Origin of the sequence: Pelobium manganitolerans (assembly GCF_003609575.1) — a bacterium.
Classification (GTDB): Bacteria; Bacteroidota; Bacteroidia; order Sphingobacteriales; family Sphingobacteriaceae; genus Pseudopedobacter; species Pseudopedobacter manganitolerans.
The window spans coordinates 173015-227116 of sequence record NZ_MBTA01000029.1 but is presented as its reverse complement, the minus strand read 5'-3'; the positions used below and the strand labels follow the sequence as shown (position 1 = coordinate 227116).

52 protein-coding genes (1 of these 52 running past the window's edge) are annotated in these 54102 nt (G+C 40.3%); 28 read left to right on the top strand and 24 right to left on the bottom strand.

Going from position 1 to position 54102, the window contains the following annotated elements; all coding sequences use genetic code 11:
* Positions 1-103: 103 nt before the first annotated feature.
* The 4 genes from BCY91_RS16415 to BCY91_RS16400 form a co-directional block, all read right to left on the bottom strand.
* Complete coding sequence (locus BCY91_RS16415) at positions 104-649, bottom strand: REP-associated tyrosine transposase (protein ID WP_120181092.1); 546 nt, start codon at positions 647-649, stop codon at positions 104-106.
* A gap of 155 nt (positions 650-804) precedes the next feature.
* Positions 805-1896: a YbjQ family protein gene (locus BCY91_RS16410; protein WP_120183130.1), complete on the bottom strand. Its 1092-nt coding sequence runs from the start codon at positions 1894-1896 to the stop codon at positions 805-807.
* A gap of 181 nt (positions 1897-2077) precedes the next feature.
* Positions 2078-3967: an ATP-binding protein gene (locus tag BCY91_RS16405; RefSeq protein ID WP_120183129.1), complete on the bottom strand. Its 1890-nt coding sequence runs from the start codon at positions 3965-3967 to the stop codon at positions 2078-2080.
* A gap of 159 nt (positions 3968-4126) precedes the next feature.
* Positions 4127-4792, bottom strand: coding sequence for an HNH endonuclease (locus BCY91_RS16400; protein ID WP_120183128.1), 666 nt, complete (start codon positions 4790-4792; stop codon positions 4127-4129).
* 416 nt (positions 4793-5208) lie between these two features.
* On the opposite strand from BCY91_RS16400, the gene BCY91_RS16395 reads away from it, so the two are divergent.
* On the top strand, positions 5209-5544 hold the full coding sequence (locus tag BCY91_RS16395) for a single-stranded DNA-binding protein (protein WP_120183127.1): 336 nt from the start codon (positions 5209-5211) through the stop codon (positions 5542-5544).
* An 85-nt stretch (positions 5545-5629) separates the two neighbouring features.
* On the opposite strand, the gene BCY91_RS16390 is transcribed toward BCY91_RS16395, so the two are convergent.
* The 8 genes from BCY91_RS16390 to BCY91_RS16350 all read right to left on the bottom strand — a co-directional run bounded on the left by BCY91_RS16390 (position 5630) and on the right by BCY91_RS16350 (position 14508).
* Positions 5630-7546: a PAS domain S-box protein gene (locus tag BCY91_RS16390; RefSeq protein WP_120183126.1), complete on the bottom strand. Its 1917-nt coding sequence runs from the start codon at positions 7544-7546 to the stop codon at positions 5630-5632.
* 9 nt (positions 7547-7555) lie between these two features.
* Positions 7556-8047 (bottom strand): membrane lipoprotein lipid attachment site-containing protein, encoded by a 492-nt coding sequence (locus tag BCY91_RS16385; RefSeq protein WP_120183125.1) that lies wholly within the window; start codon positions 8045-8047, stop codon positions 7556-7558.
* 65 nt (positions 8048-8112) lie between these two features.
* Entirely contained in the window at positions 8113-8847 is a 735-nt protein-coding gene (locus tag BCY91_RS16380; protein WP_120183124.1) for an SDR family NAD(P)-dependent oxidoreductase, read from the bottom strand.
* A gap of 209 nt (positions 8848-9056) precedes the next feature.
* Positions 9057-9194 carry a hypothetical protein gene (locus BCY91_RS17675; protein ID WP_182995419.1) on the bottom strand — a complete coding sequence of 46 codons (138 nt, stop codon included), beginning with the start codon at positions 9192-9194 and terminating at the stop codon, positions 9057-9059.
* Positions 9195-9870: 676 nt separating this feature from the next.
* Complete coding sequence (gene araA / locus BCY91_RS16365) at positions 9871-11361, bottom strand: L-arabinose isomerase (protein ID WP_120183121.1); 1491 nt, start codon at positions 11359-11361, stop codon at positions 9871-9873.
* A gap of 70 nt (positions 11362-11431) precedes the next feature.
* Positions 11432-12127 carry an L-ribulose-5-phosphate 4-epimerase gene (locus tag BCY91_RS16360; protein WP_120183120.1) on the bottom strand — a complete coding sequence of 232 codons (696 nt, stop codon included), beginning with the start codon at positions 12125-12127 and terminating at the stop codon, positions 11432-11434.
* Positions 12128-13801 (bottom strand): ribulokinase, encoded by a 1674-nt coding sequence (locus BCY91_RS16355; RefSeq protein WP_120183119.1) that lies wholly within the window; start codon positions 13799-13801, stop codon positions 12128-12130.
* 11 nt (positions 13802-13812) lie between these two features.
* The gene (locus tag BCY91_RS16350) at positions 13813-14508 is read right to left on the bottom strand and encodes an NUDIX hydrolase (protein WP_120183118.1); all 696 of its coding nucleotides are present in this window, start codon (positions 14506-14508) and stop codon (positions 13813-13815) included.
* Between the two features lie 240 nt (positions 14509-14748).
* Between BCY91_RS16350 and BCY91_RS16345 the strand changes: the two genes are divergently transcribed.
* Together BCY91_RS16345 and BCY91_RS16340 are read left to right on the top strand one after the other, a co-directional pair.
* On the top strand, positions 14749-17253 hold the full coding sequence (locus BCY91_RS16345) for a M1 family aminopeptidase (RefSeq protein ID WP_120183117.1): 2505 nt from the start codon (positions 14749-14751) through the stop codon (positions 17251-17253).
* A gap of 164 nt (positions 17254-17417) precedes the next feature.
* A complete protein-coding gene (locus BCY91_RS16340; protein WP_120183116.1) occupies positions 17418-18347 on the top strand; it encodes a cation diffusion facilitator family transporter in 930 nt (309 codons plus the stop codon).
* Between the two features lie 102 nt (positions 18348-18449).
* On the opposite strand, the gene BCY91_RS16335 is transcribed toward BCY91_RS16340, so the two are convergent.
* From BCY91_RS16335 to BCY91_RS16325, 3 genes are all read right to left on the bottom strand, one after another.
* Positions 18450-19247 carry an SDR family oxidoreductase gene (locus BCY91_RS16335; RefSeq protein WP_120183115.1) on the bottom strand — a complete coding sequence of 266 codons (798 nt, stop codon included), beginning with the start codon at positions 19245-19247 and terminating at the stop codon, positions 18450-18452.
* On the bottom strand, positions 19237-20376 hold the full coding sequence (hemW, locus tag BCY91_RS16330; protein ID WP_120183114.1) for a radical SAM family heme chaperone HemW: 1140 nt from the start codon (positions 20374-20376) through the stop codon (positions 19237-19239). Before hemW ends, BCY91_RS16335 begins: the two co-directional genes overlap by 11 nt.
* A gap of 221 nt (positions 20377-20597) precedes the next feature.
* Positions 20598-21137 carry a ferritin gene (locus tag BCY91_RS16325; protein WP_120183113.1) on the bottom strand — a complete coding sequence of 180 codons (540 nt, stop codon included), beginning with the start codon at positions 21135-21137 and terminating at the stop codon, positions 20598-20600.
* A 151-nt stretch (positions 21138-21288) separates the two neighbouring features.
* Here BCY91_RS16325 and BCY91_RS16320 point away from each other — a divergent pair, with 151 nt between their 5' ends.
* The 7 genes from BCY91_RS16320 to BCY91_RS16290 all read left to right on the top strand — a co-directional run bounded on the left by BCY91_RS16320 (position 21289) and on the right by BCY91_RS16290 (position 29755).
* Positions 21289-22989: a ShlB/FhaC/HecB family hemolysin secretion/activation protein gene (locus tag BCY91_RS16320; RefSeq protein WP_120183112.1), complete on the top strand. Its 1701-nt coding sequence runs from the start codon at positions 21289-21291 to the stop codon at positions 22987-22989.
* A gap of 2 nt (positions 22990-22991) precedes the next feature.
* Positions 22992-23966, top strand: a complete 975-nt coding sequence (locus tag BCY91_RS16315) for a DUF4271 domain-containing protein (protein ID WP_120183111.1) — start codon at positions 22992-22994, stop codon at positions 23964-23966.
* Between the two features lie 5 nt (positions 23967-23971).
* Positions 23972-24739 (top strand): uroporphyrinogen-III synthase, encoded by a 768-nt coding sequence (locus BCY91_RS16310; RefSeq protein WP_120183142.1) that lies wholly within the window; start codon positions 23972-23974, stop codon positions 24737-24739.
* A 279-nt stretch (positions 24740-25018) separates the two neighbouring features.
* On the top strand, positions 25019-26353 hold the full coding sequence (porK, locus tag BCY91_RS16305) for a T9SS ring complex lipoprotein PorK/GldK (RefSeq protein WP_120183141.1): 1335 nt from the start codon (positions 25019-25021) through the stop codon (positions 26351-26353).
* A 49-nt stretch (positions 26354-26402) separates the two neighbouring features.
* Positions 26403-27209, top strand: coding sequence for a type IX secretion system motor protein PorL/GldL (porL, locus tag BCY91_RS16300; RefSeq protein ID WP_120183110.1), 807 nt, complete (start codon positions 26403-26405; stop codon positions 27207-27209).
* A gap of 41 nt (positions 27210-27250) precedes the next feature.
* Positions 27251-28780: a type IX secretion system motor protein PorM/GldM gene (gene porM, locus BCY91_RS16295; protein WP_120183109.1), complete on the top strand. Its 1530-nt coding sequence runs from the start codon at positions 27251-27253 to the stop codon at positions 28778-28780.
* 72 nt (positions 28781-28852) lie between these two features.
* Positions 28853-29755, top strand: coding sequence for a hypothetical protein (locus BCY91_RS16290; protein WP_120183108.1), 903 nt, complete (start codon positions 28853-28855; stop codon positions 29753-29755).
* A 51-nt stretch (positions 29756-29806) separates the two neighbouring features.
* Here BCY91_RS16290 and uvrC read toward each other — a convergent pair whose 3' ends face one another.
* Genes uvrC through porW form a run of 3 tightly spaced genes read right to left on the bottom strand, consistent with a single transcriptional unit; the run spans position 29807 to position 36804 of the window.
* A complete protein-coding gene (gene uvrC, locus BCY91_RS16285) occupies positions 29807-31615 on the bottom strand; it encodes an excinuclease ABC subunit UvrC (protein WP_120183107.1) in 1809 nt (602 codons plus the stop codon).
* A 57-nt stretch (positions 31616-31672) separates the two neighbouring features.
* Positions 31673-33919, bottom strand: a complete 2247-nt coding sequence (locus BCY91_RS16280) for a penicillin-binding protein 1A (RefSeq protein ID WP_120183106.1) — start codon at positions 33917-33919, stop codon at positions 31673-31675.
* The gene (gene porW, locus BCY91_RS16275) at positions 33919-36804 is read right to left on the bottom strand and encodes a type IX secretion system periplasmic lipoprotein PorW/SprE (protein ID WP_120183105.1); all 2886 of its coding nucleotides are present in this window, start codon (positions 36802-36804) and stop codon (positions 33919-33921) included. The genes BCY91_RS16280 and porW overlap by 1 nt, the downstream gene beginning before the upstream one ends.
* 98 nt (positions 36805-36902) lie before the next feature.
* Between porW and BCY91_RS16270 the strand changes: the two genes are divergently transcribed.
* The 12 genes from BCY91_RS16270 to BCY91_RS16215 all read left to right on the top strand — a co-directional run bounded on the left by BCY91_RS16270 (position 36903) and on the right by BCY91_RS16215 (position 45200).
* Positions 36903-37769 carry a M23 family metallopeptidase gene (locus BCY91_RS16270; protein WP_245989224.1) on the top strand — a complete coding sequence of 289 codons (867 nt, stop codon included), beginning with the start codon at positions 36903-36905 and terminating at the stop codon, positions 37767-37769.
* Positions 37770-37778: 9 nt separating this feature from the next.
* Complete coding sequence (locus tag BCY91_RS16265; RefSeq protein WP_120183103.1) at positions 37779-38213, top strand: bactofilin family protein; 435 nt, start codon at positions 37779-37781, stop codon at positions 38211-38213.
* Complete coding sequence (locus BCY91_RS16260) at positions 38170-38394, top strand: AtpZ/AtpI family protein (protein WP_120183102.1); 225 nt, start codon at positions 38170-38172, stop codon at positions 38392-38394. The genes BCY91_RS16265 and BCY91_RS16260 overlap by 44 nt, the downstream gene beginning before the upstream one ends.
* 3 nt (positions 38395-38397) lie before the next feature.
* Complete coding sequence (locus tag BCY91_RS16255; protein WP_245989221.1) at positions 38398-38787, top strand: hypothetical protein; 390 nt, start codon at positions 38398-38400, stop codon at positions 38785-38787.
* A 14-nt stretch (positions 38788-38801) separates the two neighbouring features.
* Complete coding sequence (gene atpB / locus BCY91_RS16250) at positions 38802-39908, top strand: F0F1 ATP synthase subunit A (RefSeq protein ID WP_120183101.1); 1107 nt, start codon at positions 38802-38804, stop codon at positions 39906-39908.
* 92 nt (positions 39909-40000) lie between these two features.
* A complete protein-coding gene (gene atpE / locus BCY91_RS16245; protein ID WP_120183100.1) occupies positions 40001-40219 on the top strand; it encodes an ATP synthase F0 subunit C in 219 nt (72 codons plus the stop codon).
* Positions 40220-40300: 81 nt separating this feature from the next.
* Positions 40301-40795 carry a F0F1 ATP synthase subunit B gene (locus BCY91_RS16240; protein ID WP_120183099.1) on the top strand — a complete coding sequence of 165 codons (495 nt, stop codon included), beginning with the start codon at positions 40301-40303 and terminating at the stop codon, positions 40793-40795.
* Between the two features lie 88 nt (positions 40796-40883).
* Complete coding sequence (atpH, locus tag BCY91_RS16235) at positions 40884-41432, top strand: ATP synthase F1 subunit delta (protein ID WP_120183098.1); 549 nt, start codon at positions 40884-40886, stop codon at positions 41430-41432.
* A 56-nt stretch (positions 41433-41488) separates the two neighbouring features.
* The gene (atpA, locus tag BCY91_RS16230; RefSeq protein WP_120183097.1) at positions 41489-43063 is read left to right on the top strand and encodes a F0F1 ATP synthase subunit alpha; all 1575 of its coding nucleotides are present in this window, start codon (positions 41489-41491) and stop codon (positions 43061-43063) included.
* Positions 43064-43161: 98 nt separating this feature from the next.
* Entirely contained in the window at positions 43162-44046 is an 885-nt protein-coding gene (gene atpG / locus BCY91_RS16225; protein WP_120183096.1) for an ATP synthase F1 subunit gamma, read from the top strand.
* Between the two features lie 135 nt (positions 44047-44181).
* Entirely contained in the window at positions 44182-44733 is a 552-nt protein-coding gene (locus BCY91_RS16220; RefSeq protein ID WP_120183095.1) for a hypothetical protein, read from the top strand.
* Positions 44730-45200 carry a hypothetical protein gene (locus BCY91_RS16215; protein WP_147387955.1) on the top strand — a complete coding sequence of 157 codons (471 nt, stop codon included), beginning with the start codon at positions 44730-44732 and terminating at the stop codon, positions 45198-45200. The genes BCY91_RS16220 and BCY91_RS16215 overlap by 4 nt, the downstream gene beginning before the upstream one ends.
* A 25-nt stretch (positions 45201-45225) precedes the next feature.
* On the opposite strand, the gene BCY91_RS16210 is transcribed toward BCY91_RS16215, so the two are convergent.
* Together BCY91_RS16210 and BCY91_RS16205 are read right to left on the bottom strand one after the other, a co-directional pair.
* Positions 45226-45510 carry a hypothetical protein gene (locus BCY91_RS16210; RefSeq protein WP_120183093.1) on the bottom strand — a complete coding sequence of 95 codons (285 nt, stop codon included), beginning with the start codon at positions 45508-45510 and terminating at the stop codon, positions 45226-45228.
* Between the two features lie 95 nt (positions 45511-45605).
* Entirely contained in the window at positions 45606-45920 is a 315-nt protein-coding gene (locus BCY91_RS16205; RefSeq protein ID WP_120183092.1) for an HPF/RaiA family ribosome-associated protein, read from the bottom strand.
* Positions 45921-46141: 221 nt separating this feature from the next.
* Between BCY91_RS16205 and BCY91_RS16200 the strand changes: the two genes are divergently transcribed.
* Positions 46142-47557 carry a L,D-transpeptidase family protein gene (locus tag BCY91_RS16200; RefSeq protein ID WP_245989219.1) on the top strand — a complete coding sequence of 472 codons (1416 nt, stop codon included), beginning with the start codon at positions 46142-46144 and terminating at the stop codon, positions 47555-47557.
* 11 nt (positions 47558-47568) lie between these two features.
* Here the strand turns inward: BCY91_RS16200 and BCY91_RS16195 are convergent, their stop codons facing one another.
* The 3 genes from BCY91_RS16195 to BCY91_RS16185 are packed head-to-tail and all read right to left on the bottom strand — an operon-like array spanning position 47569 to position 49579.
* Positions 47569-47826: a SemiSWEET transporter gene (locus tag BCY91_RS16195; protein WP_120183090.1), complete on the bottom strand. Its 258-nt coding sequence runs from the start codon at positions 47824-47826 to the stop codon at positions 47569-47571.
* On the bottom strand, positions 47826-48905 hold the full coding sequence (locus tag BCY91_RS16190; RefSeq protein WP_120183089.1) for a putative type IX sorting system protein PorV2: 1080 nt from the start codon (positions 48903-48905) through the stop codon (positions 47826-47828). The genes BCY91_RS16195 and BCY91_RS16190 overlap by 1 nt, the downstream gene beginning before the upstream one ends.
* The gene (locus tag BCY91_RS16185) at positions 48902-49579 is read right to left on the bottom strand and encodes a hypothetical protein (RefSeq protein ID WP_147387954.1); all 678 of its coding nucleotides are present in this window, start codon (positions 49577-49579) and stop codon (positions 48902-48904) included. Before BCY91_RS16185 ends, BCY91_RS16190 begins: the two co-directional genes overlap by 4 nt.
* 104 nt (positions 49580-49683) lie before the next feature.
* Here BCY91_RS16185 and tyrS point away from each other — a divergent pair, with 104 nt between their 5' ends.
* The 3 genes from tyrS to BCY91_RS16170 are packed head-to-tail and all read left to right on the top strand — an operon-like array spanning position 49684 to position 51956.
* Positions 49684-50967, top strand: a complete 1284-nt coding sequence (tyrS, locus tag BCY91_RS16180; protein WP_120183087.1) for a tyrosine--tRNA ligase — start codon at positions 49684-49686, stop codon at positions 50965-50967.
* Positions 50968-51005: 38 nt separating this feature from the next.
* Positions 51006-51506, top strand: coding sequence for a type II RES/Xre toxin-antitoxin system antitoxin (parS, locus tag BCY91_RS16175; RefSeq protein WP_120183086.1), 501 nt, complete (start codon positions 51006-51008; stop codon positions 51504-51506).
* Entirely contained in the window at positions 51507-51956 is a 450-nt protein-coding gene (locus tag BCY91_RS16170) for an RES family NAD+ phosphorylase (protein WP_120183085.1), read from the top strand. It begins immediately after the preceding gene.
* Position 51957: 1 nt separating this feature from the next.
* Here the strand turns inward: BCY91_RS16170 and BCY91_RS16165 are convergent, their stop codons facing one another.
* Entirely contained in the window at positions 51958-52926 is a 969-nt protein-coding gene (locus tag BCY91_RS16165; protein WP_120183139.1) for a LuxE/PaaK family acyltransferase, read from the bottom strand.
* A gap of 129 nt (positions 52927-53055) precedes the next feature.
* Here BCY91_RS16165 and BCY91_RS16160 point away from each other — a divergent pair, with 129 nt between their 5' ends.
* Both BCY91_RS16160 and gldF read left to right on the top strand, forming a co-directional pair.
* Complete coding sequence (locus tag BCY91_RS16160; RefSeq protein WP_120183138.1) at positions 53056-53769, top strand: ATP-binding cassette domain-containing protein; 714 nt, start codon at positions 53056-53058, stop codon at positions 53767-53769.
* A gap of 12 nt (positions 53770-53781) precedes the next feature.
* Positions 53782-54102 carry the beginning of a gliding motility-associated ABC transporter permease subunit GldF gene (gene gldF, locus BCY91_RS16155; protein WP_120183084.1) on the top strand. Its footprint extends 408 nt past the window's final position, so only the first 321 of its 729 coding nucleotides appear in the window; the start codon lies at positions 53782-53784; the stop codon falls past the right edge of the window.

Here is a 54102-nt window from a genome sequence, read left to right as displayed (position 1 = left end):
CTCCGCTAGTGCGAGCTTGCAGCTCGTTCATTTTCTGCTTTATACTAAGTCTATTGCTAAAACATCCGCTAGTGCGAGCTTGCAGCTCGTTTATTTTCTGCTTTTATACAAAGTCTATTGCTAAAACTCCCTTTCCGCCACTGTAATCAATTGCACTACTGTACTTCCAATGGTGTGCTTCGGTAACAAAACCGGATACTACTGGGTTTTGATGTATATAATTTACTTTCTGGTCTATTACTTCTGCACTCCATAATTCTATCGGATGGTTATGCTGTTGCCAGAACTGCCGTTTCTTTACATTGCTGTTTTTTGTACCTGCCCGCTGCATCAGCCATAGCATCCACTCCCTCCTGCTTTCCTGCATATTGTTTTCAATTGATGCCTGTAAGGCTTTCGATGTAAATGTTTTCAGGCTCTTTAATAATTCTCCCGGGTTATTGTCCTTTGCCCGAAATATTAAGTGCACATGGCTGGGCATTATACACCAGCAAAAAATTTCCATGCCTTTTTCCTTTCTGCAATAATCCAGGCTTTCAAGCATCCTATCAAAATATAAATCTCTTACAAAAACATCAAGCCAGTAAACTGTGGCAAAGCTTACAAAATACAGTCCTTCTTTATTGTAAAATTTATACTTTCTGCTCATTTAGTGTTTAATAAAGGGAACGAGCTGCAAGCTCGCACCAGCTGGGGGGGATTTTTAGCACTGAACTTCAATAAAAGTACAGAACTTTGATTAAGAACTTCACTTTCATTGAAGCACTAAACTCCCACTTGCGTGTAGCTGCTGTTGTGCGTTCGTTATTTAAGGTACTCCGTGATTAAATCGATTTTCTGTTCAATATAATTGATTGCTGTATTAGGTTTTGTTTCATTCTGTTTGAAGCCGTAAATGTCTTGTCCACAACCGCTACAATATGTGTCTATATCATTGGTCTTACCACATTCACAAGTCCAAACTTCTTTTTCTTTTGATGATAACAACTGTTTTTTTGTTGTACGTGTACCCCGCTCTGTAAAAGTCTCTTGAATATGTTTTCTGATATTCTGCAAATCTTGAATGTCTTGTTTGTCATAAAATGGCTTGTCATGCATTACTACACGAATGCCACGTTTTTGAGTTTGAAAATTTTCACTCTTTAATAGTTCCATATTTTGATTAAAATCAAAAAGATTTAGCTCTTTTATTATTGAAGAGAGTTTTATAGCTATTTGCTCATTTTGTTCTGCAACTCCGCTGTATAAAAGATTGATTTTTTTATCTTCTGGCAATGCATCAATGTAACCAATAAATAATTTGTAATACTTTTCGGTAGTCCCTGGGTAAACTTGTTCGTTCGTAATTACATCTTGGAATTTATTTAAAAGAGATGGAAATACTTCGTCAACTTGGTTTGTCGTAATGAAATTCCAAATGTCCTCATTGAGTGTCAGGCTACCAGAATTAGCTTTTTCGATAATTGCCCTTTTACTTCTCAAGACATTAATCCTTTCCACGCCTACGTTTTCAAGTTTTTCATCTGATTTCGGCAAAACTTTTTCTCCCACTTCTTTTTCTATAATTACGGCCGTACCTACTGCCGTCAACATAAACATAGATTTACCTTTTCCGGATATTTCGTCCATATCAATGCTTAGCCCTACAATACAATTCGCTCCAATTTCATATGCGACATATTTCACTCGTTCTATCGCTTCATTGTAAAGTGAAGTCAGTTGTTTTTGATACGTCCCCGAGCGTCCACCAAAAACGTCACTGAAAGAAGCAAAAAAGTCACTGAATAGGTTTGTCCCTGCGACAACGTGAGCAGATACAGGTCTTAAATATTTTTTCACTTTAAGTCCGTCAATTGTTGACGTTGTTAATACTAGAATATCTTTTGGATTTGCCATATTTTACTGTTTAATTTTTGTCCGTTGTCTTGTTATAATGACGCACAACGTTTTGCCGCTTTGCGAAGGCGGGGATTTTTAGCACTGAACTTCGTTAGATATACAAACCTTGAATTTAGCACTCACTGTCATAGAAGCACGAAACCCCCGCTTTTGCAAAACGTCTGTTAGCTGTAGTGCCTTATTTTTCATTCAATTCTTTTATTATTTTAAACCAACTTTCTATTTCATCATAGCAGTCTAGTTCTATTAAATGTTCTTTGGTAATTTGTTTAGTAAGCTTACCATTTGCTATAGATTTTACTATTTTTTCGTCATTAAATTTCTTTGCTTTATTTGTTACTATTTGTCCAATGTCTGCATTATCCCAATCTTCAATGTCTTTTAAGTCTATTTCAAATTCACTTTCATATAAACAAGCTGGAATGTAATTTTCCATTTCTCTTTTTTTTGTTAAAATCCCTCTTGATGAATTATTTCTTTCATTTATTTTATCAATTGAACTTTGGTATTTATTGTCAGCGTCTTTATCATATAAATGAAATTCTATAACATTTGAACCTTCTAAATATTCTTTATCAACCCAATTAATCAAACTAGAACCACCCATTGGAATTAACTTTATTTTCTCTTTTTCTAAGTCAATAATTTCTTTAAATTCAGGAATAAAATTATTCAAATTTGTTAGGAAATTAACATCATTTGTACCCTCTAAACAAATTACTAATTTTCCAATGTAAGATGAAAGTCCTAATGTATTAGAAATTGCTTTTAATTTTTGTTCGTCTTTTACTATATAATTTTCACCGTCTTTCTTATCAATTAGTATTAAATTTTCATTTTTGAGTTGTTTAGCTATTTCAGGTGAATGTGTTGTAATAATTACTTGATAATTTTCTTTTTGAGCCAAATCATTTAAAGCAGTAACTAACAAATTTTGATGGTCGGGATGTTGTGAGGTTTCAGGTTCTTCAATAGCATAAATAATGCTTTTGTTTTCTTTATTTTTTCTTTCTGCTTCTGCACGAAAATAATTTAATGTTATAAGTCGTCTTACTCCACTTCCTCTTTTATTCATTGGAATATTGTCATCTCCTAAAAATGAAAATGAAAATATTGTATCCCAAGCCTTTGTTGAAACATCAGGCTTTAAAACCTTTGCAAGGTCTGGGTTCATTTCTTTCAATTTTTCAATCGTTTCAATACCAATCTTTTCAGCACTTTCTTTTATTAGTTTTGTTACTTCTTCCAATTTATCGGTAACAGTTTCTATTGCTCTTTTAGTTATTATTTTTAATGGGTCTTGAACCTCTTTATCTGTGTCTTTATTAACTCTATCAGCTTGAAATAAAAAGAATAGAGGTAAATCTTTTGATAAGCTTTCCCAGATATTTTTGCCATCTTCTTTATCAATTGGCATTTCTATCGTTGAGATTTTTGTTAAATCAGAAACGCTATAAATAGCTTTTCTGATTTCTGCTCTTTTACGTTTATCAAAATCAACAGGAATTTTTTTATCCGTATCTGGGTCATAGGGTCCAATTTCTAATCCTTTATCTAAATTTTTTAATTTATTGTTGTTTTGAAGTTCCGAAAGAGCAAATGCAATATCCTCTTTTTCAAGAACTTTCCTCAATTCTTCTATCTTAATTGTTGGCAAAGGTTTATTTGAATATTGACTTGGATAGTTACAAATTAGAAATGTTTTTAAACTTGCTGCTGTGATTTTTCCCTTACTACAATCCCAAGTTTTTTTAATTTCTAATTCGTCTTTTTCATTGAGTAAAAACTCGTCTTTTAAATTTGTTTTGACATCTGTGTCTATCAAATATTCTTTTGTAGTGTCAACTTTAAAACAACATCTTATTGATATATAATTTCCATTAAAAACATTTAGGTCAGAATAATCAATTTTTATTTTGTCTTCGCCAAAGAAAATATCTAATGCTTCAAGTATCGTAGATTTTCCAATATCATTCTTACCAATTAAAACATTTAAATTGTCAACAAAGTCAATTTCTATATTTTTATAGCCTCTAAAGTTTTCTAAAATTAATCTTTGTAAGTACATATTATATTTTGTTGCAGTGTTTTTGTGGCATTACAGCTAACGATTGGCGAATTTGTATTGTAATGGCTTAGAAAGCAAAAACTTTTCTGCCCGTATAAACTTAGTTAATTGCGATGAAATAACGTAAAGCAGTTCAGCCATTATAATACAAATTTGTGGTTACCTGCCGTTATTTTTTTCTTTTTCAAATTGATAGATTATTTTTTCTGCTGTTCGGTGACCACCTCTTTCTATTTCAGTTATTATTATATGACATCTGTTACAGACCGAGAATAGTGAAAAAATTGGTTCGTTTTTTCTAAAATGCCCAATTGTGTGATGAACTTCTACTGCATCTTCGGTGAGGCAAGATTGACATTTATAATTGTCTCTCCTTAATACTATTTCTCTAATGCTTTTCCATCTTTCAGATTTCAAATATTCTGTGTAATCATCCCAAAAATCATCGTGTCTTGCTCTCTTTTTCCTTTCATCAATTTCTGTCAATTCCTTTCGTAAATCAATTCTTTCAGATTCACTTTCATTAACTAGATTTTCATTAAATAAAGGTAAATCATGTTCTTGAAAATTTGCTTTTTTAAGCGCCGTTCCTACCTTTTTCCCACAGGTCTGACATTGATTATAAACAGTAAACTTATTTGGTTCAATATGAATATCAAATTCGTCTTTATAGACTTTTACTGGTTTTAAGAATTGGTCATTACAACAATTTTTTGAATAATTAAATTCCTCATGATAACATCCTTCCTTATTGCAAGAATATAGAGTACCAAACTTTTTATCAACTTCAGATAAGGCTGAATCGCATTTTGGGCATTTAGTCATTTTTTGATTCGATTTTTTTCGTTGTTCAGGTTATAATGGCAGGTAACTAAGATATTTGCGCAATCCCCCTCCTTTCCAAAGATCATCTCCCGCGAACTCAGCAAATCATCTCAATAAAAGTAATATTTTTTATTCAAAACGCAGAGGTAGTTTTCTTTAAAAGCAGACGTGTTGATAATTATATAAATAGCTTTCAAAAAAAAGATTTAAAATTAACCCTTCATATTGTTGCTGCTTTCCAAACTGAACAAGCTCTCAACGCTCTGCACCCTATTTTATCCGTTTATACCCGTTTATACACGGATATAAATGTTTAACATACGGCTAAGTTCATCTCACTGCTGCACCTTTGTCTTGTCGGTTGCCACGGTGGCAACTGTTCGTTAAACAACATTTACAATTTAATTTTTAACATCATGAACAATTTAAGAAACTCTGTACGTTTAATCGGATTTTTAGGCGCAGCGCCAGAACTAAAGGAAATCTCCAAAACCAAAAAACTGGCGAAGCTAAGTTTGGCCACCAGTGATAGCTACCGTAACGATAAAGGCGAGCGGGTGGAAGATACACAATGGCATAATCTGGTGCTGTGGGACAAACAGGCCGACGTGGCGGTTAAATACCTTGACAAAGGCAGTGAAATTGCCATTGAAGGCAAATTGGTAACGCGTAATTACAGCGATAAAGACGGCATTAAACGCTACTATACCGAAATATTGGTGAACGAACTTTTGATGCTGGGTAGAAAGTAGGGCCGAGAATAAATGATGCGCCTTCCTAAAAATTCTTTGTTAGGCGCATTATTTTTTAAGGTGCAGATAACTGTGTATGCTATATCTAATTTGAGTTTAGTTTTACACTTTGGCCCTTCATTTCTTCTTCTAATGCTACTCTAAAGCTGTTTTTCTGCTCGGCAGAAGGGTGAGCTAAACCGCTAGTCTCAAAGCTTTTATCCTGTAGGGTTTTATTTACAACGCTATGAATCACATCGTCCAGCTCTTGAGTGGCCAGTTTCAGATAATCAATTACGTCGCGGTTGCTTTCGTTTGTAAAATCGTCTTTGTTTAGCAGGCTTACCAAACCTAAGATACTGGTTACGGGGCGGCGTAAATCGTGCGAGCTTACCCTTGCTATTTCTTTAAGCTTATTGTTTTGCTCCAAAATTTCTATTTCCCGCTCCTTTAAGGCCGTAACATCTTGTATGGCTCCGATGATAGAAATCGGGCGCTCTAAATCGTCGTACAAAATGTAGCCGCGGTTGTAAACGCATTTAAAACCATCGTCTTTGCCTTTCAAGCGGTACTCGGCTACCCAGCCAGATTCTTTTTTTCTCAAGCATTCGCGCAAGCTCCTAATGGTTTCGGCACGGTCGTCTTTATGGATGTGTCTAATCCACCAATGTTTGGTATCATGGGCTTCTTCCGGCGTATAACCGAAAATGGTGTGCAAGTTGGCACTCCAATATACCTCGTCGCTCAGCAAGTTCCAGTCGTAAATAGCGTCGTTTGTGGCGCGTATCACCATTTCGTAGCGTTTATTCATCTGCAAAAGGGCGTTGTCTTGCTTCAAATCTTCGAATATGATTTTTATGATGTTGCATATCCTGGCGATACTCCGCGACTCGTTCTCGGTTGGTATCCGATTTTCCCTGATGTAAACGGCAAAAACCGCCATTACCTCTTTTGTTTTGTTGCTTAGTATGGGGTAGGTCCAACAAGAGCGGAAGCCATGGCACAACAACAGCTCTTTATAATTGACCCAGCGTTCATCAGTTTCAAGATCGTAGCAAATCACTGCTTTCTTCAAAAATTCAACACCCGAATCTGTAACTTCACTTATCCTCACTTTTTGATTGCGCCATTGCGATAAGTAATTTTCGGGCAATTTTGATGAAGAGATTAAATTCATCTGCTCATCTTCAATTTGAAGCACGGCGCCGGTTAACGAAGGATAAATGCTTTCGAACCCTTCTAAAAGATCCTTAATCACTACGTCAACAGCATAGTTTTTGGTAAGGTTTAGCTCAAAGGTTTTTAGCTCCAGCTCATTCAGCTTATGGTCTATTATGCGGTCCGATATATCGTCAACTAAAATATTGAGTTCATCGCCCAAAGGCACTACCTCAATGCTAAACCAGCAGTTTAGTACCGCAGAAAATTCTACAAACTTTAAACGGATCTGGCTATTGAAAGCGTTGCTGAAATGCTCGATAAATTTAGCATTGGTTTCTTCTGGGAAACTCCCGAAAAAGATGTTGCTGTCTTCATCAAAACTAGGCGACGAGAATTTTTTAGAGGCTGCTTTGTTTTGATAAATCAGATCGAGTTTGCTGTTTAAAATGAAAAAACAATCGGAAGCATTTTCGATGATCGCTTTTAAACGCTCGTCGGCCTGTATCTCGCTGCGGTATTTTTTGGTTATTGTACCGCTAATTACCCGCACCTCATCTATTTTGCAAATTCTCCAGGTTACAGACATTAAACGGCCGTTTTTCTGCCTAATGTTGCTGATGAAGCTTTCCTCATTTTCAAAACCGATAACCCGGCTATAAAGCAAGTCATTTAAGGTTTTGTTATTTTGTGTAAACAATTTTCCGATGGACCGGCCGGTTAAATCGGCGCTGCTGCAGCCCGCCTGGTCGGCTAAGGCTTGGTTAGCTTTAATGATGACCCCATTATCCGTGCAAACGCAAATTAAATCTGTACTATGGCCAATGATACAGTCAATAAAATCGTAAAGTTTTTGGTTTGGCATGTTGGGTACTTACTTCTTAAACTCGAAACTTGTACGGTCAAAGGTTCCCGGTGAGGCATGGTCGCCGGTTTTAAAATCAAAGTTCACATACGTTACGCCCGGAATTTGGGTGAAAGAGTAGGTGCTTTCTGCCAAATAAATTTCGGCGCCCATCGTGCCCGCGCCCTGTGTTAGGTATTGCGCGTTAGGGATGCTCACGTAAACGGTGTCATGGCTTTGCCGAGGCTGCGTAATGGTGATTTCGGGGTATTTGCGGTTTATAGATTCCGTTACATTAGCCAAATTTAAATCCTCGGTTTTCACTTCTTTGGTTTGTGTCATCTGTATTTTTTGCGAGGCCGAATCTAGCACGGCGGACCATGGCACGTCGAACAAAGTTGCGGGCTGTGCGGATGTATTTGGCACTTCCGCTTGTTCAACTTCGTTATCGCGCTGTTTGCTATCGTTGGTGCAGGCACTCAACACAGCTATCGCCGTTAGGAATAAAAATATCTTTTTCATTTTTAATTTAACTGTTTCTCTAGCTAATGAAGCAATTAGTATGCTACTAGCTATAATAACTTTATTTAAGGCGTGGTTACCGCTACTGGCAAAATCTTGCCGTTAAAAAGGCGGTGGCCGGTTAAGGCAAAATCTGCAATGTACTTGCCCATTTCAAAAGCCATTACTGGCGATTGATAACCCGGAAATGCTTTTTCTAGCATTTCCGTTTGTGCGGATCCCAATGCCAAGCAGTTTACGCTGATTTTGTCTGCTAAAAATTCTTGTGCCAAACACTCTGTTAAATTATGCAGGGCCGCTTTACTCGCTGAATAGGCCACTAAGCCCGGGAATTTAGAGCTACCCTGGAAACCGCCCATAGAGCCAATATTCACAATGTGGGATGAAGGGTGTAAGAGCGGTTTCAGCGTTTTGATTATCCTAAAATGGCTTAAAACGTTGCTCTGGAACATTTCGGCCATGTCAAATTCGGTCAACTCGTCAAATGTTTTGTTTATCAGCGTGCCGGCATTGTTAATCAGCACATCAAACTTAGTCCAATGTTGCTGCACAAAGTTGGCAAGCGCAGTTTCCTCGTCGTTTAAAATGTCGAAAACTACGGGTAAAATCACTGCCTCGGGGTTAAGATCAAGACAAATTTTTCTGAGATTTTGCAGTTTTTCTTTAGAACGCGCAATGGCGATAACTTGGTGGCCTTTGGTGCATAGTTCTATGGCAGCTTCAAAACCGATGCCACTGCTGGCGCCGGTAATTATGATTTTTTGAGGCTGAAGCTGATCGTCTAATGACGTGCTTTGCATGTTTGATTTTATTTGATGAGCGTTTTTGTTTTACGTTGCGCCTTTGATTTAGGTTACGTTAACCAAGAATGCTGGATTAAGATACTTAACAAAAGCTTTTGGACTAAGGTAAGATAATTTTTGTGGTGGGAGGGGGTTGCATTAAACATCAACAAAAAAATCCCCCGAGTTCATCAATCGGGGGATTTTTCTAATCTAAATTTCTCAGATTATTTTTTGCAGCACTCTTGCTTCGCTTTGCAGCAAGTAGCGTCTTTTTTGCAGCAACCATCGCCGTTACCTGCAAATGCAGATGATGAACCTAATAAAATTACTGCGGTGAATATGCTTAATGCTAACTTTTTCATGATTATTTTTTTAATGTTTTGTTTTTAAATGATTTGTTTAACGTGTTTTCCGGCAGACTAACAATTATAATCAACTGTTTCTGGCGGTTGAAAAACATCGGTTATAAACTTATCTAATACAAAATAAACAGCTTTATCACTTGGTTTTACTGCCATTTGGTGATAGCGGTTTTTTAAAAAAATTGAACGGCTTAACACATAATAGCTACAACCAAAGGGCATGCTGCAAAAATTAGAGGTGCAACAATCGCGGCTTTGCTTTTCTTGTGACTTTTTAGCGTGATGGTCTTTCTCGCAACAAGTCATGTTGCAATTTATCTCCATCTTGTTTTTAGGTAAAAAATGTTCAAAACCAAAGCTGTTTGCAGCGATACTTAATATCAACAGGCTGGCGAATATGGTTTTGATGATTTTCACGTTCACAAATATAGCAGATAGCTTTATAAAACAAAGTTGTGGATTGTAACATTAGGCTATATAAACCAAAAGAGATTTAAGCGCCCCATATATTATGCTTTTAACAAATTAAGGGCATTATTCGAGTTTTTCCCTATAAAGTCTCTAGAACACCCCTATAAAGTCCCTATAATAAGTTTATAAAAGATAGATATTCCAGCACAAAAAAAGCTCCTGGACACATCGCGTTCAGGAGCCTTTAATAGCGTTAGCTATAAAATTATTTATAAGCAATCTCGCTCCATTTTAACTCTTTTTGGAACTGGTTAATTTCTGTAGTTGCGTCTATAGTGACTAGCTCGATACCCGCCATTTTAGCAAAATCTCTAAAATAATCGGTAGTTAAACATTGGCTGTAAACGGTATGGTGCGCGCCACCCGCGTAAATCCAAGCAGTGCAACCGGTTTTCATATCGGGCAGAGGTTTCCAAAGTACGCGTGCCACCGGAAGTTTCGGAAGTTCGTTTTCTACTTCAACGGCCTCCACTTCGTTAACAATTAACCTAAAACGGTTGCCCATATCTACCAAAGAAGCGTTCAGCGCGTTTCCGCCAGCAACGTTAAATACCAAACGTGCAGGGTCTGCTTTACCGCCAATACCCAACTCATGTACCTCTAAATTAGCTTTTCCTTTAGCTAAAGAAGCGTCTATCTCTAACATATGCGAACCTAAAACCATCGGATTTTGTGGGTCAAAATGGTAGGTGTAATCTTCCATAAAGGCAGTTCCACCTTCTAAACCAGTCGACATTACTTTACAAGCTCTAAGTAAGGCTGCGGTTTTCCAGTCGCCTTCACCGGCAAAACCAAAACCTTGTTGCATTAAACGTTGCGATGCGATGCCCGGTAATTGCACCATTCCATGTAAATCCTCAAAAGTATCTGTAAAGCCTTTATAGCCTCCATCTACCAGGAATTTTTTAATACCCAGCTCAATACGTGCAGCTTCTACTACCGACTCTCTTTTTGCGCCACCGGCCAATAATTCTGAAGCCAACACATAGCTGTCTTCGTATTCTTTTACTAAAGCATCAACATCTGCCTGTGCAATGCTGTTTATTACAGCAACCACATCGCCAACGCCGTGGGTATTCACAGAGAAACCAAACTTAAGTTCAGCTTCCACTTTATCACCTTCGGTAACTGCAACAAAACGCATGTTATCGCCTATGCGCACAAATTTAGCACCTTGCCAATCGTGCCATCCGGCTGCGGCGCGTGTCCAAACGTTAATCTCTTCTAAAACCTGCTCATCTTGCCAAAAACCAACCACAACCTTACGCTCTATACGCATCCGCGAAACCATAAAGCCAAACTCGCGGTCGCCATGTGCGCTTTGGTTTAGGTTCATGAAATCCATGTCAATCGTGCTCCAAGGGATGTCGCGATTAAATTGCGTGTGCAGGTGCAACATCGGTTTTTTAAGGATGCCCAAACCTCTGATCCACATTTTGGCCGGCGAGAAGGTGTGCATCCAAGTGATGATACCGATACAGTTTTCGGCCACGTTTGCTTGCGCGATGGTGTCGTAAATCTCGTCGGATGATTTTAAAATAGGTTTAAAAACCACCTTAACGGGGATGTTTGGCGCTTGGTCTAAAAATTTAGCTACTTCTTGCGAGTGCGCGGTCACTTGCTTTAAAGTTTCATCGCCGTATAAGTTTTGCGTACCGGTAAGGAACCAAACCTCTAAATGTTTTAAATTGTTCATTATGTTATCTGTCTAATATTGTTGTTTTTAAATCTATTCACCATTCTCTCCTTCACTCATTCAAAATTGACTATTGCCCATAATAGGCTCCCTCGCCATGCTTTCTTTCCCAGTGTTTACGGATAAGTGAGTCTTTCATGCGTGCCACTTTACCTTCAATCTGCTCGGTAAGTAAAGCCATTTGTGCGCAGGTTTCTAAAACGGCGCTGTTGTAAACCGCTTTGGCCGCTGTTTTTCCCCAGGTAAAAGGCGCGTGGTTACCCACTAAAATCATCTCGACTTCTTTATAGCTTAAGTTTTCAGCTTTTAAATGGTTCATAATCTGGAAACCGGTTTCATATTCGTAATTTCCTTTGATCATGCTGTCTTCCATTGGTGGCGCACAAGGGATATCAACGGTAAGATGGTCGGCATGGGTGGTCCCGTAAATCGGGATCGCTCTTAAGCTTTGCGCCCAAGCCGTTCCGTAGGTGCTATGCGTATGTACAATGCCACCTATGCTATCCCAATGTTTATATAAAACGGCGTGTGTTTTAGTGTCTGATGATGGACGTAAGTTGCCTTCAACGGTATTGGCGTCAAAATCTACAATCACCATTTTTTCTGGCGAGAGTTCTTCGTAAGGTACACCACTAGGTTTAATGGCAAAAACGCCTTTATTGCGGTCCACCGCGCTTACATTTCCAAACGTAAATAAAACCAAGCCCAATTTTGGCAGTTGCATATTGGCTTCGTAAGCCTCTTCTCTTATGTCTTTATAGTTCATTTATTTTTGAAAAGTTAAATGTTCTTCAATGAATGCCCCGGCCTGCACGTAGGTTTGATAACGCTTGGCATATATTTTTGCTTTTTCGGGGTTTGGATGGTATTCTGCATCAAAACCTTGGCCCATAGCTTTCATTGCGTCTTCTACTTTTGGGTAAATTCCGGCGACGGTAGCGGCAAACATGGCCGCGCCTATGGCGCAAGTTTGTTCTGATTTATGGATTTTGATAGGCCTGTTCATCACATCGGCCATCATTTGCATAATGTAAGGGGATTTTTTTGCCACGCCTCCCAAACCAATTAAACCTTCTACTTGTACGCCCTGCTGGATAAACTGATCAACAATCTTTTTAGCTCCAAAACAGGTGGCCTCTACCAAAGCTTTAAACATTTTTACAGCATCGGTTCCTAAATCCAACCCGAAAAACGCGCCTTTTAACATCTGGTTGGCGTTTGGTGTACGGCGGCCGTTTAACCAATCAATGGCGTATTCGTCTTTTTCTGTTAAAGGGAGTTGGTCTGCTTTTTTTGCCAGAACCGGAATCAGCTGTTCTTCAATTTTATTTAGCAAAGCATCTGTTTCAGCATTTGGGTTTTCGGCCACGATGTTACGGATAGGCCATAATAGCAAGTTTTTAAACCAAGCATAGGCATCGCCGAAGGCAGATTGCCCCGCTTCTAAACCAGCCATACCGGGAATTACCGAGCCATTTACCTGTCCGCAAATGCCTGCCACCAATTTGCCCTGCATGTCTTGGTTTGGTGCTACTAAAATATCGCAGGTGGATGTCCCCATTACTTTACTCAGGTAATAAGGCTCAATCTGCCCGCCAACGGCGCCAAAATGCGCATCAAAAGCACCTACACCAACCACAACGTCAGTGCTTAATCCTAATTTTTCTGCCCATTCGGCAGATAGGTTGCCTACTTTTTGGTCTGATGTATAAGTTTCTGCAAATAATTTATCGCGGTAGCCTGCTAAAATAGGGTCTAAAGAAGTGAAAAATTCTTCTGGTGGCAAACCGCCAAATTCTTCGGCCCATAAAGCTTTGTGCCCCGCGGCGCAACGGCTGGCCATAATATCTTTGGCATTTTTGCCTCCCGTTAATAAAAACGGCAACCAATCGCATTGCTCAACCCAAGTGTAGGTGTTTTCGGCAACGGCGGCGTCGCTTCTTAATATATGTAAAAATTTAGCCCAAAACCATTCCGACGAGTATATGCCGCCACAATAAGCCAAATAATTGGTGTCGAATTTTGTGGCGTGTTGGTTTATCTCTGCCGCTTCTTGCACGCCGGTATGGTCTTTCCAAAGCACAAACATGGCGTTGGGATTTTCTGCAAATTGTGGCAGTAAAGCCAAAGGCACACCTTGCTCATTTACGGCAACCGGGGTTGATCCGGTGGTGTCAATAGAGATGGCCACAATTTTATCGGCGATGCCTTCGGGGCTTTTTGCCACCGCTTGCCGGATGGTTTCTGTTAAGCCTTCGGTATAGTCTAAGGGATGCTGACGGAATTGGCTTTGAGACGGGTCGCAATATTTACCGGCTTTCCAGCGCGGATAATAAAATACGGCCGATGAAATTTCCTCGCCGTTGGCGCTGTCCACAATTACAGAACGTACCGAATCTGAACCGTAATCTACCCCGATTACATATTTTTTGTCTGCCATTTTTGGTGTTTTTAGAGCTGGCTGTAAGCCAGCGTTAAAAGCGTATTGAAATTATAATGATTGGTTTGTTTATCTAATTCGTAATAAAAAGCGCCTTTTTTTGAGCCGCTTTTATCTTTTTCGTTCAGTTTGTGCAAAAGCTTGCTGCCTAAAAGTTTTCGGCTAAAGTTGCGTTTGTCAAAACTGGATTCAAAAACTTCTTCGTAAAGCTGTTGGATTTGTGGGATGGTGAATTTCTCGCCTAACAGCTCAAATAATATCGGCTGTAAAGCGGCTTTTTTCTTCAGATAATCCCGGCCAACGGCAACCATCTCTTCATGGTCGAAAATTAAGGCCGGAATTTCATCAACTTTGAACCAGTGTGCCTCATAAGCGTGGTTCAGCTGTGCCTCAAATTTACTAATATCAATTAAGCTGGAGTAAACGATGCTGATGGTACGCTCGGCAGGGTCGCGGTCAAATTTGCTGAATGTGGCAATCTGCTCCATAAAAATCCCCTCTAAGCCGGTAAGCTCTTTTAAAACACGGGAGGCGGCCTCATCTGCAGATTCTTTATCTTTTAAGAAGCCACCCATCAAGCTCCACTCATTTTGGTAAGGCTGCAGTTTTCTTTTGATAAGCAATACTTTAAGTGTCTGATTTTCGAAACCGAAAATAAGGCAATCTACCGCTACTAAAGGCCTAATGTATTTTGAGGTTTGAGACATAATTTATTTGTTGCGTAAATGTAAGTGTTGTTGTGACAATTAAAAAATTAAATAAGATATTTTTAAAAATAGCTGGGAATAAAGCGGGGGGTGAGTTTTGCGTAAGGTTTGTAAATAAAAAACGCTTGATGGTTAACACGTTGGTTTTATTGTATCAGAATTTTTAATTGATAAATTTAATGATATCGCACAATTTTACACTACTTTGTATCAAAGTTTAATGCAATAAAAACATCCTTTATGTCCCGTTTAAAATCTGCTTTGGCATTTGTTGGCCTGTTATTTTCTTTTGCTACTGTATCCGCGCAAAGCGAAATTGCGGCTAAAGATTCTCAGTTAGCAATTTACCGTGCCACGGCAGAAAAGATTAATGATTTGGTGCATACTAAATTAGACGTGAGTTTTGATTACCAGAAAGCCTACCTACATGGTAAAGCTTGGATAACGCTGCAACCGCATTTTTACGCAACAGATTCACTTACCTTGGATGCCAAGGGCATGGATATTAAAAACGTATCGATAGTTAACGGCAACCTTAACAGTCCGTTAAAGTACAGTTATGACAGTTTGCAGCTTAAAATTAAATTGGGAAAAACCTATACCGCAGCCGAAAAGTACACCGTTTACATTGCCTACACTGCAAAGCCTAATGAGCTTAAAGTAAAAGGAAGCGCAGCCATAACAGATGCCAAAGGTTTGTATTTTATAAATCCCGACAGTAGCGTAGCCGGAAAGCCGGTGCAAATATGGACGCAGGGCGAAACAGAAAGTTCTTCGGTTTGGTTCCCCACTATTGATAAAACCAACCAAAAAACCACGCAAGAAATCAGCATGACGGTGCCTGCAAAATACGTTACCTTATCTAACGGTGCCTTAGTTAGCCAACGCAGCAACAATAACGGCACCCGCACAGATACCTGGAAAATGGATAAACCGCACGCGCCTTATTTGTTTATGATGGCCGTTGGCGATTTTAAAGTTTATAAAGACAAATACAAAAACATCCCGGTAGATTATTATCTGGAACCGGCCTACGCGCCTTACGCTAAAGATATTTTTGGTAAAACACCGGCAATGATTGATTTTTTTGCCGACAAGTTGGGCATAGCTTATCCTTGGAATAAATATGCCCAAATTGTAGTGCGCGATTACGTGAGTGGTGCCATGGAAAACACTACCGCAACCTTACATGGCTCTTTTGTGCAACAAACCAAGCGCGAGCTTTTAGACGGAAGCAATGGCGAAGAGGTGATTGCGCACGAGCTTTTTCACCAATGGTTTGGCGATTATGTTACCGCCGAAAGCTGGAGCAATTTGACTGTAAATGAGTCTTTTGCTGATTTTAGCGAAACCCTGTGGCTAGAGCATGACAAAGGTAAAGATGCCGGAGACAAGCACAATTACGAGTCGATGCGATCTTATTTGTTATCGCCCGATGCTAAAAACAAACCTTTGGTACGTTTTTATTATGCCGATAAAGAAGACATGTTTGATGTGGTGAGCTACCAAAAAGGCGGACGTATTTTAAATATGTTACGCAATTATTTGGGCGAGGATGCTTTTTTCAAAGGATTGAACCTGTATCTGACGGCTAATGCCTTAGGTACGGGTGAGGCTCATCAGTTGCGCCTGGCTTTTGAACAAGTGAGCGGAAAAGATTTAAACTGGTTTTTTAACCAGTGGTATTTTAGGGCGGGCCATCCGTTAATGGATATCAGCTATAAATGGGACGCGCAAAGCAAAACGCAAACGGTTTATCTTAAGCAATTGCAAGATAGCGATGCCTTCATTTTACCCATCAAAATTGATGTTTACGAGGGCGGAAAAGTATCGCGCAAGCAAATTTGGATGAATGCGAAGGCGGATTCCATCAGCTTTAAGCTAAATGCCAAGCCAGATTTGGTAAACGTAGATGCCGATAAAATTTTGCTGATGGAGAAGACGGATGCAAAAACTATGGCCGAATACGAGTTTCAGTACAAAAATGCGCCTTTGTATGTAGATCGTTTAGAGGCCATTAACGCAGCTATAGCCGATGGTAAAAGCAAAACCGCACGTGCTATTTTGATTGCAGCGTTAAAAGATGCTTATCCCGGCTTGCAGATTGAAGCCATACACAATTTAAAATTGGTAGATGCTGAGGTGAAACAACAGGTTTTGCCCGTGATTTTAGATTTGGCTAAAAATAGCAGCAACACTTTAGTTAAAGCGGCGGCTATAGCGTCATTATCAAACCTGCAAGATAAAACATACCTGCCATTATACCGCGAGGCTGTTAAAAACCCGTCCTATGCGGTGGAAGGCGCAGCTTTAGAGGCGATAGCAGCTTTGGACATGGACGAAGCAAAAGGCATTGCCGTGAATCTACAAAAAGACAGCAAAGGACCTTTGGTAAATGCCATTGTAAACATTTACGGCGTGCAAGGTGCCGATGCGGAATTTCCTTACGTTTACCAATCTTTTATGGACGCCGGCACGCAACAACAGTTTGAGCTAATTCCGGGTTTGGCAAGCATACTGATGAACGTGCAAAACACCGAATATGTTAAGCAAGGCCTGGCAGAACTGGAACGGATGGCGAAACAGTTTAAACGTTATAACGTTGATAAATACGTGAATGCCATGTTAGCCAATGTTTTGCAGGTAAAAAAAGACGATAGGGACAATGCACCTGCCGAGGTAAAAGCCAAATTTGACGAGCAAGTAAAGGCGGTTGAAGAAACGGTGGCAAGAATTGGGAGCTAGACTTTTGCTTAAAATCAACACACTTCCCGATTTTAAAAATCATTTCGGGGTACAACTGCATCAGGCCTGCAATTTCGTACTGATTAAACGTTTAGCAGCTTGTTGAAAAGCATAATCTTTTGAATCTTGAGGCAAACTGGCATTGCATGTGTTAAAATAATGCCATGACCTCCAGCTCCAAAGTTTCCATTTACGCGGCTTTAGCCGCAAACATTGGCATTGCCATCATCAAATTTATTGCCGCAACCATTACCGGCAGTTCTTCTATGCTATCAGAAGGAATCCATAGTGCTGTAGATTCTGGCAATCAAATTTTATTGTTGGTAGGCATAAAACGGAGTCGGCGCCCGGCAGATGAAAACCATCCATTTGGGCACGGGCAAGAGTTGTATTTTTGGTCCTTAATTGTGGCCGTTTTAATTTTCGGTTTGGGCGGAGGCATGTCTGTTTATGAAGGCGTGCTGCACATTAAAAACCCTGAAACTTTAACCGATCCGCTGTGGAATTACGTAGTGCTTTGCATTGCCATATTGTTTGAGGGCGCATCTTTTATCGTAGCTATTCGCGGGTTTCTAAAGTTAGAAGGCAAAGGGCAGTTTTTTAGCAAATTGAGGCAAAGCAAAGACCCTTCTCTTTTTGTGGTGATTTATGAGGATGGCGCCGCTTTATGCGGTTTGTTATTGGCCGGTGCCGGCGTTTTTTTAAGCCACTATTTTAATGATCCGCGTATTGATGGCCTTGCCTCTATTTTAATTGGAGTTCTACTGGCTTTTGTAGCGATAGCTTTGGTTATTGAAAGTCGCAATTTATTGATTGGCGAAAGCGCAAACAAAGCGCAAATTGAACGCGTGAAGCAGTTGGTAAATGCAGATGAAGATGTTGAGCAGCTACGTCCGCCTTTAACCATGCAATTAGGGCCAGATGAAGTTTTGTTGGCACTTGATATTCAGTTTAAAGAACACCTGCGCGCATCCGAACTTGCTAAAGTGATCCAGCGTTTAGAAAACCGCATCAAATCGGAAATCCCGATGATTAAGCAGATTTTTATCGAGGCAAATTTCGTAAAAAGGGAGCCTCGCCCCATCCATCTCTAAAGGAGAGGGAGATAAGATGGGATAAAAGCGCAATGTTGATTTGTAATTCATAGACTTGACCAAAAAAAACTCCCAATAAACTAACAACTAACCAACTAATCCCTAACCAACCACTTTCCGTTTTCGAATCATTTTAGAAAAATAGCCCGGAAAAAAACGTTTCAAATAAACGCCGTAAGTTTCTTTTCCACCAATTAAGGTTTCCTCTTTGTTTTTGGCAACGGACTTTAATATTTCATGGGCGCATTGGGTGGCGCTTATGCCGTTTTCTTGGCCTTCGTCCATGTGGTTGTGTTTTTCTCCCTGCGCTGTTAAAGAATTTATAGTCACGTTAGTTTTTACAAAACCGGGGCAAATGATGTTTACAGAAACGCCTTGGTCATAAACTTCGCAACGTAGGCTATCAAAGTATCCATGTAAAGCATGTTTTGATGCCGAATAGGTGCTGCGGAACTGCGTTCCGAATTTTCCAACTACCGAGCTAATCACTACTAAATTCCCTTGTTTGCGTTGCAGCATTTTGGGCAAAATAGCTTTGCTAAGGTTTACCGTGCCCCAAAAGTTTACGTTCATAATCTGCTGTTCTACGGTTGCGGCAGTTTCTAGCACGGTGCCGCGCTGACTGATGCCACCGGCATTAATTAAAATGTCTATGGCGCCATAAATGCGCCAGGCGTTTTCGGCTTTAGCAGTTAAAGTGTCCGCTTGCGCTAAATCTAAAGGTAAAACGTGCACGTCTAGCGGGTTTTTGCGGCAGCGTTGCTTGACCTCGTACAGAGCGCCGGAGCGACGCGAGGATATAATCAGTTTGGCGCCCTGCTCATTTAGCAAATACACCAAAGCTTCGCCAATGCCAGATGAAGCGCCCGTGATCCAAACAATTTTATTTTTAAAATCCATCTTCCGTTATAAATAATTCCGAAGCAATTAAATCTGCGTAAAGCTTTCCTTCGGCACTTAGCTTTACTTTATCTTCATCAATTAACAGCCAGTTTTTTTGCCGGTATTCATCGGCCACAGCCAATAAATTGTCTTTTGCCGCTTTGCCAAAGTCAGCGGTTATTTTTTGCAAATCTAATCCCCATTGGGTGCGCAAGCTAGTCATCACATATTCATTAAACACATCCGCTTTGCTCAACAGTTCTAATTCAAAAGGAATTTTGTTTTCGGCTATGGCCGATAGATATTGCGCATTGTTTGCCACGTTCCACTGCCGGCTAGTGCCGTTAAAAGAATGTGCCGAAGGGCCTAAGCCCAAGTAATGCACGCCGAGCCAATAATTGGTATTATGTTGCGAATAGCGTTCGGGCTTGGCAAAATTAGAAATTTCGTAATGCTCAAAACCCGCTTGCTTAAGCGCGTCTATTAAATAGCTAAACTGTTGCGCGCTTTGCGCATCGTCCATTGCTTTTTGTTGTTTTTTTCGGATAAAATTGGCCAGTGCTGTACGTGCCTCTACCGTCATGCTGTAGCTAGAGATATGCGGCACCTCAAAGTTGATGAGCTTTTGGATGTTATGTTGCCATTTCTCATCGCTCAGCAAAGGGAATCCATAAATCAAATCGACGCTAATGTTTTCAATCCCGATGTCTTGTGCGCGTTTGATAGATGCTTCTGCCTCCTGCGCTTTATGCGCCCGGTTCATCCAAACTAAATCTTCATCAAAAAAAGATTGCACACCTATACTTAATCGGTTTATCCCGGCGTTGTGTAGTTCTTTCAGCTTAACGGCGTTTAAATCATCGGGATTGGCCTCTAAAGTAGCTTCTGGATTTCCGGAAACATTAAAGGCCGAGTAAATATCGCTTAATAAACTTTTTATTTCATCTGCGCTAAGCAAAGAGGGGGTTCCGCCACCAAAATAAATGGTTTCTACGGTTTGGTTTTGGAGGTAGTTTTTTTGGAGGCTAATTTCTTTGCGGACGCTATCTAGAAGTTCTGTTTTGCGTTTTAAAGAAGTGATAAAATGGAAATCGCAGTAATGGCAAGCTTGTTTGCAAAAAGGGATGTGTATATAAATGCCGGCCATGCGGCAAAGCTAAGAAATTGCTTAAACCTATTTAAAATAAAGGCCGATTACCATTAAAGCCAAAGTAATAAACAGACTTACAAACCACTTAATCATATCTGTTTTGGCGTGTGCAAGGTCCGCTTTTGACGCAAGATGTTGCGTGCTTTTAACATTCATACTCAAATATAAAAAACCAATCTAATATTAAAAAACGGGCTTTCGCCCGCTTTATGATCAACTTATTCTAAAGTTTCGTCGCGTGCGGTGGTTGCTTCTTGCGATGCGGAAGCCAAGTCTTTATCAAACTCGTATAAATTATGGTTACCACCAATCTGGGTTGATGCCAAATTGTATTTATCAATAACACCATTAATTAAAGTTTCTTCTTCAATTTGTTCTTGAACAAACCACTGACCGAAGTTAAAAGTAGCCCAATCGCTTTCATCATGCGCAAGCCTTACAATTTTATCAATTTGTTTAGAGTTCTCTATCTCGTGCTGCAGAATATGTTGCAGGCAGTCGCCAATATTAGTAGGGCAGGCCGGCGCGGCGTTTAAAGCCTCTACTTTTACTTCGCCGCCCCGGTCCAAAATATATTTTAAAATTTTGAACATGTGCTCGCGTTCTTCCTGCATATGTCCGTATAAGAAAGTTGCTATCCCCGGAAAACTGTTTGCTTCTGCCCAAGCACCGTAAGCCAGATAAACCTGCGCTTGATAGGCTTCGCGGGTCATTTGGCGGTTTAGCAAATCTTCCATTTGGTCTGATATTCTTTTCATCTTGCTGTTTATTTAGAAGTGAATATTTGTTTTAAAGTCTAAATGGTGCAAATGGGATGCCTAAAAGCGTTTAGAAAGATTATATACTAGCAGGTGCCTTGGCATATGATATACATTTGATAATTCATTGAAATAATTGTTTCCTTTGTTAATGCGTTGGTCTCTTTTTCTCGTATTTTCGATAGCAACGGTACAGTTAGTTTTTGGGCAAGAGAAAAAAACTGTATTGCAGATAGACGGACTGCCACAGTATAAAAAAGCTTTTACCCAAACTTTTCCCGACTCAACAAAGGCATTAACGGAATTAAATGCGCAATTGCAGCAACTGAGGCTAAACGGATATTTTGAGGCCTATGTAGAAAAAATGGATCTAAAAAACGACAGCTTAAAGGCGTTTGTTATTGCAGGGGAAAAGCAAGATGATTTGCATTTGCAAAACGGAAACTTGCCAAATGCTTTATTTTCCGCTTTAGCGTGGCGAGCTAAACAAGAGAAAATCACGTTGATGCAGTTGCAGAAGCTTAGGCATAATGTTTTAAACTACTACCAAAACAACGGTTTTCCGTTTGCGCAGGTTTGGTTGGACAGTCTTCAAGAAAAAGAAGGACAGCTTTCTGCGCAGATTTTTGTATCGCCGGGTAAAGAAATTTTAATTGATACCCTACGTAGCGTAGGTTCTGCAAAATTAAGTCAGGCTTTTTTAAGCACCTATTTAGGTTTGCGGAAAAATGAACCCTATAACGAAAGCAGAGTGCAAAATATTGAAAAGCGTTTGCGCGATTTGCCTTTTATTGCCCTTCCAAAGCCTCCCGAAGTTGTGTTTAGTGGCAACAGCGCCAAGTTTAACCTATTTATGGATAAACAAAATGCCAATCAGTTTGATGGCGTAGTTGGTTTTTTGCCCAACCCGCAATCGGGGAAATTGCAATTGAGTGGTGATTTTAAGCTGAATCTGAAAAACGCGCTCCAAAATGGTGAAACACTTGATTTCAACTATCGTGGCTTGCCCTCGCAATCGCAAGAGCTCAACTTGGGCTTTATTTATCCTTGTTTGTTTAGAAGCCAATTGGGCATCCGTGCAAACTTCCAGCTGTTTAAACGCGATACCAGTTTTCTGAATTTAAGCACCAAACTGGCATTTGATTATAGTTTAAACATTAATAAAACCCTTAGCTTTTTTGTCGAAAAATTTAATGGCAACCAAGTTGGCGAACAGCAGTTTCAAACTATCCCGAGGAACGCAAACATCAGCTCTGCTTTTTACGGATTGGCACTCGCTTATTTAAAGGTAGATCAAAAGCTGGTTCCTATGAAAGGATTTGACTTTAACCTACAAACCTCCATCGGACAGCGGAAAATCACGGCTTCTCAAAATTTTAATCCTTCAGATTATTTCGAAAAAACAAAAAACCAGCAATTTAAACTGCAGGCAGATTTAAAGTATTATCTGAAACTTGGGGAGCGCAGCGTATTTTTTGCACGGAATAATACGGCATGGCTAAGTGGCAAAAGCATTTTCGAAAACGAAGCCTTCCGGATTGGGGGCGCCAAAAGCTTGCGCGGATTTGACGAACAATCGTTAAGCGTAAACACGTTCTCCATCCAAACTACCGAATTGAGGTATTTTGTTGAACAGAATTCTTACCTCAATATTTTTTACGATCAAGCCTATATCTATCAAAATTTTAACGATAGGGAGAACGAAGATTTTCCATTAGGGATTGGCGCAGGCATTACTTTTCAAACAAAAATTGGGATTACTTCTTTAAGCTATGCAATTGGCAAACAGAAAAATATTCCTTTAGATTTGCAGAAAGGTAAAATCCACTTGGGTATTTCCAGCTATTTTTAAATATGAAGCGATTTACGTTCTTGTTTTGTTTGCTGTTAAACGGCATCTGTATGTTGGCCAGTGCCCAACAAGATTCTGTTTTGCTTGCAGATACGGTAGCACAAGCCCAAACGTTTAAACCGCGCATTATCATAGATTCAGCTGCCTTGGCACGTAAAAACTTCGTCCGAGACTCTATCACTTATTATTACCTTAAACCAGACCCTAAAAGGGCCAACCCATGGGTAGAAAAACTTTTAGCAGAAAACACCACCACCGATCCGCTTTTGCTAAGCGCACCAAAAAAATATAAAAAGGTAGCCACAACCTATAACGTAGGTAACCAAATTAATAAATACCCAGTGTGGTTTTTAGTGGCCGTGTTGCTATTGCTCACCGTGTTTGGTTTAATTAATATCGGATTCTCTAAAGAAGTAGCGCTCTTTTTTAAGGCTTTTTTTGATAACCGCACACTTAATCAAATAGATAAAGAAGAAAACATCTTAGTAACCTGGCACTTTATATTCTTATATATCGTATTTTCTTTTACGGTTGGCCTTTTTGTTTGCTTGTTAATTTACAAGGCAAACCTTTCTAATTCCACGGCAGGCTTCTCGGCGTTTTTGCTAGTTTCTTTGGCGGCTCTTGTATTTTTCGGTCTAAAGGTATTGGCCGTTAAGTTCATGGGTTTTTTGTTTGAAGTTCAAAAGCTAGCAAAAGAATATCTAAATATTATATACCTAACTTATGTTAATGCTTTATTTATATTGCTGCCTGCCACGCTGGTTTTAACCTTTGTTGGAACCAACCAAACCGAAACTGTTTTGTGGATATTTGGTGTTGCTTTTCTGTTGCTAATTGGTTTTCAAGCTATAAGGCTTGGCTTCAAAATTTTATTGAACTACCGCCTATCTAAGTTTTATTTATTTCTTTATCTTTGCACCCTTGAAATTTGTCCTATTTTATTGTTCGTGAAAACGATCAGTATGAGTTTATAGCGTTTATGGAAGTAAATTTGGAAGAGAGAAAAACTAAAGTCAAAAGTGTATTAGTAACCTTGCCCGAGCCAGAAAGTGAAAAATCACCTTATTACGATTTGGCTTCGTCTTTAAACTTGAAGATAGACTTTAGGTCTTTTATACATGTGGAGGGCGTACCGGGCAAAGACGTTAGAAAAGACAAAATAAATCCGGCCGATTTTACTGCAGTAATTTTAACCAGCCGTAACGCCGCAGACCATTACTTTAGGGTATGCGAAGAGTTGCGCTTCGAGGTTCCGGCAGATATGAAATATTTCTGCTTATCAGAGTCGATTGCCTTATACCTCCAGAAATACATCCAATACCGTAAGCGTAAAATATTCTTTGGCAAGCAAACCGCTAAAGACTTGGCCGACGTTTTAAAGAAACATTCGTCCGAAAAGTTTTTATACCCTTGCTCAGACGTTGCTGCAGAAGCCACCGAAATATTTTTGAAAAGTCAGGGAATTGATTTTACCCCCGCCGTTTTATTCAGGACCGTAGTATCAGACCTTTCTGATTTGGCAGATGTTTTTTACGATATCATTGCGTTTTTTAGTCCGTCTAGCGTACAATCTTTATTTGCCAACTTCCCAGACTTTAAACAAAATAAAACCCGGATTGCCGCTTTTGGACAAACCACGCAGCAGGCTATTTTAGATGCAGGTTTAATTTTGGATATCCCTGCGCCAACCCCCGCGGCACCGTCCATGACGATGGCTATAGAGCAGTACATTAAATCAATTAAATAGCATTTTTTTAAACATTCTATAAATCAGCGACTTTTTATCAGTCGCTTTTTTTTTGAAACCTTATTAAAAACACCGCCGTATTAGGAGGAAATAATATTCGGAAAAAATACCCATTTGTTGGTATTTGTGGCGCCGGTTGTAGATTTTAATTTTATAAATTGGAACCATGTCGAAATGTTATTTGTGTTAAATAAATTTTTTTTATTTGAAAATGTTGAATTTCTGTATATTAGAAACGTTTTTTTACACAAGAAAAACACAATAAAACTTAACGAGCACATGAGAAATTTATCCATAACAGGAGTAATATTGCTATATCTAGCCCTTTCTGGTTGCGGTAAAGGCGACGGTAGGGGAGAACTAGTAGGGGTTACTACTAAAACGGTGAAGCAGGAGTTACCTTACGGGATGGTTTACATTCCAGCCGGTACTTTCATCATGGGTCAGGTTGACCAAGACGTTACCATCTCACAATTCCCTCAAAATAAACAGGTAACTATTTCAGCATTTTATATGGACGAAACCGAGATTTCAAACAGCGAATACAAGCAGTTTGTAAACTGGGTGCGCGATTCTATTGCTTATAATTTAGTGGGCAAGCCTCAAAAATTCACCTTAAAAAGTAAAGGAGGCAAGGGAACGCCTTACATCAATTGGAAAGCCATGAATTCTGGAAAAGGAATTTGGGGCGATAAAACCTTGAAAGATAAACTGGACCAAGCGATGTATTATTCTGGCTCTAACAAGTTTTTCAATAAGAAAGAACTTAAAGTTGAGCAGTTGAAATACGATTATGCTTGGGTTGACTATAAAAAAGCTGCAAACTACCGTGCCTTGCGCGACCCTAACTTAACTAAAGGCGCGCCTACTGTAGAAAGAGACCAATTTATTGTTAAAGAAGAAACTTACATTTATCCAGATACCCTAGTTTGGATTTCAGATTTTACCTACGCACAAAATGATCCGATGGCAAAAGGCTACTTTTCGCACCCGTCTTTTGCAAACTATCCGGTAGTTGGTGTAACTTGGGAACAGGCCAAGGCTTTTACCGTTTGGAGATCTCGTTTAAACGAATCGTACAAAACATCTAAAAACTTACCTACCCGCTTGGATTATGATTTGCCAACCGAGGCCGAGTTTGAGTACGCTGCCCGTGGCGGACGTGTAGCAACCAGCTATCCTTGGGGCGGTCCTTACATCAGAAACGCAAAAGGTTGTTTGCTAGCTAACTTTAAACCGGGCAGGGGTAATTATATTGATGACGGCGGTGCCTTTACCGTTTATGTGAAATCTTATTTCCCTAACGATTACGGTTTGTACAACATGGCGGGCAACGTTGCCGAGTGGACCAGCTCTATTTACAACGATGCGGCCTCTGCCTATGTAAGTACAATTAACCCATCTTTTAACAAAGCCGTACAAAAAGGTGATCCAGATTATAACAAGAAACGCGTAGTAAAAGGCGGTTCTTGGAAAGATATCGGTTATTTTCTTCAAAACTCAGCAAAGTCTTACGAGTACCCAGATTCAGCACGATCTTCAATTGGTTTTAGGTGTGTAACTCCTTTTTTAGGACGCGACATCAAAGACAAACCGGGTAAAATGAAACCGTAAAACAAACACAATAAACAACAGAACTTAAACTTACAATCTAAAAAAACAAATGGCTAACAAAAAGAGAAAGATCTTCACCTTAGATGCTATTATATCTTGGGGTGCAACAGTGGTAATTATAGGCGCGATGGCTAAAATCCTTCACTGGCCGGGTGGCGAGCTCATCATCGGTATCGGTTTGGCAACAGAGGCTATTTTATTCTTTATAATGGGTTTCGTACCTCCACACAAAGACCCGAAATGGGAGAAGGTTTATCCTCAGCTTTCAGAAGATTTCGCCGGTGGCGCAATTGATATGTCTAAGCCGGTTAAGTTAAATGAGTTGGAAATTAAAGGCACTGCGGGCGGCGGCGGCGGTTTCCCTGATTTAAAAGTTGGCGATGATGTAGTTGCAAAAATTAAAGAAGGATTAGAGAATTTCAGCAATAAAGTTGCCTCTATTTCCAATGCGGCAGATGCAACAGTTGCCACAAACGAATTTGCGGCCAATATTCAAGCGGCGTCTAGCAAAGCGTCTAACCTTAGCAATGCTTTTGACAAAGCTACTGAAGGCGTGTCATCTATTGCTTCGGCAACAGAAGGTTCAAAAGAATATCACAACCAGATCAATAATTTAGGTAAAAATATTTCTGCACTTAACGCGGTTTATGAGCTGGAGCTTCAAGATTCAAGCGCACACTTGAAATCTATGAACAAGTTTTACGCTAACTTATCGCAAACCATGGCAAACTTTAACGATTCTATGGACGATTCTAAACAGTTTAAAGATGAAGTTGCCAGACTTTCTAAGAACTTAGCCAGCTTAAATGCGGTTTACGGAAACATGCTTTCTGCCATGAACCAGCCTAGAGCATAATCATTAAATTAATTTAAAAAACGCTTTAAAAAATTTAAGATATGGCAGGTGGTAAGGAAACCCCAAGGCAGAAGATGATCGGTATTATGTACCTGGTGCTGATGGCCATGTTAGCACTTAACGTAAGTAATACCGTGTTAGATGCCTTTAAAACCGTAAGAGACGGCTTAGAAAAGAGTAATGAAAACATGAACGATCGTTTAAAGTTTATCATGACGCTTTTCAAAAACTATTATGATAATGCGCCTAAAAAGGCAGAAGAGAATTACAAAAAGGCCCAACAAGCTAAAGAAATTGGTGATGGTTTAGTCGCTGAAATTGAGCGTGTTAAACAAGAACTGATTAAAATGACCGACGGTTTAACCGAAAACGGTGACTTGAAAAAGAGGGACGATTTGGGAATTTCTCATAAAGAGCTGGTAGAAAAGAAAAAAGGCGATGCTTTGCAAAAGAAAATAGAGGAAGCTGCTAAAAAAATGGCAGTTTTAATTAACCAAACCCCAAAAGGAATTGGTTTAGAATTAGAATGGCCAAAGATTAACCCAAGTACTAAAACTCCTCAATCTTGGTCTAATTACAACTTTGGAGAAGGTAAGCCTTTAACTTCAACCATTACATTGCTTTCGAAATTCCAGAACGATACGAAGAACGCAGAGGCTTACGTAATTAATAAATTGTACCAAGAAACTACCGGTGGTGGCGTTGTAGACTCGTACCGCGCGGTGGCCGTGGCTAAAAGTAGCTATATATTAGCAGGGCAAACCTACGAAGCGGATGTATTTTTAACTGCGGGAAGCTCTAGCATTCCAATTACCGCGACGGTTAATGGCTCTGTTTTGCCAAACGATAATGGTGTGGCCAAATACAAATCTGGCGGTACCAAAGAAGGTGTTTACAAATGGACAGGTACAGTTTCTTTTAAAGACCCTACCAGCGGTGAAATTAAATCTTTCACCACGGACCCAATCGAATACCAGGTGGCAAAACCTTCTGCGGTGGTATCTCCGGATAAAATGAATGTGTTTTATAGAGGAGTTTTAAACCCAGTTTCGGTATCTGCGCCGGGTATTGCAAAAGAAAAATTAAAAGTTAGCATTTCCAACGGCTCTATCAGTGGTTCAAACGGAAATTACAACGTGAAAGTAAGTGGCGGTACAGAGGCTGTTGTTACAGTTTCTGCGGAAATTGAGCCGGGTAAATCGCAGGTTTTGGGCGCTACCAAATTCAGGATTAAAACGGTACCAGATCCAATTGCAACTTTTGCTAACAAAGCCTCCGGTCAGGTATCTTCGGCAACTGCCAGATCTACCAGCGGTTTAGAAGCCGAACTTAAAAATTTTGATTTTGACCTTAAATTTAGGGTAATAAGCTTTAACTTGTTCATTACGCGCCCACGCCAAGACCCTTTATTTTACCAATCTAAAGAAGGAAACTTTAGTGGCGCAATAAAACAGAACATGAGCAGTTTAAATCCGGGTGACATGTTAAGTTTCCAGAATATTGTTGTTGCGGGTGAAGATGGTACTACAAGAACGTTAGAAGGAGCAGTAAGTATTTCGGTAGGTAGATAAATTTAAGCAAACAATCATCATCGATTGTCGTATAAGCTAAAACGTACACCTCTGAAATTTAAGATAAAACAGATGAAAAAAGTAAGTATTTTTTTCTTAATGGTAGGCATAAGCTTACAGGTTCTTGCACAAAAAGACTCTGATAAGCCTAAAGTGATGCCTATATATTCGATTTTTCAAAAATCGGAAGAAGGAAAGTTGGCACGTGAAAAAGAATTGGGTAAAGAACCCGTTAACTGCGCGCCAGAATTACCGCGCGTTAAAAGCGACGATGTGATTTTTGCAAAACGATTGACGCGCGATATCTACTTTGCGGATCCGGCCAACCGTTATCTTACGCCGGTAGATACCAACAGAAACTTTTTGACGATTTTGTTGCGCGGTATATCAGAACAAAAGATTGAAGCATACCAAACTTGGAACCCGAGTACAGGTAGGGTAGAAGAGTTGATTGACTATAATACCTTGCTTACTAAAACAGATGCGTCTGCCGGGTTAGGCTATCCATTGCAGTTTTCGGATCAAGAATTATTGGCTAAATGCGGTTTACGTTTAATAGAAGACTGGTATTTTGATACGAATAGGGCGGAATTCAAATCTTTTATCATTGCAATTGGTTTAATCGTGCCAAGCAGTGCGGCAAGTTCTGCAAGTGTGCCTAAACTTAAAGACCCAGCAGTGAAGATTGGTGAAGCAGGAGCAGATATGAACGGTATGTTTTACGTGAACTACCCAACTATTAGAAATTATATCTGTAAGTTTAACGTTTACCATCCTAACGAGAAAATACGCTACACTTTTGACGATGTGTTTCAATTGCGTTATTTCTCCAGTTTGATTATTGAGGAATCTAATCCAGATGGATATAAATTAGCCAACCGGCCCGATTTAAAATCAGGTTTGGATAAATTGCTAGAGGCAGACCGTATCAAGCGCTCGTTAATCCAGTACGAGCAGGATATGTGGGAGCATTAAGAAGTAAAAAGTTAAAATTAAAAGGTAATAAATAATGAATTGAAAGCCTTCCTATTTGGGAAGGCTTTTTTGGTTGAAAAAGCTTAGGATAGCCATAGCTTGCTTTTTGTTAACCACGGCCAACAATTGCTCCTCTGTGGCTTCTTTAATTTTTTTTACGGATTTAAAGTGCTTTAAAAGCTTCTCGGCCGATGTTTTACCAACTCCGCCTATCATTTCAAGCTCGGTTTTTAAAGTGCCCTGATCGCGTTTTTTCCGGTGAAATGTTATGCCGAAGCGGTGTGCCTCATCCCGTAGGTGTTGGATGATCTTTAGCGTTTCCGATTTTTTGTCCAAATAAAGCGGATATTGATCGCCAGGATAATATAGCTCCTCCAAACGTTTGGCAATACCAATAACCGTTACTTTATTGTAGATGTCCAAAGCTTTTAAGCTCTTTACCGCTGATGAAAGCTGGCCTTTGCCACCATCGATGATAATGAGCTGTGGCAAAGCTTCACCCTCTTCTAACAAACGCCGGTAGCGCCTAAAAACCGCTTCTTCCATGGTGGCAAAATCATTTGGACCTTCTACCGTTTTTACGTTAAAGTGGCGATAGTCTTTTTTTGAAGGCTTGGCGTCTTTAAACACCACAATGGCCGAAACGGGATATTTTCCTTGAAAGTTAGAGTTATCAAAACACTCGATGTGCCTAGGCAGTTGGTTTAGCCGCAAGTCTTTTTGCATCTGCAACAAAAGACGCTCTGTACGCAACTCGGGGTTTAATTTTTCATACTGCTCAATTTTATCTTTTTTAAAGAACAGAACGTTTTTTTGCGATAGCTCTAACAGTTTTTTCTTTTCACCAAGTTTTGGGACGGTAAATTTGACGTTCTCATCTTCCAATTCCAGCTCAAACGGAACGATAATTTCTTTTGAAGTGCTGTTAAAACGCGCTCTAAATTCGGAAATTGCAATTGAAAGTAGCTCTTCATCAGATTCATCCAAACGCTTTTTTAATTCGATGGTTTGGGTTTGGATGATGGTGCCGTGCATTACTTTTAAGTAATTTACGAAGCTGATTTTTTCATCCGACGCGATGCTAAATACATCCACTTCGGTGATAGACGAGTTAACAATGGTAGATTTGCTTTGGTAGCGCTCCAGCAGTTCGTATTTGCGCTGTAAACGGTGTGCTTCCTCAAAGTTTAGGCGAGAAGCTTCCTCAGTAATCTGATCTTTTAGAGCTCTTAAAACTGCGCCTATTTTGCCGTTTAAAATGTCTTTTATTTCTTCAATCTGCCGGTTATAGTCTTCTTCGGACTGGTGCGCTTCGCAAGGACCTTTACAATTCCCGATCTGGTATTCCAAGCAAACTTTAAACTTCCCCGCTTCAATATTTTGCTTGTTTAAGGCCAAGTTGCAAGTGCGCAGTTGGTAAGTTTCCCTAATTAAATCCAAAATATGGTGCATCATACTTACAGAGGGGTAGGGGCCAAAATATTTGCTTCCGTCTTTAATTAAGCGCCTGGTTGCAAAAATGCGCGGAAATGCCTCGTTTTTGATCACAATCCAAGGGTAAGTTTTGTCATCTTTCAACAGAACGTTGTAGCGTGGCTGGTGTTTTTTGATAAGGCTGTTTTCTAAAAGCCAGGCATCAATCTCGGTATCAACAATAGTAAAAGTTAGGCTACGTATTTTGCTGACCAACACCTTGGTTTTTGCGTTAACCTTATAGTTGTCGTTGATAAAGTACGAAGCTACCCGGTTGCGTAAATCTTTGGCTTTCCCGATATAAATCAGCTCGCCGTTGGCATCGTAATATTGGTAAACACCCGGTTTGTGCGGAACTTTCTTTAAAGCCGATTTGTAATCAAACATATCCTGCAAAAATAAGAAAAACCACCGTTGCGGGTGGTTTTCCTTTTGTAAGCATTTCTAAAATCCTAAGCGTTCATCGGGACTAGCACCGCCCGTTTCACCGGTTTTTGGCGACTCGGTGTTTTGATATTGGTTGCAGTCTAATGTAATGGTGAGTCCATTGGCCGGCGCTTGAAAGTCCACGTTTTTCTTGATGCCCAATTCGCTATCAGCATAAACTTTTTTCATAAACAGCGCGAAAATCGGCAAAGCAGTGTTTGCGCCTTCACCCAAATTGGTGCTTCTAAAATGTATTGCCCGGTCTTCGCAACCGGTCCAAACGCCAGCTACCAGTTGTGGTGTAATGCCCATAAACCAACCGTCGGAGTTGTCGTTGGTAGTACCTGTTTTACCACCTATCGGATTGGTTAGGCCATATCTGTAACGCAGCCTTACGCCGGTACCTTGCTCAACAACGCCTTTCAACATATAAGTCATTACGTAAGCGGTTTGTTCATTTAAAGCTTGTACCACTTTAGGTTTGCGCTCATACAAAACATTCCCGTTTTTGTCCTCAATTCTGGTAAGGTAAATTGGCTCTGTCCAAACGCCGTGGTTTACAAAGGCACTGTATGCACCTGTCATATCGTAAACAGAAGCCTCAAAAGATCCCAGGGCGATAGAAGGGTAGGGCGGTACGTCAGACGTAATTCCCATTCTTTTAATTAGCGTTGCCACCGCCGTTGGGCCAACCTGCTGCATTACCCAAGCGGTGATAAAGTTTTGAGAGTTTGCCAATGCTTTACGTAAGGTCAAAAATCCCGGAATAGAACCATATCCGCGCGGTGTCCAAGGCTCGCCATAGCCGGTAACCGTATATGGCACGTTTTCTACTTGGTAGCACGGCGAGTAACCATTATCAATCCCTACGGCATAAGTGAAAGGCTTCGCAGTTGAACCTACCTGGCGTGTGCCCATCTTCACTTGGTCGTATTTAAAATGTTCAAAATCAATTCCGCCTACCCAAGCACGCACTTCACCATTTTGCGGATCCATTGCCATCATCGAGTTACGTAAAATCATTTTGTAATACTTTATCGAGTCGATAGGGCTCATCGTAGTATCGATATTTCCTCGCCAGCTAAAGATTTCCATTTTTACGGGCTCGTTAAAATTGGCTTTGATTTCTTCTTCGGAAAGGCCTTCTTCTTTCAAGGCGGCGTACCTGTCAGAGCGTTTCATGCCCTGCACAATCAGGTTTTCGTTCCCTTTAAACGCATTTCTGCCTTTCCAATGTGCGTTAAATTGCGCCTGCAACTCTTTCATGTATTCGCGCTGTGCCTGCTCGGCGTAAGCTTGCATTTTAGAGTTAATGGTGGTGTAAATTTTTAAACCGTCTCTGTCCAAATCGTAAGCACTGCCATCTGCTTTTGTAATGGAAAGTTTGGCTAAAGTTTTTTGGATATCTTGTTTTAACACCGCACGGAAGTAGGTTGCCAAACCTTCGTTATGGTTGGTTGGTCTAAAGCGCAACTCTAGTCCTTTTTCTTTGGCAGACTGATACATTTCTTCGGTGATGAAATGCTCATCGCGCATTTTGCTCAAAATCAGGTTTCTCCGACCTAAAGCACGCTCTGGGTTACGTGTTGGCGAATATAAAGTGACACCTTTTAAAATACCTACAAGGGTTGCAGCCTGCGGAGCGCTTAATTTTGCGGCCGTGGTATTAAAATAGGTACGCGCCGCGGCTTTAATTCCAAAAGAATTGTTTCCAAAGTCGACCGTGTTGAGGTACATGGTAATAATTTCTTCTTTGGTATAATTGCGTTCTAACTTAATAGCTACAATCAGCTCGCGCAACTTCTGCGGAATACGCTTAAAAACAGATCTGGCACGCCCTTCCTCAGAAAATAGGTTAAGGGCCAGCTGTTGCGTAATGGTACTACCTCCTTGCTTTTTGCCAATCAGGTTATAAAAAAAGATGGTGAACGTTCGTTTAAAATCTATACCCGAGTGGTCTTTAAACCTTACGTCTTCGGTAGAAATTAAAGCGTTAATCACGTTGGGCGATATGTCTTGATAACGGATATTTGACCGATTTTGCACAAAATAATTCCCCAGCTCTGTTTTATCCTCGGTATAAATGATAGAGGCTTGGTTGCTTTTAGGGTTTTCCAAATCACGGAATGAAGGCAATTCTCCGAAGAGACCGAAAGACGTTGCCATTAACACCAAAGCAATAAATGCGATGAGTCCTGCCAGGCACTTCCAAAATATTTTGTTGTATCTGCTGATGTCAGCCTTTGTTAGCGTGTTTTTTTGCATTATTTTGTTGGACTAATAGATTTGAGATATTGCTCTACGGCAGATTTATCAGTCAGTAATTTTAAGTTATCTTCAGAAACAATAAAGGTTTGATATTGGGTGGTTTGCCCTTCCATAATCTCCGGCATGTTCTTTTTAAGCTCGTCAAGCACTATTTCGGTTTGTTCTTTAGTAATAAACGTACCGCTGATAATGATAAACTTCTCCGTTCCGCCAACTACGCGGATTACCAATTTTACTTCTGAGGGGTCAAATTTAGAATAAAAATATCGCGATAGCTTAGAAAAAGGCTGTGCAATATTTTGTTTCGGGTCCGATATGTTGATAACGATTAAATGCCTTTGCCGTTCATTAGTGCTAAAAACCAAAGCAGCAGGTTTTTCGGCCACGGTTGGTGTTGCAGGTTGTGGCGTATTGCTGTTGGTAATTATAGGTTCTACCGGTTGGGCTTTGGTTAACTCTTCGGTTGCTTTTGCGGTTTTGTTGTAGGTTCCTTGGATATCATCCATATCCGGTGCCGGCGCATTTACAATTGGAGCTGGGTTTTGCGCTACCACCACAGGTTGGGTTTGCGCTGGCGGATTAGCAGGTTTTGCCGTTTCTGTAGTTTTTTGTAAAACTGGCTCTGGCTCTTGTTTAAAACTGTACTGCGGTTGCGGATAATTATAACTGTTATAATCATGATCTAACAAAGCGGTGTTTCGCTGGTCAAAAAGCGCGCGGTTAGTTTGGATGATCGAAATTTGGCGTGTGGCCAAAGGCGTAATACTTTTATCTTCAGGATAAAGCGTAACAATTTGGTTTAAGCTGGTTAAAAAGGCCGGTGTTTTTTGGGTGTGGCCAATGGCTAAAGCTTCAAGATAAGCGAAATTTGGCTCCAGCTCTGCCAAGCCCGTATAAGACGATTTTAAAGCGTTAATTTCATTTAAGGTTTCAACGTACTTTTTATCCTGATACAGCTTGTACACCTTTGCATAATCATTTTTGGCCTGCTGTAAACGCAATTCGCGGTCTTTGCCAAAATCTGGATTGCCAATCGCTTTTGCATAAATGCTATTTGGAAATTCGCTTAACAGCTTCTGTTTATAAATTTGAGCCTGCTCGGGATGCTCTGCAGATGCCAAACGATAAAGCTGGTAGTACACATTGGCCGCGTTCCTGTCGTTCGGGAAATTTTCTATCACCGCCCTAAAAGCTTCAACGGCTTCATTATCGTCTTTAAGTACATCTTTATAAAACAAAGCGATTTCATATAAAGCGGTGGCAATTTTTTGATGGCTCTGCGCTTTAGCTTCGTCCGAGTAAGGGATACTTCTGGTCAACTGCGATTTAATCGAATCGCGATTGGCGACCATATTAGGCGTGGCATCTGCATCCGCACCGTTAAACGGATCCAAACCTTTATCTACCGCTGCAACTGCATTATCCGAGCTCACCCGCCAATTATCGGTCAATTTGCGGTTACCCCAACGGCGTTTAAAGGCGCTTAAACCCTGGCTTAAGGCTAAATCGTTATAAAAATAAAAAGTACCTGCGTTTTTGTTGCTGGCGGAGTAGTCGCTAATGCTTTGTGTTTGATAGTTGGCAGCGCCGGTGCTTTCAACTTTTTTGTTGCTTACCAAGCTAGCATTGTAAACGGAGTCAACACGTTGTTCCAATTCTTCATCGCTTAAATTGGCTAAACGCAGGCCTTCTCTTTCATTTTCAATAGTGGTTAACCGTTGCGCCAAATATTGCAGATTTTTGGCTTTGGTGGCAATAGTGTTGTAACCGGGATATTCTTTTGGTAAAAATTGCAGGGTGCTATCGTAATACAACTGTGCTTTGGAATAATCTTTCAGCGACTCAAAATTGAGCTCGGCCAAGCGCAGGTAACTCAAGCCTTTTTGCTTTACCGTACCCGGGGCGGTGTGCGCAGCCGTAGTATAATATTGGCTGGCTTGTTTGAAATTGCCTTCTTGCTGGTAAGCTTTGGCAATTTGATAGTAGATTTGATCTTTAAATTGGCGGTTTTTATCTTCACGCAAGAGCTTTTTTAAGGTCGCAATTTTATCAAAATCTTTTCCCTCCGCATTTTCACTGATCCTTATTTTGGAGAGGTTGGCATTAAAAGCCATTTCAAATGCGGCATTACTGCGTGCCACTTTATCATAGTTGGCGGTGGCGCTTTCGGTATCGCCGTTAAGTTCTTGCAGTTGTGCCAGTATATAACGCCATCTTATTTTTTGGTAGGCGTTTTTTGTGGCGTTAACCGCAGTTTTCAGTTTCGCAATGGCGGTTTGCGCATCATTATGTACAATGGCCAATTTTGCCTGCATGGCGGCTACTTCTGCTTTTTTGTACTTGTAATTTAAAGCTGCGGCCAGTTTCATTACCGAGTCTGCATCGGCAACCAAATCTAAAGCCAAATCACTTTTTACCTGCCCTAAATAGGCGTCCAGCTTGTTTTTTTTCTCGCGGGTAAAAGTTTGGCTTACGTAGCTGTAATATTCTATCGCATTATAATAATCGCGTTTTAGGTACTCGGCATCGGCCAAAAGCAAATAAGCGTCATCAACCCAGTTGCTTTCGTATTTTTCTGTGGCGATGATGTTTGCCCGTTTAATTACCTCGTCTAAATTTTGTGTTTCATTGGCGGCTGCGGCCGGATTTGGAACGGGAAAAATTTCCAGTAGCTGGCTAAAATCATCTTCCTGCGCATTTTTTATAGCTAACTGGCTCTCTCCTAAAGATTCTTTGGCGTTGAAATAAATGTTGTAATGCGCCGTTAAATTTTTCATGAACTTAACCTTAGGCTTGTCTTTTTTTGCTTTACAAGCGACAAAACATAAGGCTAATACACTAAAAAAAAGGATATACAGGTTTTTGAGTAATATCTTCAACACTTTAATTTTGATGTTCGGGAAATAATACGGACAAATTTATTTTATATTGCCGGCTTTGAAGCAATAAAGATATTAATTACGCAAAGAATTAGCGATTGATGGCTAAAAGAAAAAAGCTTGTAGACAAACTGAAAGAAAAATACAAGCTGGTAATTTTAAACGATGATACCTTTGAAGAAAAGGCCTCTTTTAACGCGTCTTTATGGTATTTGATTATTGGCGCGGTGGCTTTTGCAATCATCTTAATCGTACTAACCCTAATCACCATCCGCTTCACACCGCTAAAAGAATATGTTTATGGCGTAACGGATCCGGGATCCAAAAAGATAATTATTGAAGCCTACAGCAAGGTGGATTCTTTGCAGATGTTGGCCGACGCAAACAAAGTGTACTTGGAAAACATTAAGAATATTATAAATGGCAAAGTGCCCGGAGAAAAACAGGCCAAACCCGTAGGCGATAAAACCAAAGCCAGCGACAGCATTAAGCTAAACCAAAAAATTTCTAAAGAAGAACGCGAGTTGCGAAAGCTGATAGAGTCTGAAGGGAAATTTGATTTGAATGAGAACAGCGCACCGGTAAAATCCGGCATCGCCTCCTACTCTTTTTTTAGTCCGGTACATGGCAAAGTTACCGATGAGTTTGACCCTAAAATACAGCATTACGGCGTTGATGTTGCCAGCAGGCAAAATGAAAGCATTAAAGCAACCTTAGACGGTACTGTGTTTTTTTCCAATTTTACCTCAGAAACAGGCTACGTTATCGCTATACAGCACAGCAACAATTTGGTCTCCGTTTATAAACACTGTTCTGTATTGTTAAAAAAAGTTGGTAGTTTCGTTAGGGCAGGTGATGTTATTGCTATTGTAGGCAACAGTGGTGAGTTTACCACTGGTCCGCATTTACATTTCGAACTGTGGTTTAACGGTACTGCTGTTAACCCCAAAAACTATATACCTTTTTAAACTAATAACATGTTTGGAAATAAAAAAGCAGAAAAATTGAGTGGCGAACAAAAAGCGGGTTCTATTAATATTATAGGATTAGGGACCGAGATTGCCGGAGATTTAAGCACAAAGGGCGATATCCGCATTGACGGTAAAATCACGGGCGACGTAAAATCAAAAGCCAAAGTGGTGGTAAGCGGCAGTGGCGAGGTGATTGGCAATATCCTATCAGAAAGTGCGGAGATATCCGGGAAAATCACCGGCGACGTAAACACCAGCGAGGTTTTGTTTTTAAAATCAACCGCTACATTAAATGGCGATGTTTTTTCGAACAAATTGGTGGTAGAAAGCGGCGCCAACTTAACTGGACGTTGCCAAACCGGCATCAGCCAAACAAAATCAATTTTTACCAAAAACGATGGAGCAGAAGAAACAGCCGGAAAACGGGAAGCGTCCGCTTAATGCCTATGTGAAATACTCGGCCCTGGGTTTTCAGATGATTGGCATTATCGGTGCATTTACTTTTGCAGGCTATAAGCTAGACCAGTCGCGCGAAAGCGCTACGCCTATATATACCGCTATCTTGAGTTTGGTGGGTGTGGCCATAGCATTGTATTTTGTTTTTAAAGGAATAAACAAATAGGTTTTGAGTATCCAAAAATTTGCGCTCTATTATATCTTACTATTAGCGCTATCATCTTTCGTTTACTGGGCGCTTAACCAATATCTTTTTCCGCAGACGGCCTTGATCCCCTTTTTTTGGTTGGCCTATGCCTATATGGCTTTAATAACTTTATTGGTTTACGGATTGTCTGTTGTGGGCATAAAAATGGGCGGAGAATACCAAAGTACCATCATTTTGGGGGCAATTATAGTGAGGTTGCTGTTAACGCTCTGCTTTTTAATGTTTTACATTTTAAAAGTGAAGGTAGATGCCGTTTTATTTGTGGCCAATTTTTTTTCTATATATTTATTATTTACTGTCTTTGAAATATATTGTTTGTTACGTAACTTGCGCGACCAAATTAGGGAGTAAAAAACACGTAATAAATGTATTTCAGCCACGTTTTGAATTTAAAAAATCACGCTAGCAAAGCTCTAATCGCTCTTTCTTTATTGTTTTTGACGTTCAATTCTTTTGCGATGCAAGAAATTGAGACTGAAAAAACAATTATCGAAGTAGAGAAAGGCCACGTTAATCATGAAGAGAAATTTGATCCAACGGTAACCATTTTAGAGCACATCGGTGATTCTTACGGATGGCATTTATGGGGGCATACTTCTATTCCTTTGCCTATTATACTTATTACTCCCCAAGGTTTAGATGTTTTTTCTTCTGCAAATCTGTTTGACGAGCACCACAATGCCGCACCTTACACCTCTGCAAAATACACCTATTTGTTGGAGGAAAACCATATCAAGATTTTAACCGCAGACGGTCAGGTAGACGAAGCACTTAGCGCAAAAGTTTACGATTTTTCTATCACAAAAAACGTTGCTGCTTTGTTTATCTCGGTTATTTTATTGCTCATCATCTTCGGAAGTATTGCCAGTTCTTATAAAAAACGTACTGGTATGGCACCTAAAGGCTTGCAATCTTGGATAGAGCCTATTATTATCTTCATTCGTGATGATATTGCCAGACCTAACATCGGTTATAAATTTGAGAAGTTTATGCCTTTCTTGCTTACGGTGTTCTTTTTTATCTGGATCAACAACTTATTAGGTTTGGTGCCAATTTTCCCAGGCAGCGCCAACGTTACCGGTAATATTGCAGTAACTTTTGTTTTATCTGCTATTGTACTGGTTATTGTAAACGTAAACGGGAATAAATATTACTGGAGCCACATTTTTAAGCCCGATGTTCCGTTTTGGTTATTACCAATTATGTGGGCGGTAGAAATTATCGGCGTGTTCTCAAAGCCTTTTGCTTTGATGGTCCGTTTGTTTGCTAACATTACTGCCGGTCACATCATTGTACTCAGCTTAATTTCCCTGATTTTTATTTTTAAATCGTTAGCAATCGCACCGGTATCTGTGGCCTTCGTTTTATTTATGGACGTGCTAGAGCTTTTGGTGGCATTTTTACAGGCTTTTATTTTCACGATGCTTACCGCGTTGTTCATCGGAACAGCTATAGAAGAGCACCATCATTAAGAATAAAGAACAAGGAGCAAGGATTAAAGAGTAAGGAAACTCTATTTTATTAGAAACTTTTGTTTAACAATCATATATAAATTAAAACAGTTATGGTAGGTTCAATCGCTGCAATTGGTGCAGGTTTAGCAGTTATCGGTGCAGGTATCGGTATTGGTCACGTTGGTGGAAAAGCAATGGAAGGTATTGCTCGCCAGCCTGAAGCTGCTTCAAAAATTCAGACTGCTATGATCATCGCTGCGGCCCTTATTGAAGGTGTTGCTTTGTTTGGTGTGGTAGTAGCTCTTCTAGGTAACAACGTAGGAGCTTAAGAATTGAAAACAAACTGAAGATTTGACGATTGGTCAAATCTTCAGTTTTTTAAAGAACATTTTAAACAATATCATACAAAAATGGAATTAATAACTCCTAGCATTGGCTTAGTATTTTGGACATTAGTATCGTTTTTGGTGCTTTTGGTACTTTTGAAAAAATTGGCTTGGAAGCCGGTTTTAGGTGCGATACATGAGCGCGAGCGTTCTATCGAAGATGCGTTAAACAAAGCCGAACTGGCCAGAGAAGAGATGGCCCGTTTATCAAACGAAAACGAAGCTTTACTAAAAGAGGCTAGGGCAGAGCGCGACCAAATTTTGAAAGAAGCGAAAGAGCTTAAAGATAAAATTGTTGCAGAAGCAAAAAGTGCTGCCCAAGTGGAAGGTGCTAACTTGATTGAGAAAGCGAAAATCGAAATCAACAACCAAAAACTGGCTGCTTTAGACGAAGTTAAAAACCAAGTGGCAACGCTTTCTTTAGATATTGCAGAGAAAGTATTGCGCAAACAGTTTGACGATAAACAAAAGCAAGATGCTTTAGTAAGCGACTTGTTGAAAGATGTGAAATTGAACTAGTATATAGTTTTCAGTTTGTTAGGTTTCAGGCTTATTGGCGTGCATTTCCTAACAAACTAAGCAACTAAATACCAAACCAACTGGAATTATGTCAGAAATAAAAGTAGCATCCAGGTACGCGAAATCTTTGCTTGATTTAGCTTTAGAAAATAACGCTCTAGAAGAGATTAAAGGCGATATGGATCTGTTTGTTAAAACGCTTAGCGCTAACAGAGAGCTGCAAGCGGTAGTTAAAAATCCGATTATCCCTTTGGCAAAGAAAAACGCCATTTTGAAAGCGATTTTCGGTGAAAAAATCAACAGAATCACTGCTTCGTTTTTTAAGATTGTAGTGGATAAAGGCCGCGCCGATATTATATTTGGGACTGCTAAAGAGTTTTTAAACCAATACGACAGATACAAAAACATTGTTACTGCAAAGGTTGTTTCTGCCGCAGAACTCAGCGAAACTGCAAAAACGGAGATTGTAAACAAAGTAAAAGCGGTAACCGGTGGCGAAGTAAAATTGGTTACACGGGTTGACCCGAGCTTAATAGGTGGTTTTGTACTCACCTTAGGCGATAAGCAGTTTGACGCTAGCATTGCAAGCAACTTATCAAAACTGAAAAAAGATTTTGCGCAAAAGGTTGTTGCATAAAAAACGGCGCAAAGCATTAAACAAACGTTAAAAATAAAAATCTTAAATAAATAAAGATGGTAGAAGTAAGACCAGATGAAGTATCGGCAATTTTACGTCAGCAATTGTCGGGCTTTAAGTCAGAAACTGAATTAGAGGAAGTTGGTACTGTACTCCAAGTAGGTGACGGTATCGCCCGCGCTTATGGTTTAACAAAAGTACAAGCAGGTGAGCTGGTTGAGTTTGAGAGCGGTTTGCAAGGTATTGTTTTGAACTTGGAAGAAGACAACGTTGGGGTAGTATTGTTGGGTGCTTCTGACGAGATTAAGGAAGGTGATACCATTAAGCGTACAAAACGTATTGCATCTATCAAAGTAGGTGAGGGTATGTTGGGCCGTGTGGTTAACACTTTGGGCGAGCCTATTGATGGTAAAGGGCCTATCACTGGTGAAACTTACGAAATGCCTTTAGAGCGTAAAGCACCAGGCGTTATTTACCGTCAGCCGGTAACCGAGCCTTTACAAACCGGTATCAAAGCTATTGATGCGATGATTCCGATTGGCCGTGGCCAGCGTGAACTGGTAATTGGCGACCGTCAGACTGGTAAATCTGCGGTTTGTATCGATACCATCATCAACCAAAAAGAATTTTACGATGCAGGTAAACCTGTGTTTTGTATATATGTTGCCGTAGGTCAAAAAGCAAGCACGGTTGCTAACGTTGTTAAAGCGTTAGAAGAAAAAGGCGCAATGGCTTATACTATTGTTGTTGCTGCTTCGGCATCAGACCCTGCGCCAATGCAATTTTATGCTCCGTTTGCTGGTGCTGCTATTGGCGAGTATTTCCGCGATACAGGTCGCCCGGCTTTGATTGTTTATGATGATTTATCTAAACAAGCGGTGGCTTACCGCGAGGTATCTTTGTTGTTAAAACGTCCTCCGGGCCGTGAGGCTTACCCAGGTGACGTGTTTTACCTACACAGCCGTTTGTTAGAAAGAGCAGCGAAAATCAACGCTAACGATTCAATCGCGCAACAAATGAACGATTTGCCAGAGTCTATCCGTTCAATTGTAAAAGGCGGTGGTTCATTAACCGCACTTCCTATTATTGAAACACAAGCGGGTGACGTTTCTGCGTACATCCCTACCAACGTAATTTCAATTACCGACGGCCAGATTTTCTTGGAGTCTAACTTGTTTAACGCAGGTGTTCGTCCGGCTATTAACGTAGGTATTTCTGTATCCCGTGTAGGTGGTAATGCGCAAATTAAATCAATGAAGAAGGTTGCAGGTACTTTAAAGCTAGATCAGGCGCAGTACCGCGAGTTAGAGGCCTTCTCTAAGTTTGGTTCTGATTTAGATGCTTCAACCAAATTGGTTTTGGACAAAGGTGCACGTAACGTTGAAATCTTAAAACAAGGTCAGTTTTCACCGGTATCTGTTGAAAAACAAGTAGCCATCATTTACGCAGGTGTTAAAAACCTGATGAGAAACGTGCCTGTTAACAAGGTTAGAGAGTTTGAACAAGAATATACAACGCAATTAGAGCAACGTCATCCAGAAGTGTTGGCCGCTTTAAAAGCAGGTAAATTTGACGATAGCTTAACCAGCGTTTTAGAAACCGTTGCTAAAGAATTATCGGCGAAATACTAATTGAGATTTGAGTATGGAGATATGAGATTTGAGACCCGCTAAGTTGGCCAAAAAGTCATCTCAGGTCTTAAATCTCAAGTCTCATATCTAAATAAACAATGGCAAACTTAAAAGAAGTAAGAAATAGAATTAGCTCGGTAACCTCAACGCAGCAGATTACCAAAGCCATGAAAATGGTTTCGGCTGCAAAGCTAAAAAGGGCTACCAATGCAATTATCCAGTTGCGTCCGTATGCAAATAAACTGAAAGAAATTTTAGCTAATCTTTCTGCAAGTTTAGAAGATGGCGTTTCTGTATACACGCAAGAGCGCGAAGTTAAAAACGTGTTATTGGTGGTGGTAACCTCAAACCGTGGTTTGGCCGGTGCTTTTAATACCAACGTTATCAAAACGACAAATAATCTTATTTCCGAAAAATACAACACTTTCCATACTTCGGGCAACTTGCACATTGTGGCAATTGGTAAAAAGGCGCAAGATTATTACGAAAAGCGTGGCTACAATGTAATTGGCAACAATAACGAAGTGTACAGCGCTTTAAACTTCCAGAATATTTCTGCCATCACCGAAGCCATTATGCAAGGTTTTGTAGATGGTAAATACGATAAAGTTGAGGTAGTTTACAATCAGTTTAGAAACGCGGCAGTACAAATTTTGACTACCGAGCAATTGTTGCCGGTGCCAAAATCTGAAAACGCAACTGATGACAATGCTAGTCGCGTAGATTATATTTTGGAGCCTTCTAAAGAAGAAATTGTAGAAGAATTAATCCCGAAAAACATCAAACTGCAGTTGTACAAAGCGGTGCTAGATTCGCACGCTTCTGAGCATGGCGCAAGGATGACAGCGATGGATAAGGCTACGGATAACGCCGGAGAATTATTAAAATCGTTGAAATTAGCTTATAACCAAGCACGCCAAGCGGCAATTACAACAGAGCTTTCTGAGATTGTGAGCGGTGCGGCAGCATTATCTAACGGATAATTTGCGGGCTTAAGTTCAAGTATAAAAGAAGCCTCTACTGCTTTTGCGGTAGAGGTTTTTTGTTGGCTTACATTTTATCTGCCTTCGCATAATACCACGTAAAACTCAAGCATCAATATTTATCTTCGCCTAAGCATGTTAAAACAACTGGAGCAAAAACTAGCTAAGCCAATGGGCAAAGTTGCCGTTGAAGAGCTGGCGCGCAATTTAGGTTCTGCTGATGAAGCAGTGCTTTTTCTTATAGCGCAAAGCACACATGACAATGATGCAATTGCTTTCCGTGCCTCTTGGGTGTTGGAGCGTGTGCTTTTATTCTATCCTGAAGTTTTTAAAGATTGGATAGGGGAATTTCTAACTACGTATCCGATAGTTAAAGGTTTTAGCGCGCAGAGGCATTACAGTAAAATGCTGTTGATGTTGTATAAAGAAAAGCTCATCAACCAAAGCAAATTTAGCGAGCCACAATTTGAATTATGCCTAGAAGTCAGCTTTGACCGGTTATTAAACCCGAAAACTCCGGTTGCGGTACAGTGCAATATAATGGACGCTATTGCATTGCTTGCTAAACATTATTTGTGGGCTTATGATGAACTGCAGCATATTTTACAACAAAAACTGGTGTCTAATTCACCGGCTTTGGCCGTGCGGGCAAAGAGGTTATTGGCCCAAAAAGATCTTAAAAAATGATGACCATTACAAATGCGAAATCTCTTAAAACAGGAATCAGGGATATTTGTTTAAAGGCTTTACAGCAAAAAGCTAACGATTTGCAGGCCGAGCTTGGTCAACTTCGCGATGGTATTGCTAACGAATCAAAAAGCAGCATGGGCGATAAATATGAAACGACCAGAGAGATGATGCAACAAGAAATCAACCGCGTGCAAAGCCAACTTGCCGGTGTTGCGCAACAGCTTTTCGCATTAAATGCAATTAATTTTGAGAGGGAGTGTACGTTTGCGGAAAAAGGGGCTTTGATAGAAAGCTCGCAAGGTTGTTTCCTAATTGCCATTGCTTACGGCGCTGTTAAAAGCAAAGGGGTTAATTGTTTTGTTATATCGGATGTGGCACCTTTAGCAAAACTGCTATTGCAAAAACAAGCTGGTGATGGGCTTACGTTTAACGGAAAAGCCCTGAAGATTTTTAACGTGTATTAATTGGCTTGCTGCAACAATTTTATTTTTATTGATTTACGTGTTGCGAGCTGCTGATGCGGAACCTAAGTGCCAAGGCTCTAGAAACCTCGTCCATCAAACCTAAATCCAAGTCTTCTGTTGCGTGTTTTTCTGCCAAAGACCACTGGTTGCCGCTTTTTACAAATAGGTAATTTTGTCCGCCCAAAAATACTTCGAGTTCAGATTTTAAGGAAGGTTTATCGGTAAGCACCTGGAAAATCACATCCTGGCGCTGGTAATTGATTCTTAGTAAAACGGGCATTTCGGTGGCGAATATATCGCTCGTATCCAAACTACACCAATATTAATTATTAACAGCTGTTAAGTATCTAGGTTATTGCGTCTTAATTTTTGCACAAAAAAAGAGCGCCGTGGCGCTCTCTACATTTAATTCTTTACTTTGTCTAGCTGATGCTCAATTGCCCGTTTAATTTTCGCCAATCCATCGTGCAATGCTTTCGAAATATCGTCAGACTGTGAACTGATGAATATCGGGTCCAAATTTTCTAGCCGCGCCTCAATGTTGCATTTTTTATCATCTGCGCCAGCTTTTCCGCCTCCGTTTTCATCGCTCAAATGCACCTCAATACGGGTTAGGTAACTGTCAAAGCGTTGCAGTTTTTCATTAAACAAATTATTTACGTAGGTGTTCAACTCCTCTTTTCCTTGAATGTGGTTGTCGGTATTTACTTGGATAATCATAATAAAAAAATTTAGAGATTTAAATCAAATTGTGTACCCAATATTAATGTTGGTATGGCTAAGTTGAAAAAATAAAAGGATCAAAAAAAATGATAGTGGGCATTTAAAAGGCATCAAAGTTGATTTACAGCACAAAATAATGTTGAACCATTTAAAATAGAAAAGCACACATGAAAATAAAGAATTTATTGATGTTGATAGCAGTCACGTGTTTTATGGCAATGTCCTGTTCTAAGGGCAAACACGAAGAATTTGGACGCGATTTAGCCAAAGCTTTTAAAAGTAAAAAGTACAAAGATTTTGACACTACTGCCTATAATGAAGTTTTTAAAGCCGAGTATAAACGGATAAAACCAAACCTGCACGATCCCATCTGGATCAGTAAAATTTACAAAGAAGAAGATAAGGGTTTAACGCTTTTAGGCGACTTTTTAGTTAACGGAGAGCTGGACACCCTGCACCAATATTTTTTGAATGCTAAATTTCACGGACTTAATCCCGATTATTTCCACGCAGATAAAATCACGGCGCTACTGCGCGATGTAAAAACCAAAAAGTTTAAAAAGGTAGAAGATAGCTATCCTTTGTTGGCCCAACTGGAGCTTTATAGCGCCGACGGCTTAATAAATTACGCCGGTATTTTAAAATATGGTGCAGTAAACCCTAAAACTGTGCTTAGCCGTTATTATGTGGATGTAAAACGTCCCCAAATCATTGAAGCGCAACAAGCGTTGGAGCAATTGGATTTAGGTAAGTTTTTGCGAGATATCCAGCCTAAAAACGGATATTATCAGCGCCTCATGAACCTACTGATTAATGATGTTAAAGCAGATGCTGATAAGAAGCTAACTGCAGATGAAAAACTGAAGATTTATCTGTCTTTAGAGCGCCTGCGTTGGCCTGTTAAAGAATATAAAGGCAAATATCTGTTGGTGAATATTCCAGAGTTTCAGCTTAGGCTGATAGAAAACAACACTACAGATTTTATGATGAAGGTTTGTGTTGGCGAGGCTGGCGGCCATGAAACGCCGATATTAAGCGGAACTATTGATAGGATGCAGGTAAACCCTGTATGGAACATCCCTAAAAGTATAGCAACTACCGAGATTTTAAGCAGCCTTCGCAAAGATCCGTACTACTTGGAAGCAAAAAATATGGTGGCTTATAAAGACGGAGAGCTAGTTAACTCGCCAGATGTAGATTGGAATAATGTCGACATCTCGCAGTATTCTTTTAAGCAAAACCCAGGTGCAGATAATTCGCTGGGGCAAATCAAGTTTATTTTTCCAAATCATTATGCCATTTACCTGCATGATACACCAGCGAAAGCTGCGTTTAACCAAGAAAGACGCGATGTAAGCCATGGTTGTGTACGCGTGGAAAAGCCGATGGAACTGGCATCCTTCCTATTAAATGATAAGGCTAAAACCGATCGAATTATTAAAGAAACACAAGCTGCGGCGCGTGGCGAACAAGTGGATGCCCGTTGGGTAATGGCAAAAAATCCAATCCCGGTTTTTATTTCCTACTACACCGCATGGACCAATGACGACGGCAGCTTAGTAGCTTCTAAAGATGTTTACGGTTATGATAAATTGCTTTTGCCTAAGTTTAAACCCTATATGGCATCTATCTAACAAACCTTTTGCTAGCGGTATTTAAGCTTGTAGTATAAAATAGTGCTAGCAAAAACCAAAGTTATGGCGTTAGCTATAATTACGGGCGCGTCATTAATCAGGATGCCGTAACACAACCACATACTAACACCGGAGACAAACAAAATGTACATGTACAAAGAAATGCCTTCGGTGTTTTTGCTTTTGATAACTTTTAGCGCTTGCGGTACAAATGATATGGTGGTACAACAGGCCGCAATAAGGCCAATTGAAGTAATTGCGTGTTCCATTAATGTTTTTTGTCGAAATCTAAGCGGATAGAGAAGACGTTGCTATACAAGCCATCGTCTTGGTTGCCTATATTGGTAAGGGCATAGTCTAAAGAAAAGTTTTTGATTTTTATGCCCAGTCCCAGATTTGGCTGGAAAGTGTAGCTTTGGCTGCCATCAAAATCTGTAGTTTTTTGGATGTTACCCAGGCCGCTTCTTACAAAAATAAGTTTTTTAAAATTCGCTTCTATACCAACGGTTGGATCCATACTCACCGGGTCGGCGGCAATTAAAACGTTACGTTTCCCGTCTGTGGTAAGGTTCAGGTTTACTTCGCCCAAAATCCCGAATTTTTCAGTGATGTCGGTCTCATAGGCCGTTCCTAAGATTAAACGGGGCATGGTGGTTTCGGTAGAGTTTTTTGGGATATCATTTCCGGTAGCTGTATAAATGCTCGAAAATTTATCCGGGTTATAACTCCAAGCGTTAAAGGTGGTGGTAATATCACGACCAACGGCAGCAAAAGTGAATTTATTTAGTTTGTAACGCGCCCCTACATCAATTCCAAAACCCCAAGATTTTCCATATTCGCCAACCTTGCGGTGGATGATTTTGACATTTGCGCCGTAGCTTAAGCCTTTGTTGTCCTCCTTGCGTTTGTTGCGCGCATAACTGAATAAAAACGCATAATCTGCCGCAGAAAAAGATTTCACCCTATTGTAATTGATGTTGCCGTCGGCGTCTATCAGTTCTGAGGTATCTGGGATATCGTCAACACCAAAACGTATAAGCGATGCGCCAACTACCGCCGTATTGTCTGCTACAAAGGTAGCGAAGCCAGCATAATCGTATTTTGCTATGCCCGAAAAATATTCAGAGTGCATTAAGCTGGCTTGTGCGTTTGTTCGCATCTCGGTTAATCCGGCTGGGTTCCAATAGCCCGATGTTACATCATCGGCAGAAGCCACTACAGAACCCGCCATACCAAAAGCCCTTGACCCAACGCCAATCTGCAAAAACTCGTTCGAATATTTTCTGGTTTGTGCTTGTCCAAAAAAAGGCAGTCCCAGCAATAAAAAAACCGAAAGGCGCTTGATCATCTATTTATCTGTGCATCAATTTCGTCAAAGATAACCATAAAACTTTCACTCAAAGTTTTTTTATAATCTTGTAAGCCTAAGGTGATAGCCTCTTCCTGTTGCGCAGAAAGCGTAAAAGGCCAAATTCTTTTACAAATATTTTTGATAGCGTGGCTTATCTGGTTAACATCGGCGTAAGTGTAAATATACTTTTCGGCTAAAAAGCGCTGGTAGTAGCTGCAAAATTTCTCCACATCGTGGATGTGGTTTAGTTTTAAAAATCTGCGGATTTCGTCTAAGTCAACTTTAGCTAAGTGCCGATAAAAATCATTAACATTTACCTTATTTTGGGTGATAAGCAAGCTGTCTAACAAAAGCTCAATGCCAATATGTCCAACAAAAAAAGGCTTAATAGGCGTTCCGTTTAAGCTTTCGCGGATGCAAAGTTTAAGCTGATGCTGGTGATAACGGAAAAACATGGAGCTGTGGAAAACCCGGTCAACCTTTAGATGGCGCTGCCAACCCAGCATGATTGCTTGTTGGCTTTGGCTCCCAAAAACCGGCGCTGTTAACTTTTCGGGATGCAAATTCCATGATTTATCTGCATTGCGTATCAAATCGGGCAAAAGCATTCCTACAATCTCTAATGGATTGGTTTTGGTCTTGTCAAAATAATAATGCGACAGAAAATTCATAAAAAAACGCATTAAAAATAGCCATTTGCCCAGCCTTAGCTTTCGGAGCGAAATCCTATATTTGCGTTTTTTGAAGATAAAAACAAATTTTAAATAAATACGATATGAATTTTGTTGAGGAACTGCGCTGGCGCGGATTGTTGCACGATATGATGCCCGGAACCGAGGAAGAACTGCAAAAAGGAATGACTTCGGGCTACATCGGGTTTGACCCTACGGCAGATTCGTTACACGTAGGCAGTTTGTCGCAGATTTTTACCCTGATGCGTTTCCAAAAGGCAGGCCATAAACCCTTCGCTTTGGTGGGCGGCGCAACCGGGATGATTGGCGACCCCACCGGGAAATCGCAGGAACGGAACTTACTTTCTGAAGAAACTTTAGAACGTAACTTACAAGGTATTAAAGCACAGTTAGAGCGTTTTTTAGATTTTGATTGCGGCGCAAACAGCGCCCAGATTGTTAACAATTTCGATTGGTTTAAGGATTACAGCTTCTTAGATTTTATCCGCGATGCCGGAAAGCATATCACGGTAAATTACATGATGGCTAAAGAGTCGGTAAAAAAGCGTTTGGACAGCGATGTGGGCATGTCTTTTACTGAGTTTACCTACCAGCTTATTCAAGGTTACGATTTTTATTATCTGTGGAAACATAAAAATATGATGTTGCAGATGGGCGGATCGGACCAATGGGGGAATATTGTAACCGGCACCGAGTTTATCCGCAGAAAAGAAGGCGGACAGGCTTTTGCACTCACCTCTCCGTTGATACGTAAGGCAGACGGTACTAAATTTGGCAAAACCGAAGGCGGAAATATCTGGTTGGATGCCAAGCGTACAAGTCCGTACCAATTTTACCAGTTTTGGCTCAATTCTTCTGATGAAGACGCCGCCAACTACATCAAAATATTCACCTTTTTTAACCAAACTGAAGTTGAGGAGCTGATTGCCGAACATGCGAAAGCGCCACATTTGCGTGTGTTGCAAAAAGCTTTGGCGCAAGACGTTACCCGCCGGGTGCACGGAGAGGAAGCTTTACAAACTGCTTTAAATACTACAGATTTTTTATTCGGTAACGGTTCTTTAGATTTTTTGCGCAATATGAGCGCGGCGGAAGTGTTATCCGTTTTTGAAGGTATTGCCCAGTTTGAAGTTTCTAAGTCTGACTTTGAGCAGGGTTTAGATTTACCAACCTTGTTAGCCGAGCATACTAAAATATTCAGTTCAAAAGGCGAAGCTAAAAAGATGATTGCTGGAGGTGGCGTTTCTGTTAACCGGGTTAAATGCAACAGTGCCGAAGCTAGCTCAAAAGACGTTGAAATTATTGCAAATCAATTTATTGTGGTGCAAAAAGGAAAGAAAAATTACTTTTTAATAAAATTAAAATAAATTTTTATTACCGACATTTGTTCGTTATTTTTGTGTGAATGTCTGATAGTAATAAAAATATCTTAAATGAACCCGCCGCGGAATACCTAACTGCGGTGCCGCATATTGCCCAAACCATGATGCTTTTTTTCGGCGGTTTGGGTACTTTGCGTTTGAGTTCTAAACTATCTTCAGATTACGATCTTTTAGAGCTTACGCGCCGTGGCTTGCCTAAAAAAGCAATGCTGTCGCTTATCCAAAAAATATCTTTTACCATTCAGGAGCTGGCCGGTGTAATGCACATCAATGAAAGAACCTTCCAGCGGTTCAATGATACTGATTTTATAAAAGGAGAATACTCAGAAAAAGCGATAGAGCTGGCAAAGCTGTATGCGCGTGGTGAGCAGGTTTTTGGCTCCTTAGATAAGTTTAAAACTTGGATGCGCACGCCTTCCATCATCTTTAAAAACAATACACCGCTCTCCCTCTTAGATTCATCCATCGGTTTTAGCCTGGTAAACAATGAGCTTGGCCGGATACAGCACGGCTTATTTGCTTAGATGGAGCTGTTTAGGTTAGGCAACTGCTTATATGCACACCGTTTGGACGGTGAAGGCGCGCGTATTTACGGCGGACGCTGGAATACGGAAGGTATCCCGGCGGTGTATTTTGCAAGTTCGCGGGCCTTGGCTTTGTTAGAAGTTTTGGTTCATTTGCCCACGGGTCTGATGCCCGATGATTTTTGCATGGCAAATTTTGAAGTTGAGACAGCTTATACGGAGATCAGTGCCGAGAAGCTGCCCAACGGTTGGAATAATATCCCTTTTGAACAAAGCACTCAAGTTATCGGCAATCGGTTTTTAAAGCAAAAAGAGTTTTTATTGCTGAGAGTTCCTTCTGCGATAATCAAAGGAGAGTACAATTACATTGCAAACCCTGCACATCCGGATATTTCAAAACTGAAATTATTGCAAAAGGAACCTTTCTCTTTTGATCAAAGGTTAATCTAAGTTATACCACCATCAGGTTGCAACCACGGATATCGGTGTTATCAAAACGTCCGAGTACTTCAAATGAACCGTCGGAGTAGGTTTTCCCTAAATCTTGCGTGGCTATAAATGAACAGGAATTTACGTTTGCCAAGTCAATTATGTTTAGTCCTCCAGATTTTCCGGCATCTAACAAAGTAAGCGGGTCGTTAGGGTCGCGGGCGATTATTTTCATCCAGGGCGGGCAGGTGAAAATACCGTCGCCATAAGAGTAAGCTTGTGATAAAAGTTCGGTCATGCCGTACTCCGAGTGGATTTTAGCCACACCGAAACCCTGGGTGAGCTGTTGGTGCAATTCTTCGCGCACCATCTCTTTGCGCCGGCCTTTCATCCCGCCGGTTTCCATCACCACCAGTTCTGGAAAATTAATGGTGAAGTGTTCTACAAAATCGAGCAGGGCATAGGTAACACCTATCAAAATGGTCTTGGTTTTGGATTGTTGCAGCTGTACTAAAGTTTCTTTCAATTGCGCATGTTCGTTTAAAAAGAAGCCACTGTTAGTGTTTTTAGAAAGCTTAATCAGATCCTCAACCATATAAATTAAGGATGAGCCACCGCGTTCCAAATAATTGGGCAGTAAAGCTAAAACGCAGGTGCTTTCAATATCACCATAAAATCGCGCGAAAGCGTTACGATAGCTTTGTTCGTAAATGTAAACGTCTTGCACAAAGTGTTTGCTGTTAACGGTGCCGGTTGTGCCAGAACTGGTAAAAACCACGTCGGCAAAGGCTTCGTCTTCAATAATTGCGTGGGTTTTAAAAAAAGAGATGGGCAAAAAAGGTATCTGCAAATAATGCTTAACCTGCTCGGGCTTAACGTTTAAAGCATCCACAAAGCGTTGGTAAACAGCAATAGTTTGGTATTGCAACTGAAAAATATCCAAACAGGTTTGGTTAAATTCCGTTTCGCCGTGGATGTTAAAAATATTCATATCCAAATTTAACAAGCTTTTGTAAAGTATAAAGGCTTGTGGCAATTGTGTTTTTAAAAATGGTAAAAAAGGAAGCTCTGTTATTTTAAGGCAAATTTTATAGCTTTGGTTTTCAGTAAATTTTACGAATTGAGCATTGTTGTTACATCTTTAACAAAAGTTTACGGCCAGCAAAAAGCGGTTAACGGCATCAGCTTTGAAGCTAAGCCTGGTCGCATTTTAGGCTTTTTAGGGCCTAACGGCGCCGGTAAATCAACTACCATGAAAATGCTGACTTCTTACATTCCGCAAACCAGCGGTAAAGCCAGCGTTTGCGGTTTTGATATCAGCGAAGAAACTTTGCAGGTGCGTAAAAATATTGGCTACCTGCCAGAAAGCAACCCCCTTTATTTAGAGATGTACGTGAAAGAGTTTTTGGCTTTTATTGCCGAAACACACCAACTTAGAAATATTAGCGAAAGGGTGGCGGAGGTGATTAAACTTACCGGATTGGGCAAAGAGCAGCACAAAAAAATCGGTCAGCTCTCAAAAGGATATAAACAAAGGGTGGGTTTGGCGCAGGCAATCATCCACAATCCGTCAGTGCTGATATTAGACGAACCCACATCGGGCCTGGACCCAAACCAATTAATTGAGGTGCGTGCTTTAATTAGGGAACTGGGCAAAACCAAAACCGTAATTTTATCAACCCATATTATGCAAGAAGTTGAGGCCGTTTGCGATGATATCGTGATGATTAACAAAGGCGAAATTGTAGCTAACGACAGCCTTAAAAATTTGTTGGCTAGTCATCAGCAAACGGCCTTAGAACCTATTTTTGTTAAACTTACCAATATCGCCTAGCCACTATAAAGCATGTTTACCATTTTTAAAAAAGAACTTTTTGCTTATTTAAATTCGCTGGTAGCCTATATCACCATTGGCGTGTTTTTACTGGTGCTTAGCCTTTTGCTTTGGGTTTTTCCGGAAACAAGTGTTTTAGATTACGGCTATGCCAGCTTAGAGAGTTTATTTTATTTAACGCCTTATCTTTTTATGTTCCTGATACCGGGTATTACCATGCGCAGTTTTGCCGAAGAAAAAAAAGAAGGTACGTTTGAGCTGCTGGTTACGCGGCCATTAACCGACTGGCAAATTGTTTTTGGAAAATATTTGGCCGCTTTGGCGCTGGTGCTG

What these genes read in the sequence shown, in the direction of transcription:
- porL (WP_120183110.1), top strand. Translation starts at nt 26,403, where the DNA reads ATGGCTAACAAAAAGAGAAAGATCTTCACCTTAGATGCTATTATATCT.
- BCY91_RS16380 (WP_120183124.1), bottom strand. Translation starts at nt 8,847, where the DNA reads ATGCAAAGCACGTCATTAGACGATCAGCTTCAGCCTCAAAAAATCATA.
- BCY91_RS16355 (WP_120183119.1), bottom strand. Translation starts at nt 13,801, where the DNA reads ATGGCAGACAAAAAATATGTAATCGGGGTAGATTACGGTTCAGATTCG.
- BCY91_RS16190 (WP_120183089.1), bottom strand. Translation starts at nt 48,905, where the DNA reads ATGATCAAGCGCCTTTCGGTTTTTTTATTGCTGGGACTGCCTTTTTTT.
- BCY91_RS16400 (WP_120183128.1), bottom strand. Translation starts at nt 4,792, where the DNA reads ATGACTAAATGCCCAAAATGCGATTCAGCCTTATCTGAAGTTGATAAA.
- parS (WP_120183086.1), top strand. Translation starts at nt 51,006, where the DNA reads ATGTCTGATAGTAATAAAAATATCTTAAATGAACCCGCCGCGGAATAC.
- BCY91_RS16310 (WP_120183142.1), top strand. Translation starts at nt 23,972, where the DNA reads ATGGAAGTAAATTTGGAAGAGAGAAAAACTAAAGTCAAAAGTGTATTA.
- BCY91_RS16325 (WP_120183113.1), bottom strand. Translation starts at nt 21,137, where the DNA reads ATGAAAAGAATATCAGACCAAATGGAAGATTTGCTAAACCGCCAAATG.
- BCY91_RS16280 (WP_120183106.1), bottom strand. Translation starts at nt 33,919, where the DNA reads ATGCAAAAAAACACGCTAACAAAGGCTGACATCAGCAGATACAACAAA.
- BCY91_RS16345 (WP_120183117.1), top strand. Translation starts at nt 14,749, where the DNA reads ATGTCCCGTTTAAAATCTGCTTTGGCATTTGTTGGCCTGTTATTTTCT.
- BCY91_RS16390 (WP_120183126.1), bottom strand. Translation starts at nt 7,546, where the DNA reads ATGCCAAACCAAAAACTTTACGATTTTATTGACTGTATCATTGGCCAT.
- BCY91_RS16170 (WP_120183085.1), top strand. Translation starts at nt 51,507, where the DNA reads ATGGAGCTGTTTAGGTTAGGCAACTGCTTATATGCACACCGTTTGGAC.
- BCY91_RS16405 (WP_120183129.1), bottom strand. Translation starts at nt 3,967, where the DNA reads ATGTACTTACAAAGATTAATTTTAGAAAACTTTAGAGGCTATAAAAAT.
- BCY91_RS16410 (WP_120183130.1), bottom strand. Translation starts at nt 1,896, where the DNA reads ATGGCAAATCCAAAAGATATTCTAGTATTAACAACGTCAACAATTGAC.
- BCY91_RS16220 (WP_120183095.1), top strand. Translation starts at nt 44,182, where the DNA reads ATGTTAAAACAACTGGAGCAAAAACTAGCTAAGCCAATGGGCAAAGTT.
- BCY91_RS16290 (WP_120183108.1), top strand. Translation starts at nt 28,853, where the DNA reads ATGAAAAAAGTAAGTATTTTTTTCTTAATGGTAGGCATAAGCTTACAG.
- uvrC (WP_120183107.1), bottom strand. Translation starts at nt 31,615, where the DNA reads ATGTTTGATTACAAATCGGCTTTAAAGAAAGTTCCGCACAAACCGGGT.
- atpG (WP_120183096.1), top strand. Translation starts at nt 43,162, where the DNA reads ATGGCAAACTTAAAAGAAGTAAGAAATAGAATTAGCTCGGTAACCTCA.
- atpA (WP_120183097.1), top strand. Translation starts at nt 41,489, where the DNA reads ATGGTAGAAGTAAGACCAGATGAAGTATCGGCAATTTTACGTCAGCAA.
- BCY91_RS16240 (WP_120183099.1), top strand. Translation starts at nt 40,301, where the DNA reads ATGGAATTAATAACTCCTAGCATTGGCTTAGTATTTTGGACATTAGTA.
- hemW (WP_120183114.1), bottom strand. Translation starts at nt 20,376, where the DNA reads ATGGCCGGCATTTATATACACATCCCTTTTTGCAAACAAGCTTGCCAT.
- tyrS (WP_120183087.1), top strand. Translation starts at nt 49,684, where the DNA reads ATGAATTTTGTTGAGGAACTGCGCTGGCGCGGATTGTTGCACGATATG.
- araA (WP_120183121.1), bottom strand. Translation starts at nt 11,361, where the DNA reads ATGAACAATTTAAAACATTTAGAGGTTTGGTTCCTTACCGGTACGCAA.
- atpB (WP_120183101.1), top strand. Translation starts at nt 38,802, where the DNA reads ATGTATTTCAGCCACGTTTTGAATTTAAAAAATCACGCTAGCAAAGCT.
- BCY91_RS16205 (WP_120183092.1), bottom strand. Translation starts at nt 45,920, where the DNA reads ATGATTATCCAAGTAAATACCGACAACCACATTCAAGGAAAAGAGGAG.
- BCY91_RS16185 (WP_147387954.1), bottom strand. Translation starts at nt 49,579, where the DNA reads ATGAATTTTCTGTCGCATTATTATTTTGACAAGACCAAAACCAATCCA.
- BCY91_RS16395 (WP_120183127.1), top strand. Translation starts at nt 5,209, where the DNA reads ATGAACAATTTAAGAAACTCTGTACGTTTAATCGGATTTTTAGGCGCA.
- BCY91_RS16340 (WP_120183116.1), top strand. Translation starts at nt 17,418, where the DNA reads ATGACCTCCAGCTCCAAAGTTTCCATTTACGCGGCTTTAGCCGCAAAC.
- atpH (WP_120183098.1), top strand. Translation starts at nt 40,884, where the DNA reads ATGTCAGAAATAAAAGTAGCATCCAGGTACGCGAAATCTTTGCTTGAT.
- BCY91_RS16315 (WP_120183111.1), top strand. Translation starts at nt 22,992, where the DNA reads ATGAAGCGATTTACGTTCTTGTTTTGTTTGCTGTTAAACGGCATCTGT.
- BCY91_RS17675 (WP_182995419.1), bottom strand. Translation starts at nt 9,194, where the DNA reads ATGAAAAAGTTAGCATTAAGCATATTCACCGCAGTAATTTTATTAGGT.
- BCY91_RS16415 (WP_120181092.1), bottom strand. Translation starts at nt 649, where the DNA reads ATGAGCAGAAAGTATAAATTTTACAATAAAGAAGGACTGTATTTTGTA.
- BCY91_RS16215 (WP_147387955.1), top strand. Translation starts at nt 44,730, where the DNA reads ATGATGACCATTACAAATGCGAAATCTCTTAAAACAGGAATCAGGGAT.
- BCY91_RS16270 (WP_245989224.1), top strand. Translation starts at nt 36,903, where the DNA reads ATGGCTAAAAGAAAAAAGCTTGTAGACAAACTGAAAGAAAAATACAAG.
- porK (WP_120183141.1), top strand. Translation starts at nt 25,019, where the DNA reads ATGAGAAATTTATCCATAACAGGAGTAATATTGCTATATCTAGCCCTT.
- BCY91_RS16265 (WP_120183103.1), top strand. Translation starts at nt 37,779, where the DNA reads ATGTTTGGAAATAAAAAAGCAGAAAAATTGAGTGGCGAACAAAAAGCG.
- atpE (WP_120183100.1), top strand. Translation starts at nt 40,001, where the DNA reads ATGGTAGGTTCAATCGCTGCAATTGGTGCAGGTTTAGCAGTTATCGGT.
- BCY91_RS16195 (WP_120183090.1), bottom strand. Translation starts at nt 47,826, where the DNA reads ATGGAACACGCAATTACTTCAATTGGCCTTATTGCGGCCTGTTGTACC.
- BCY91_RS16200 (WP_245989219.1), top strand. Translation starts at nt 46,142, where the DNA reads ATGTCCTGTTCTAAGGGCAAACACGAAGAATTTGGACGCGATTTAGCC.
- BCY91_RS16385 (WP_120183125.1), bottom strand. Translation starts at nt 8,047, where the DNA reads ATGAAAAAGATATTTTTATTCCTAACGGCGATAGCTGTGTTGAGTGCC.
- BCY91_RS16360 (WP_120183120.1), bottom strand. Translation starts at nt 12,127, where the DNA reads ATGAACTATAAAGACATAAGAGAAGAGGCTTACGAAGCCAATATGCAA.
- BCY91_RS16335 (WP_120183115.1), bottom strand. Translation starts at nt 19,247, where the DNA reads ATGGATTTTAAAAATAAAATTGTTTGGATCACGGGCGCTTCATCTGGC.
- BCY91_RS16320 (WP_120183112.1), top strand. Translation starts at nt 21,289, where the DNA reads ATGCGTTGGTCTCTTTTTCTCGTATTTTCGATAGCAACGGTACAGTTA.
- BCY91_RS16260 (WP_120183102.1), top strand. Translation starts at nt 38,170, where the DNA reads ATGGAGCAGAAGAAACAGCCGGAAAACGGGAAGCGTCCGCTTAATGCC.
- BCY91_RS16350 (WP_120183118.1), bottom strand. Translation starts at nt 14,508, where the DNA reads ATGTCTCAAACCTCAAAATACATTAGGCCTTTAGTAGCGGTAGATTGC.
- BCY91_RS16165 (WP_120183139.1), bottom strand. Translation starts at nt 52,926, where the DNA reads ATGAATATTTTTAACATCCACGGCGAAACGGAATTTAACCAAACCTGT.
- porM (WP_120183109.1), top strand. Translation starts at nt 27,251, where the DNA reads ATGGCAGGTGGTAAGGAAACCCCAAGGCAGAAGATGATCGGTATTATG.